This is a genomic window from Vibrio sp. 1874 (assembly GCF_033344395.1).
GTDB classification, from domain to species: Bacteria; Pseudomonadota; Gammaproteobacteria; order Enterobacterales; family Vibrionaceae; genus Vibrio; species Vibrio alginolyticus.
Window position 1 is genome coordinate 749,731 of sequence record NZ_JAWPOR010000002.1, and the last position, 52,036, is coordinate 801,766.

45 protein-coding genes and 1 pseudogene (1 of these 46 cut by a window edge) are annotated in these 52,036 nt (G+C 43.0%); 27 read left to right on the top strand and 19 right to left on the bottom strand.

Translation table 11 applies throughout. The annotated features are described in order from the left end of the window. A protein-coding gene (locus R8N46_RS07220; RefSeq protein WP_181881319.1) for a DEAD/DEAH box helicase crosses the window boundary here: on the top strand, nucleotides 1–626 show its end. 628 nt of this gene lie to the left of the window's left edge; the window shows 626 of its 1,254 coding nt (coding positions 629–1,254); its start codon lies beyond the left edge, outside the window; the stop codon is at nucleotides 624–626. Nucleotides 627–653: 27 nt separating this feature from the next. On the opposite strand, the gene R8N46_RS07225 is transcribed toward R8N46_RS07220, so the two are convergent. Continuing rightward, a complete protein-coding gene (locus tag R8N46_RS07225) occupies nucleotides 654–1,442 on the bottom strand; it encodes an EAL domain-containing protein (protein WP_042520834.1) in 789 nt (262 codons plus the stop codon). Between the two features lie 187 nt (nucleotides 1,443–1,629). Continuing rightward, nucleotides 1,630–2,262, bottom strand: a complete 633-nt coding sequence (locus tag R8N46_RS07230; protein WP_005376385.1) for a hypothetical protein — start codon at nucleotides 2,260–2,262, stop codon at nucleotides 1,630–1,632. A 183-nt stretch (nucleotides 2,263–2,445) separates the two neighbouring features. Between R8N46_RS07230 and R8N46_RS07235 the strand changes: the two genes are divergently transcribed. From R8N46_RS07235 to R8N46_RS07245, 3 genes are all read left to right on the top strand, one after another. Next, nucleotides 2,446–2,688: a DUF2164 domain-containing protein gene (locus R8N46_RS07235; RefSeq protein WP_042520836.1), complete on the top strand. Its 243-nt coding sequence runs from the start codon at nucleotides 2,446–2,448 to the stop codon at nucleotides 2,686–2,688. Nucleotides 2,689–2,862: 174 nt separating this feature from the next. After that, on the top strand, nucleotides 2,863–3,402 hold the full coding sequence (locus tag R8N46_RS07240) for a cytochrome b (RefSeq protein ID WP_042520838.1): 540 nt from the start codon (nucleotides 2,863–2,865) through the stop codon (nucleotides 3,400–3,402). Next, a complete protein-coding gene (locus tag R8N46_RS07245) occupies nucleotides 3,399–3,968 on the top strand; it encodes a YceI family protein (protein WP_017634178.1) in 570 nt (189 codons plus the stop codon). The genes R8N46_RS07240 and R8N46_RS07245 overlap by 4 nt, the downstream gene beginning before the upstream one ends. Nucleotides 3,969–4,105: 137 nt before the next feature. Here R8N46_RS07245 and focA read toward each other — a convergent pair whose 3' ends face one another. Continuing rightward, nucleotides 4,106–5,557, bottom strand: a complete 1,452-nt coding sequence (focA, locus tag R8N46_RS07250; RefSeq protein WP_085569043.1) for a formate transporter FocA — start codon at nucleotides 5,555–5,557, stop codon at nucleotides 4,106–4,108. 301 nt (nucleotides 5,558–5,858) lie between these two features. On the opposite strand from focA, the gene R8N46_RS07255 reads away from it, so the two are divergent. Next, a complete protein-coding gene (locus R8N46_RS07255) occupies nucleotides 5,859–6,764 on the top strand; it encodes a LysR substrate-binding domain-containing protein (RefSeq protein WP_005376369.1) in 906 nt (301 codons plus the stop codon). Between the two features lie 228 nt (nucleotides 6,765–6,992). Continuing rightward, nucleotides 6,993–7,475, top strand: a complete 483-nt coding sequence (locus tag R8N46_RS07260) for a DUF1097 domain-containing protein (protein WP_017634175.1) — start codon at nucleotides 6,993–6,995, stop codon at nucleotides 7,473–7,475. A 153-nt stretch (nucleotides 7,476–7,628) separates the two neighbouring features. On the opposite strand, the gene R8N46_RS07265 is transcribed toward R8N46_RS07260, so the two are convergent. Continuing rightward, the gene (locus R8N46_RS07265) at nucleotides 7,629–9,263 is read right to left on the bottom strand and encodes an ATP-dependent endonuclease (RefSeq protein ID WP_213972201.1); all 1,635 of its coding nucleotides are present in this window, start codon (nucleotides 9,261–9,263) and stop codon (nucleotides 7,629–7,631) included. Between the two features lie 269 nt (nucleotides 9,264–9,532). Between R8N46_RS07265 and R8N46_RS07270 the strand changes: the two genes are divergently transcribed. The 3 genes from R8N46_RS07270 to R8N46_RS07280 all read left to right on the top strand — a co-directional run bounded on the left by R8N46_RS07270 (nucleotide 9,533) and on the right by R8N46_RS07280 (nucleotide 13,388). Then, entirely contained in the window at nucleotides 9,533–11,275 is a 1,743-nt protein-coding gene (locus tag R8N46_RS07270) for a bifunctional metallophosphatase/5'-nucleotidase (protein ID WP_005376363.1), read from the top strand. 622 nt (nucleotides 11,276–11,897) lie between these two features. Further along, nucleotides 11,898–12,917, top strand: a complete 1,020-nt coding sequence (locus tag R8N46_RS07275) for a TerC/Alx family metal homeostasis membrane protein (RefSeq protein ID WP_213903794.1) — start codon at nucleotides 11,898–11,900, stop codon at nucleotides 12,915–12,917. Nucleotides 12,918–13,196: 279 nt separating this feature from the next. Next, on the top strand, nucleotides 13,197–13,388 hold the full coding sequence (locus tag R8N46_RS07280; RefSeq protein WP_005376351.1) for a hypothetical protein: 192 nt from the start codon (nucleotides 13,197–13,199) through the stop codon (nucleotides 13,386–13,388). 185 nt (nucleotides 13,389–13,573) lie between these two features. Here the strand turns inward: R8N46_RS07280 and R8N46_RS07285 are convergent, their stop codons facing one another. The 4 genes from R8N46_RS07285 to R8N46_RS07300 form a co-directional block, all read right to left on the bottom strand. Further along, entirely contained in the window at nucleotides 13,574–14,131 is a 558-nt protein-coding gene (locus tag R8N46_RS07285; RefSeq protein WP_213972200.1) for a PhnA domain-containing protein, read from the bottom strand. A 289-nt stretch (nucleotides 14,132–14,420) separates the two neighbouring features. Further along, on the bottom strand, nucleotides 14,421–14,630 hold the full coding sequence (locus R8N46_RS07290) for a YgdI/YgdR family lipoprotein (RefSeq protein WP_005376349.1): 210 nt from the start codon (nucleotides 14,628–14,630) through the stop codon (nucleotides 14,421–14,423). A 136-nt stretch (nucleotides 14,631–14,766) separates the two neighbouring features. Further along, entirely contained in the window at nucleotides 14,767–17,175 is a 2,409-nt protein-coding gene (locus R8N46_RS07295; RefSeq protein WP_213972199.1) for a VolA/Pla-1 family phospholipase, read from the bottom strand. Between the two features lie 20 nt (nucleotides 17,176–17,195). Continuing rightward, complete coding sequence (locus R8N46_RS07300) at nucleotides 17,196–18,431, bottom strand: outer membrane protein transport protein (protein ID WP_005376347.1); 1,236 nt, start codon at nucleotides 18,429–18,431, stop codon at nucleotides 17,196–17,198. Nucleotides 18,432–18,853: 422 nt separating this feature from the next. Here R8N46_RS07300 and R8N46_RS07305 point away from each other — a divergent pair, with 422 nt between their 5' ends. Beyond that, complete coding sequence (locus R8N46_RS07305; RefSeq protein ID WP_005376346.1) at nucleotides 18,854–19,882, top strand: site-2 protease family protein; 1,029 nt, start codon at nucleotides 18,854–18,856, stop codon at nucleotides 19,880–19,882. An 81-nt stretch (nucleotides 19,883–19,963) separates the two neighbouring features. On the opposite strand, the gene R8N46_RS07310 is transcribed toward R8N46_RS07305, so the two are convergent. Beyond that, the gene (locus R8N46_RS07310; RefSeq protein WP_155487280.1) at nucleotides 19,964–20,752 is read right to left on the bottom strand and encodes a M48 family metallopeptidase; all 789 of its coding nucleotides are present in this window, start codon (nucleotides 20,750–20,752) and stop codon (nucleotides 19,964–19,966) included. 201 nt (nucleotides 20,753–20,953) lie between these two features. On the opposite strand from R8N46_RS07310, the gene R8N46_RS07315 reads away from it, so the two are divergent. The 5 genes and pseudogenes from R8N46_RS07315 (at nucleotide 20,954) to cutA (ending at nucleotide 24,000) form a co-directional block, all read left to right on the top strand. Then, entirely contained in the window at nucleotides 20,954–21,388 is a 435-nt protein-coding gene (locus tag R8N46_RS07315) for a hotdog fold thioesterase (RefSeq protein WP_005376340.1), read from the top strand. 6 nt (nucleotides 21,389–21,394) lie between these two features. Continuing rightward, nucleotides 21,395–21,628 carry a DUF3389 domain-containing protein gene (locus R8N46_RS07320; RefSeq protein ID WP_005376338.1) on the top strand — a complete coding sequence of 78 codons (234 nt, stop codon included), beginning with the start codon at nucleotides 21,395–21,397 and terminating at the stop codon, nucleotides 21,626–21,628. Between the two features lie 79 nt (nucleotides 21,629–21,707). Further along, nucleotides 21,708–23,417: an SgrR family transcriptional regulator gene (locus tag R8N46_RS07325; RefSeq protein WP_053307684.1), complete on the top strand. Its 1,710-nt coding sequence runs from the start codon at nucleotides 21,708–21,710 to the stop codon at nucleotides 23,415–23,417. Further along, nucleotides 23,401–23,653, top strand: a pseudogene (locus R8N46_RS07330) (hypothetical protein). Before R8N46_RS07325 ends, R8N46_RS07330 begins: the two are co-directional and overlap by 17 nt. Before the next feature lie 14 nt (nucleotides 23,654–23,667). Further along, on the top strand, nucleotides 23,668–24,000 hold the full coding sequence (gene cutA / locus R8N46_RS07335; RefSeq protein ID WP_005376332.1) for a divalent-cation tolerance protein CutA: 333 nt from the start codon (nucleotides 23,668–23,670) through the stop codon (nucleotides 23,998–24,000). Here the strand turns inward: cutA and R8N46_RS07340 are convergent. Then, nucleotides 23,962–24,558: a DUF2238 domain-containing protein gene (locus tag R8N46_RS07340; RefSeq protein WP_005376330.1), complete on the bottom strand. Its 597-nt coding sequence runs from the start codon at nucleotides 24,556–24,558 to the stop codon at nucleotides 23,962–23,964. The genes cutA and R8N46_RS07340 overlap by 39 nt on opposite strands. Nucleotides 24,559–24,800: 242 nt before the next feature. Between R8N46_RS07340 and R8N46_RS07345 the strand changes: the two genes are divergently transcribed. Together R8N46_RS07345 and R8N46_RS07350 are read left to right on the top strand one after the other, a co-directional pair. Further along, nucleotides 24,801–25,640 (top strand): isopenicillin N synthase family dioxygenase, encoded by an 840-nt coding sequence (locus R8N46_RS07345; protein ID WP_005376329.1) that lies wholly within the window; start codon nucleotides 24,801–24,803, stop codon nucleotides 25,638–25,640. A gap of 128 nt (nucleotides 25,641–25,768) precedes the next feature. After that, the gene (locus R8N46_RS07350) at nucleotides 25,769–26,389 is read left to right on the top strand and encodes a DNA-J related domain-containing protein (RefSeq protein WP_005376328.1); all 621 of its coding nucleotides are present in this window, start codon (nucleotides 25,769–25,771) and stop codon (nucleotides 26,387–26,389) included. Between the two features lie 79 nt (nucleotides 26,390–26,468). On the opposite strand, the gene R8N46_RS07355 is transcribed toward R8N46_RS07350, so the two are convergent. The 4 genes from R8N46_RS07355 to tesA form a co-directional block, all read right to left on the bottom strand. Continuing rightward, the gene (locus tag R8N46_RS07355) at nucleotides 26,469–28,124 is read right to left on the bottom strand and encodes an ABC-ATPase domain-containing protein (protein WP_033907080.1); all 1,656 of its coding nucleotides are present in this window, start codon (nucleotides 28,122–28,124) and stop codon (nucleotides 26,469–26,471) included. 71 nt (nucleotides 28,125–28,195) lie between these two features. Next, nucleotides 28,196–30,109, bottom strand: coding sequence for a sensor domain-containing phosphodiesterase (locus R8N46_RS07360; protein WP_017634164.1), 1,914 nt, complete (start codon nucleotides 30,107–30,109; stop codon nucleotides 28,196–28,198). 179 nt (nucleotides 30,110–30,288) lie between these two features. After that, a complete protein-coding gene (gene fabV / locus R8N46_RS07365) occupies nucleotides 30,289–31,488 on the bottom strand; it encodes an enoyl-ACP reductase FabV (protein WP_064354774.1) in 1,200 nt (399 codons plus the stop codon). Between the two features lie 82 nt (nucleotides 31,489–31,570). Continuing rightward, complete coding sequence (gene tesA / locus R8N46_RS07370) at nucleotides 31,571–32,173, bottom strand: multifunctional acyl-CoA thioesterase I/protease I/lysophospholipase L1 (RefSeq protein ID WP_054575991.1); 603 nt, start codon at nucleotides 32,171–32,173, stop codon at nucleotides 31,571–31,573. Here tesA and R8N46_RS07375 point away from each other — a divergent pair. From R8N46_RS07375 to R8N46_RS07385, 3 genes are all read left to right on the top strand, one after another. After that, on the top strand, nucleotides 32,172–32,864 hold the full coding sequence (locus R8N46_RS07375; protein WP_005376323.1) for an ABC transporter ATP-binding protein: 693 nt from the start codon (nucleotides 32,172–32,174) through the stop codon (nucleotides 32,862–32,864). The genes tesA and R8N46_RS07375 overlap by 2 nt on opposite strands. Then, the gene (locus R8N46_RS07380) at nucleotides 32,864–35,320 is read left to right on the top strand and encodes an ABC transporter permease (protein WP_064354775.1); all 2,457 of its coding nucleotides are present in this window, start codon (nucleotides 32,864–32,866) and stop codon (nucleotides 35,318–35,320) included. Before R8N46_RS07375 ends, R8N46_RS07380 begins: the two co-directional genes overlap by 1 nt. A 352-nt stretch (nucleotides 35,321–35,672) precedes the next feature. Further along, entirely contained in the window at nucleotides 35,673–37,112 is a 1,440-nt protein-coding gene (locus tag R8N46_RS07385) for an FAD-dependent oxidoreductase (RefSeq protein WP_042520863.1), read from the top strand. Between the two features lie 28 nt (nucleotides 37,113–37,140). Here R8N46_RS07385 and R8N46_RS07390 read toward each other — a convergent pair whose 3' ends face one another. From R8N46_RS07390 to R8N46_RS07400, 3 genes are read right to left on the bottom strand one after another with little or no spacing between them, the layout of a single operon-like run. Next, a complete protein-coding gene (locus R8N46_RS07390; RefSeq protein WP_005376316.1) occupies nucleotides 37,141–38,076 on the bottom strand; it encodes a biotin-dependent carboxyltransferase family protein in 936 nt (311 codons plus the stop codon). After that, complete coding sequence (locus R8N46_RS07395) at nucleotides 38,073–38,756, bottom strand: 5-oxoprolinase subunit B family protein (protein ID WP_064369254.1); 684 nt, start codon at nucleotides 38,754–38,756, stop codon at nucleotides 38,073–38,075. The genes R8N46_RS07390 and R8N46_RS07395 overlap by 4 nt, the downstream gene beginning before the upstream one ends. After that, the gene (locus R8N46_RS07400; RefSeq protein WP_213879673.1) at nucleotides 38,756–39,511 is read right to left on the bottom strand and encodes a 5-oxoprolinase subunit PxpA; all 756 of its coding nucleotides are present in this window, start codon (nucleotides 39,509–39,511) and stop codon (nucleotides 38,756–38,758) included. The genes R8N46_RS07395 and R8N46_RS07400 overlap by 1 nt, the downstream gene beginning before the upstream one ends. A 319-nt stretch (nucleotides 39,512–39,830) precedes the next feature. On the opposite strand from R8N46_RS07400, the gene R8N46_RS07405 reads away from it, so the two are divergent. Next, the gene (locus R8N46_RS07405; RefSeq protein ID WP_213972198.1) at nucleotides 39,831–41,789 is read left to right on the top strand and encodes a diguanylate cyclase domain-containing protein; all 1,959 of its coding nucleotides are present in this window, start codon (nucleotides 39,831–39,833) and stop codon (nucleotides 41,787–41,789) included. A 54-nt stretch (nucleotides 41,790–41,843) separates the two neighbouring features. After that, on the top strand, nucleotides 41,844–42,860 hold the full coding sequence (galE, locus tag R8N46_RS07410; protein ID WP_005376309.1) for a UDP-glucose 4-epimerase GalE: 1,017 nt from the start codon (nucleotides 41,844–41,846) through the stop codon (nucleotides 42,858–42,860). Nucleotides 42,861–43,195: 335 nt separating this feature from the next. Here galE and R8N46_RS07415 read toward each other — a convergent pair whose 3' ends face one another. Further along, nucleotides 43,196–45,334 (bottom strand): TonB-dependent hemoglobin/transferrin/lactoferrin family receptor, encoded by a 2,139-nt coding sequence (locus R8N46_RS07415; protein WP_042520867.1) that lies wholly within the window; start codon nucleotides 45,332–45,334, stop codon nucleotides 43,196–43,198. A 231-nt stretch (nucleotides 45,335–45,565) separates the two neighbouring features. On the opposite strand from R8N46_RS07415, the gene R8N46_RS07420 reads away from it, so the two are divergent. Then, the gene (locus tag R8N46_RS07420; RefSeq protein ID WP_115386645.1) at nucleotides 45,566–46,453 is read left to right on the top strand and encodes a LysR family transcriptional regulator; all 888 of its coding nucleotides are present in this window, start codon (nucleotides 45,566–45,568) and stop codon (nucleotides 46,451–46,453) included. A gap of 62 nt (nucleotides 46,454–46,515) precedes the next feature. Here the strand turns inward: R8N46_RS07420 and R8N46_RS07425 are convergent, their stop codons facing one another. After that, a complete protein-coding gene (locus R8N46_RS07425) occupies nucleotides 46,516–49,164 on the bottom strand; it encodes a bifunctional acetate--CoA ligase family protein/GNAT family N-acetyltransferase (protein WP_042520869.1) in 2,649 nt (882 codons plus the stop codon). A gap of 236 nt (nucleotides 49,165–49,400) precedes the next feature. Here R8N46_RS07425 and R8N46_RS07430 point away from each other — a divergent pair, with 236 nt between their 5' ends. From R8N46_RS07430 to yciH, 4 genes are all read left to right on the top strand, one after another. Then, on the top strand, nucleotides 49,401–49,970 hold the full coding sequence (locus R8N46_RS07430; RefSeq protein WP_005390018.1) for an SPOR domain-containing protein: 570 nt from the start codon (nucleotides 49,401–49,403) through the stop codon (nucleotides 49,968–49,970). A 149-nt stretch (nucleotides 49,971–50,119) separates the two neighbouring features. Continuing rightward, complete coding sequence (locus tag R8N46_RS07435; protein WP_033907069.1) at nucleotides 50,120–51,109, top strand: D-alanine--D-alanine ligase; 990 nt, start codon at nucleotides 50,120–50,122, stop codon at nucleotides 51,107–51,109. A 128-nt stretch (nucleotides 51,110–51,237) separates the two neighbouring features. After that, nucleotides 51,238–51,624, top strand: a complete 387-nt coding sequence (locus tag R8N46_RS07440) for a DUF3319 domain-containing protein (RefSeq protein ID WP_005376294.1) — start codon at nucleotides 51,238–51,240, stop codon at nucleotides 51,622–51,624. A 1-nt stretch (nucleotide 51,625) separates the two neighbouring features. Next, the gene (gene yciH / locus R8N46_RS07445) at nucleotides 51,626–51,937 is read left to right on the top strand and encodes a stress response translation initiation inhibitor YciH (protein WP_005376292.1); all 312 of its coding nucleotides are present in this window, start codon (nucleotides 51,626–51,628) and stop codon (nucleotides 51,935–51,937) included. Nucleotides 51,938–52,036: the final 99 nt, after the last annotated feature.

The following is a 52,036-nucleotide window of genomic DNA, read 5'->3' on the forward strand; positions in this document are numbered from 1 at the left end:
CAGCAAATACGACTGCTGAAACGGTAACACAAATGGTTTATCCAGTGGATAAAAAACGGAAACGTGAATTGCTAGCGTACTTAATTGGCTCGCGGAATTGGCAGCAAGTGCTTGTATTTACAAAAACGAAGCAAGGCAGTGATGAGTTAGCGAAAGAGCTCAAGTTAGATGGCATCAAAGCGGTTTCTATCAACGGTGATAAATCACAGGGTGCCCGCCAAAGAGCTTTGGATGAATTTAAACAAGGTAAGGTACGTGCTTTGATTGCAACCGATGTGGCAGCACGAGGGTTAGATATTCAAGAGCTAGAACAAGTCGTGAACTTTGATATGCCATTCAAAGCAGAAGATTATGTCCATCGAATTGGCCGCACTGGAAGAGCTGGAAAGTCAGGTTTGGCGGTTTCTCTGATGAGTAGAGATGAGGAGTACTTGTTGCAAGCTATCGAGAATCTGCTTGATCAACGCTTACCCCAAGAATGGCTGGCAGGTTTCGAACCAAGTCTTGTAGAAGAAGTTGAGCCTGAACAAAATGGGCGTCGTCGTAGTCGTTCATCTGAGAAGCGTAAGCTAAAAGCAAAATTGGCGATTCATAAGAATCGTGGTAAATCACGTAGCTCTCGCTAAACCGCGCAAACTTTTGTTCTTACATAGTCAGGCTGTTTTTGCCTCTTCATAGACGTCTAACGTTTGGGGGATAGCAAGTAGGTACCCTTGATACATATCGAAACCGAGCTTTTTCATTAAGCGAAGTTGATGCTCGGTTTCAATTCCTTCGATAACGGTTTTAGAGCATAACGCTTTTGCGAGTGATAATGCATCGTTAAGCGCTTTAAAATCACCGTTTTCATACCTTAGCAATAAAGAGCGATCCATCTTGATTATATCTGGGCAAACGCTTCTCACTCGCTCAGTTGTCGATGCATTGACGCCATAATCGTCAATCGCTAATTTAAATCCTTCAAGACTTAACTCCCGAGCAGCTTGAGACAAAGAGAGTTCATCCTCCACCTTCAATTCAAGTAACTCCATGACGATTTGTTCATTCATCAAATGCGATTCATAAATGGTTTGTTTTAGCAGTCGGTTATAAGTGATGTCTTTGACTAGTATCTCTGCCGCTACCGGTAATACATTGAGAAACAATTGTTTTGTGTGAAAGCGAGACTGAGAGAAATTTTTGATATGGATTAGGCGACTTAAGCGTTCAACATTGAGCAAATCTTGAGTGGGAGTCGCTTTGGATTGGAAAAACTGATCTGGCCTAACCATGGTGCCATTGGCATTGCTAATTCTTACCAGTGCTTCAAGGCCAACGATGGAAATATCGTTCTTATATATGGGTTGAAAGACACTGCGGAGAGTGAAGTTCGCGTATTTCGCAATATACTGCCCGTCGGCTTCTTTCCGGATGCAACTAAGTAGTTGCGAGATGCTCATCATTGTTACCACAACCTAAATCAATGTCTCAACATCAGCGTTATCGCGCTAATTTTTCTATTTCATTGGCAATGAATCTAAGTGTGCTCATTAACTCAAGCAAGAACGATGGTAATGGATGGGTAGTTTTGTCGAGTGATATCAAACAAATTGATGAAATAATTGATAATCTCAGCACTTCAATTTGATGCTACCATTGCAGTACGGCATACAACTGCAAATATTTTCTGACTAACTGCTGTTTGTTCGAACGCCGTAAAGGATGCCCAAACTTAATGTAACAAGGGCTAATACCGAATCGAGTGTCCAACGATTGCGTGAGTTGCGACTCGCTGGTGTACAGTGTGATTCCTTGTTCTGTGTATTCGTTGATCTGATCGGGTAGTTCCCCCATCCACCAATGAAGCAATTCTCGGCTCGTTTTGCTGCGACTTATCCAATGATCACAAACTAAAAAGAGTAGGTCATTAGGCTGTAAGGCATAGCCATATTCACTCTGCCATTCCGTAATTGATGAGAGTAAGTTTTCCCGGCAAGATTTTCCGGCACTGACCATATGGTGACTCAGAACCCAGACAGTGCCGATGTCGGATGAAATTCGATAGTGATGGGGAAGGTCTGGAGAATCCAACACTTCGATTGGCTTTATCACGCAGTTGTATCCAAAGTGACGAAAAGTATGTTCCATCCTTCTTGAAAACGCGAGACCAAGATGATGCTCACTCATGCCTTGGTTATGCACCGCAGGGTAATGCTTTTCACACAGCTTAAGACAGTCGTCTTGAAAATCATTAACACTTTGAATAACTAGGTCGAGTAGCAAAGAATATCCCTTAATAATTACAAAACGAACTGCAAAAGGTTAGCATAGTCTTTTGAGAATAGACTAATTTACTTCGGCAACTTCTTGATCTAAACACCAAATTTCTCACAAATGACCGTGTTTAATCTTTAATAGAGCAACACGAAAGAAGCAGAAGTTGAACAAAAATTTGAAAGGGAAAAAATGATAAAGCTAGAACGCGCACAAAAAGAGGCGTTGGCCACCGCCATTCAAGATTACATGCAAGACGAGCTAGATGTTGAAATTGGCCAGTTCGATAGTGAGTTTCTAATTGATTTTATTACAGAAAAACTAGGACCAATTTATTATAACAAGGGTGTTGAAGATGCTAAGTTACTGGTTGAACGCAGAATGTTAGAAGTTTCCGAAGAGCTGTATGAGATAGAACAAGAAATTAAGCTGTAAGTTTCAGTTTTACAAACGATTTAAAGTTCCTTCAAAAAATTCGAACAACTTGATAGATACGGTACCATTGGCTGGATGTAAATGATGGTAAATAATCTGTTTCATATGACGTAAATAGGTTAATGTAGTGTTTCTTGCTCAGCATTAACTTAGGAATATATCTAGGAACTTGAGATGGATACACTGGTAAAGAATTACAACCTTACTGCACGCGTGATGCATTGGTTATCAGCGCTGTGCATTATTGGTCTATTTGCAGTGGGTTTGTGGATGGTCGACCTTAGCTATTACAGCGAATGGTATCGAACTGCGCCGCATTACCATCGCTCTGTCGGTATTTTACTCGCTATTTTAACTTTGGTACGCATAGTATGGAAACATGTGACGGCGTCACCAAAGGTAGAAGGCAAACGTTACGAAGTGCTTGCTGCTAAAGCAGCGCATGGTGTCATGTACCTACTATTGGTCACCATCTTTGTTTCAGGTTACCTCATTTCAACGTCTGATGGACGCGGCATCGAAGTGTTTAATTGGTTCACCGTGCCAGGAGCGGGAGAGTTATTCCCAGGCCAATCAGATATTGCAGGTGAGATTCACTTCTATGCAGCTTGGGCAGTCATCCTGATTGCAGGCTTACATGCTATTGCTGCACTAAAACACCACTTTATCGATAAAGACAACACATTAAGAAAAATGTTAGGAGCTTCAAAATGAAAAAGTCACTTTTCGCTACAGGATTAGCTATCGCTATGGCACTGCCATTTGGTGCGCAAGCTGCAGATTATGTCATCGATACCAAAGGTGCTCACGCTTCAATCAACTTTAAAGTTAGCCACTTGGGTTACAGTTTCATCAAAGGTCGTTTCAATACATTTTCTGGTGACTTTTCTTTTGATGAAAACAACATTGCTGACTCAAAAGTAAATGTTGTTGTTGATACAACCAGCCTAGATTCAAACCATGCTGAACGTGACAAACACATTCGTAGTGGTGACTTCATCGATGCTGGCAAATACAGTGAAGCAACCTTTACTAGCACAAAAGTGGTTGATAAAGGCAATGGCAAACTAGATGTAACTGGTGATCTAACGCTACACGGTGTTACTAAGCCTATTACTATTGAGGCTGAATTCGTTGGTGCTGGTAGTGACCCATGGGGCGGCGAGCGCGCTGGCTTTGTTGGCAACACTCGCCTAGAGCTTGCTGACTTTGACATCCCAGTAATGGGTGCTTCAAGCTACGTCGATATGGAACTTCATATCGAAGGTATTAAGAAGTAATTAGTTCCTTTTAGATACACTAAAAGCGCTCCTTCACTTGAGAGCGCTTTTTTATTATCTTAATCACATCACTAACATCGATAAACCCGTCAGTGATAGCGATTGAAAGCCAATAGACGTTGTAAATGTTTAGCGAATTACGCTGTTTCTAACTCGCTTTTTTCCACTAGGTTTAAACGCTCACCAAAAATCGGGCGTAGTGCTTTTAATACTTCAGTACGAGTAACCACCCCGACCATCTGCCCCTTTTCAAGCACAGGAAGCACTTGTGGCTTACTTACTTTGATACTTTTAGCGCGTTCTTCGAGAGACAAAGACGTCAAGCGAGTGGCAATACCCATACTGCTCGCTGGGTACAACTGCTCTTTATCGATACATAGGAATTCCACAACATCAACGAGGCGATCACCAGCGTCAATTGCGACCACATCTCGGCTCATGATGTCGACGACTTTTTGGTCTTTCACCGGAATGTAGTCCTCACACCATAGTTCTACCATCACATCGTGAGCAGAGAAGAAGCCAACTAATCGATTTTGTACGTCTACAACAGGTGCGCTAGTTACGTTGTTATCAAGTAACACATCCAGCGCGGCTGCAATTGGCGTTTCTGCACGAATGGTGACTGGTTTTTGGTTCATAATGTCTTTAACAAAAGAGGCATTTTTCATGGTGAAATCCTTAACTGACGACAGTGTTGTAGTTGTAGTGATAGAAGAAATATTCGCTGCTTTTAGTTCTGGTCGGCGAAAAATACACCAGTTTGAAAGGCCAACTAATACCGCTCCGCCGACGATGTTGCCAAGCGTGACAGGAATTAAGTTAGCGGTAATAAAGTGGCTAATGTTTAGGTCTGTGTATTGTGACGCGGGCACACCGACAGATGCCCAAAAAGATTCAGGTGCAAAATTCGCGATAACAATACCAAGTGGAACCATAAACATGTTCGCAACACAGTGCTCAAAACCGCTGCTGACAAACATTGCCACAGGCAAAATTGTCATTGCTGCTTTTGTCATTGCATTTGCAGAACTAAATGTCAGCCAAATCGCTAGGCAGACCAACAGGTTACAGAGAATACCGAGTGCAAACGCTTGAATGAGAGTGTGGTGAAGTTTGTGTTGTGCGATGTTAAGCGCATTTAATCCCCATTGACCGCCATCCATCTGATAAAGACCAGCAGCAGTAACCAGCGCAAGTAGGAACATCGCACCAATAAAGTTACCAACGTAAACTTTGCCCCAGATCGAAAGCATCTTACCGAACGATATTTGCTTATTGGCCCAAGAAATACTGGATAGGACGGAGCTGGTAAATAATTCACCACCGCAGATCACTATGAGGATCAATCCCATGCTAAATGCGAGTCCACCAGCTAGGCGGCTCAAGCCCCAACCAGCGCCCGTACTACCGGTGGTCACCGTGATGTAAAACAAGAATGCTAACCCGATGAACGCGCCGGCCATAATGGCGAGGCTTAATGTCATACTGCTGGTTTTGTTTGCCTTACTTAACGCAAATTTTTCCGCTTCAACCATCATCTCTTTTGGAGAAAAATACTGGTGATTTTGAGAACTGGTCACCGCCATATTGACTCCTTAATTTGTAATCGCATAAAAAATCCTTGGTTATTAACTCAAAAATGAAATTGTTGTTTTTATTAAGAGCCTCAATGACTTCGGTTTCAAAACCATTGAGGCTTGCGGTGTTCCCGAACCGCGTACTCAGAATAGGGAGAACGGTTAGTAAGGTAAAATTGATAATATTTAGAAACCTCATCAAATTAATTGATAACTTTACGGGGCTAGGTAAAATGAACTCTATTGCTTATTGGGGCATGCTTTAACAATTGTGGGAATTGGGAAATACCCACTAATAATGGAGGACACTTTGCGCTACTCACTTAAGCAATTAGCGGTTTTCGACGCAGTTGCAGATACCGGCAGTGTAAGCCAAGCCGCAGAAAAATTGGCTTTGACACAATCAGCGACGAGCATGTCGCTTGCGCAATTAGAGAAGATGCTTGGCAGGCCGTTGTTTGAGAGGCAAGGCAAGCAAATGGCGTTAACCCATTGGGGGATGTGGTTACGACCAAAAGCAAAACGCTTGCTACAAGATGCATTGCAGATTGAAATGGGCTTCTATGAGCAACATTTATTGAGTGGTGAGATTCGTATGGGAGCGAGTCAAACCCCAGCAGAGCACTTAGTTCCCGACCTTATCAGTATCATTGATAATGACTTTCCAGAAATGCGTATTTCTCTCGGTGTACAAAGTACAAAAGGGGTGATTGATGGGGTATTAGATTACAAGTATGACTTAGGGATTATTGAAGGGCGCTGTGATGATAACCGTTTACACCAAGAAGTATGGTGTCGTGATCATCTTACTGTTGTCGCAGCTTCTCATCATCCTTTTGCGCGTAATCAGTCTGTTAGCCTTGCGCAGTTAGAGCAAGCGAAGTGGGTACTAAGAGAGCATGGCTCTGGCACACGAAAAACATTTGATAGTTCTATTCACCACCTTATTGAAGATTTGGATGTGTGGCGCGAGTACGAACACGTTCCGGTGTTACGTAGTTTAGTTGCTAATGGTCAGTACCTTACTTGCTTACCGTATTTAGATGTAGAGCGATATATAGAAGCAGGTCATCTTGTGGCATTAAATGTACCTGAGTTAAAAATGGAAAGGACGCTTTCATTTATATGGCGCTCAGATATGGCAGAAAACCCATTAGTCGACTGCATTAAAAGAGAGGGACTGCGAATGATGAAGGGGAAGCCTTCAGTTCTTTAAAGGTTGATTAAACATGCCTACGAGATGAGTTGGGTTTATTCCCTAAATCTGTTGATTTATCGGTTGCGTCAAACTTTTAATGTAAATTGTGAAAATAATAATATCTTATTGTGATCAATATCACCGATAAGCTGAGCTGATGTATCTAACATGTGTCCTTGATTTCAATGTATGAAGGCAGTTATTGAACCATATAGGTACGATAATAGCCGAGCAGGTATGACTACCATGACGACACTTTTAGCTATTTCTATCACTACTGGAATTTTATCTGGCGTATGGGGTTGGATCGCCATCTCTTTAGGTTTGCTTTCTTGGGCTGGTTTTTTAGGTTGCACGAGCTACTTTGCAGCGCCAACGAGCGGATTGAAAGGACTAGGTATCAGCTTAATCACCAATATGACAGGCGTATTCTGGGCAATGGTAATTATTCACGGTTCCACTTACGTGGGGTTGGAAATTATTGGCTATGTGATTACCGCTATTGTGGCATTCTTCATGTGTATTCAAGCTAAACAGGCTTGGCTCGCGTACATCCCTGGTACTTTTATTGGTTCATGCGCAACATTTGCGGCTGACGGAAACTGGCAACTAGTCATTCCATCGTTGTTGCTAGGTGGTGTGTTTGGCTATCTAATGAAAGCGACAGGGCTATGGTTGCATACGAAATCAACCGCTACTTCTTCTTCGCTTGCTGAGCAAGCACAGTAGTGAACCCCCGATCTTATTGGTATCCACTGTGTATTGAGTTTTATCCCTCTCAATACCCTTAATCAAAATTAATGATGTTTGATACAAGCACACCAAATTGGTGTGCTTTTTTTGTATTACAAGACAATACGCTGAGTGTAAAATACGCCTAACTCATGTATTGCCGTTGGCCATGGTAACAACGCGTTTAAGTGTCCAGCGCAGAAGAACAGGAATACACTCCATGCCTTTCTCTTCACAATGAGAAACAATAGCCAAAGCTAAGTCCGGTTTTGCATGTTTTTTCAAAACACGATTTACGACTTTTTTAGCAGGGATAGGGTGGTCATGAGGAACTTTGATGATGTCCTTAAAGAAAAGTTCAAAACCATTGTTGTACAGAAAGCGCTCGATGTCTCGGTCGGGTAATTCCGTAAGTCGATGCCTTTCCTGATCATGGTCGAGCTGTGCTCGTACTGCATGCGCGTACTTTTTCCCTGCTGGGTCGCCATCGGTAACGACATGCCAATCAATACCAAACTCTTTTGCTACTTTGATGAGTGATTTTAGACCTGATTGAGCAAACTCAACGATTTGAACCCCTTCGGCAGCCAAGTCATACCCGCATTGACGAGCCAGTTCATGAAAAAGCCAAACTTCGGTTTCGCCTTCAACAAGTAACCAGCACCGCGCAAATAATGCTCCTGAACGATGAAAACGAATATGGAAACCAATTCGGCGCAACTCGTCTCGACCAAACTTTGTTGAGTTTAAACTCTTAGCGATGGTTCTGTCTGATAGCCGAATTAAACGTCGAATTGAATACAGTGGAACAGAACCGAGTAACGTGCCACTGTTGGTGGTTAATATCTTTTGCATTGGCAACAATTGCAATAAGGACCACGCTCTCGCTAGATGAGTTGGATGCAGTCGACCTTCTGGATCTTCAATGATCAGTATTGGTCTCGCACAGCGCCTTAAATCGGTGGGGCCTTTAGCTTGAAGATAGGCATTGAGTAACCCCATTAAGAGCAAGCGGCTTTGTTTGTCATTGGTTTCTTTCAAGAACTGACTCAAACCTTTATCAGAGGAAGGGCTTGTATAGAAAAGACCATCACGAGGTTTGCGTGGGTTACCTTTACTGACACTTCTGAATGCAAAATAGTGTTCAACAAGCGTTTGCATTGAGTCGAGGCTACTACGAATCTCACCTTTATTCACATGGCCAGGCATAGCCAATAAGCGTCGACAGGTGTTGTTGATTCGTTTTTCAATCCGAGCATTTTTACCATCGCCGTTGACATGGTTTAAATCTGGGAAGCGTCGGGAGTCACGTAGTCGGATTACAGGATGAAGTGTCATTAACTCAATAGCGAGTTTCTCTGAGTGGTGAAGTTTTTTGGGTTTGCCGTTATGATCCAAAAACGCGTACTTTGTATTAATGCCGTGCTCATCGCGAGACGCACTAATACGATAGTAAATGACTTGCTCACCATCTTCGTTGGTGCACCATGTAGGCTTTATGCGTCTGTAGCGTCCCGCTTTTACTTCGTTTTTATCCTGTGCTTTAAAACAAACAATGATCTGTAAGTGTTGTGTTTGTGGATGAGAAATTGAGTAGTCAACGTGAAAATCTTTCAGTTTGAATTGATACAATGAGCCATTGGCAGGTAGTGCGATGGAAAGGGCATCGAGCAATGATGATTTGCCCCACGTGTTTTCACCGATGAGCGTGGTGAGTTCGTCAAAAGAGAGTGAAAGGCGTTTGATGCCTCTAAACCCGGAGATTTCGATGCGTTCTAGTCTCATCTCAATCCTCCTTGCAATTATTTGAATTATCGAGAGTTATTTTGCTACTCCTAAGCATATATGAATTCGGAATTTTTGAGTTAAGCTCAGTTCACAAAATTACGAGAGCCTCTTACTGAATAGAGACCGTTACAAGCGAGGCTTGCTTTCAAAGCTGGGGGGACAGCATCGTGATCACTTAAACATGAAATCCTAAATCGCAGTTTCATAAAATTCATGATTCTGTCATGATTCACTTCTTATTATTATAAGGAATGAAAAAAGAGAAGATGAAGATGAATAACAATCATAAGCCAGTGAGAATCAAACTGGCACACATCAATGACACACATTCCTACTTTGAACCAACGTCATTACAGTTAAAGCTTAAGATAAACAATGAACTCACGCTAGAGCCTTATGTCAGTGCTGGCGGCTTTTCTCGTATCGCAACCCGAGTCGAGCAGTTAAGAGATGATGCTCAGCGCCAAGGTCACGGGATGTTGTTCCTCCATGCCGGAGATTGCTTCCAAGGCACGCTGTATTTCTCACTATTTAAAGGCAAAGCCAATGCCGACTTATTGAACGCATTAAAGATTGATGCAATGGCGTTAGGCAATCATGAATTAGATATGGGGAATGAGCCAGTTGCATTGTTTTGCCAACGTACTCAGTTCCCATTGCTTGCTGGCAACTGGGATTTATCCAATGAATCACTTAAAAAACCTCACCGTATCAGTGATTGCAAGGATGTATATAGTTACCAACCGGATACACAGAGCGCTCAATACATTGTTAAAGAATTCCATGGTGAGCGGGTCGCGATTTTCGGATTATCCATAGATAAAATGAGCGACATCGCAAACCCTGATGCAGACACGCCTTTTCACTCAGCAATTGAAACCGCCAAGGCGACCGTAAAACAAATCCATTCATCAGGTATAAAAAATATTATTCTTCTGAGCCACTTAGGTTATGAAGGTGATTTAGAGTTAGCTGAGCAAGTCGCAGGTATTGGTATAATTGTTGGTGGACACAGCCACCGGTTGCAAGGTGATTTTTCATCAATAGGGTTAGGACAAGACGATCCCTACGGTATCAAAATTAATGATACCTATGTGGTGCAAGCGGGTTTCCATGCTTTGACAATGGGGCACTGCGTCATTGAGTTTGATGAACACGGTAAAGCAACGATGTTGAGTGGACAAAATGAACTGTTGCTTGGTCGACGTATTTTTTGGGACTCGACGCTAAACCAACAGCTCGACCAAGGTGTATTCGAAACCGCGTGCGACTTCATCCATGGTCAACCGAATGTCGTGGTTTGTAAGAAACACCCGGAAACTCAAGCGATCCTGAGCGATAAATATATTCCTCAGGTCAGGCAGTTACAGTCACAAGTCATTGCTAGTGTTGACACCAAAAAGCGTCATGTGAGAATTCCCGATGAATTTGGTGAGAGTGAGTTGGCTTCCTCCGTTGCCCGATCATTTCTGCACTGTTTAAACAAACGTGGATATGACGTTCAATTTGCAATTCATAATGCGGGTGGCGTGCGAACCTCTTTGAACCCTGGCAACATTACAGTGGCAGACATTGCCGGACGGCTGTTGCCTTTTGCCGTTCCTATCGGCTTTTACGATGTAAAAGGCAGCGCTATTCGCCGTGCACTTGAAGGCGCGATAAATAATGCACTCAACAATGGCGTAGAAGGCACTGGATCTGGCAGTTATCCGTACACTTACAATTTAAACTTCGAGTACCACGCAGATGCCCCAAAAGGTGAAAGAGTTCAATCATTAGTGATTTTTGATGGCAAACAATGGGTTGGTGTTCAAGATGATGTTTGGTATCGAGGGACTTCTTCTGCCTATACGATGAAAGGGAAAGAGGGGTACGACGCATTGCAGGAGATGAAAGGAGAAGGACGTGTGACCAGTTTGTCCATGGCTGATTGTTTTATTGAACTCCTGACCGATGAGCCAAACTGTTTGAATCAAAGTCACAAACTTTACACAAAGCGACGTCGATAATAGATACTGGTATTGATTTTGCTGCTCTCCACTTACTACATGGGTTGATGAGGATGGCAGTATGTGGAAGAAAGATTGGGCAGATACGGCAGTCGTGGTTGCCTGGATCGCAATTTGGTCAACACTGGTCTACTTTGTGCCTCTAAGCGGCTTTTGAATTGCTAAGAATGTGGATGTTACAAAAGGGAGCAGTAATGCTCCTTTTTTGTATCTATCTTCCCCGTTAGGGCTCTAACCAATGAAGAGTTTGTCTTGATCCATTTGCTGCTTTTTGTCTGTTTACTAAAGTTCAGGTGGTTGAATCCATTTCTTTCTTTTTATAGTGCTTCCTGATTTTTGATAAGAATTTTATTTCGATAAGACAAGGCTTTTTTGTTGGAAAGCCTGACGCTCGGCGTTATTATGTCGGCGTTTGGGGAGTAGTTAGCGCAAGTTTACTTATCGTCATCTCGTTAAGCATCAGCTTATCCGGTAAGTAAAGGTGTTACGTGGTTCATTCACGTCAACACTTCAACGAGACCAACGCATTCATTGACTAGCAGCACATAATCGTTATGTGGCTGTTGGTTGTTATTGTCTGCGGAAGGTCACCAAACGAAGTCCTTCCGCCATGGGAGGAAATATGTCTCTTATCGAAAATACCACCCAATTGAGCCAATCGGTGCCTCTTCAAGAATCATTAGCGATGTATGGTGCTTTTGGTTTATTTACCCTTGTTCTTGTTACGCTTGATATCTATCAAACACGTGGTGGCGCTATCACGATGAAAAAAGCCATCGTTTGGAGTGTTTTTTGGTTCTTGCTTGCCTTTGTTTTTGCAGGTTCTATTTATTTATTCTGGGACTTTTACGCGCCACATAGCGCTTATACGAACGACAAAGCAACGATTTCATTCTTAACTGGTTACTTACTAGAGAAGTCGTTAAGCGTTGATAACTTGTTTGTGTTTGCCATCATCTTTGCAAAATACAGTGTGCCGGAGCATTTGCGTCCGAGAGCATTGCTTTGGGGGGTGATAGGTGCGCTAGTTTTACGCGCTGTCATGATTGCGGTTGGTGCTCAGTTACTTGCACAGTATCACTGGGTATTGTACTTATTTGCTGCTTTCCTTATTTGGACAGGTGTTAAGCTAGCTCGCGACAAAGGCGAAGCAGAAGAGGTTAATCCATATCCGGAGCAGTTGATTCGAAAGGTATTGCCAGTTACAGATGACTACCAAGGAAATCACTTAATCTTAAAGCAAGCTGGTAAGTGGGTGGCAACACCGATGCTGATCGCTGTTGGTGTCATTGCAGTAATGGACGTTATGTTTGCATTGGATTCTATACCAGCTATATTCGCGGTAACGCGAGAGCCATTTTTAGTCTTAGCCGCGAACGTATTTGCATTATTGGGTTTGCGATCGCTGTACTTTGTTCTTCAAGCAATGTTAGATAAGTTTGTGTACTTAAAACCAGCATTATCAGTAATCATGATGTTTATCGGGGTGAAAATGCTATTGGTTGGAACAGAATATGAGATTCCGACAGCATGGTCTCTCACATTTTTAGTTGTTGTGATGACATCGGCAGTGGTGGCATCACTCCTAAAAAATAAAGCGAAGCGTCAAACTAGCGTTAATATTACTAATCAAAAAATATAAAGTAAGCACTAAAATCAAAAGAAATAACGAAAAATATTGTTAAATATATGTTGTTGCTTAAGGGGCAATTATGCAGGTAATGTTCAGTTATTCAATGTAATTACAGCAATTGTGATTATTTATGCCGTTATTATTCATTTGTATTTTTGAGTTTTGTAATTAGTTTGTTTTATTAGAAATTCTAATTTGAATGGGTAAAATTTGTCATTTCTTAAACAATAAGAAACTGACTAATATACAACCAACTAAACAGACTACTGCTTTTAAAGAGAGGCAATCATGGCACAAGCAATGCAAATGACAAATGTAGCTTTACCAACCTCTATGGATAAGAAAACCTACGCGGTTAACTTCAAAGGACTGATTGCTCACTTACTGGACATTCTATTTGTAGATAACACTGCGCCACGCAGTTACTACGCAGAAGACTTGTCAGCACATATTCAAAAAGACATCGGTATGTACCGTTAATATTGAAATAGTGTAAGAAATACCGGCCTATGAGCCGGTATTTTTTTATTTGTAAAACATGCCTACTCAACCTACGCCCTAGAAAAGAAACACTCTAGAGGAGGTAGACATGAGAGTAGATTAAGTGTTGTATAGAAAAACGGGGCACCATTGGTGCCCCGTTTTGACATGACTGAAGTGCGATATTACTTCTTGCGGCAGTATTCTGCGATCACGTACATCGACTGACCACCATTTGCCTTACCCGAAACTAGCTTTGGATCATCGCCAAGGCTAATGCCACGAATCACTGTACCTTGTTTGATTACTTGGTTAGTGCCTTTTACTGGTAGGTCTTTAATTACTGTTACATCGTCACCTTTCTTAAGTTCAGTGCCGTTACAGTCAACAGTTTTATCGTCAGCAGACATCCCTTTCATTGCCCAGTTCATTTGCTCTTCTTCCATGTACATCATGTCAAGAGCATCTTGAGCCCAGCTTTCTGTGTTTAGGCGAGTGAGTTGGCGCCATGCAGTCACTTGTACAGCAGGAACCTGGCTCCACATACTTTCGTTTAGACAACGCCAGTGGTTAATGTCTTTTGGCTCATCGAGCTCACCCAGACACTTATCACAAACCATAATGGCAGTATCAACCGTCACATTACCGTGAGGTGGGACAGCGTATGCAGTTAGTTGAGATTCAGAAGAACACAGTTCACATTTTGACTCGCAGCGCGCAAGCAGAGTAGCTTCAATAGACATAAGGACTCACCTTAGTAATGTTATTTTGTGGCGGTATTATCCACTTTATCCTGAGAAATAAAAGGGTGTTAGCGAATTAAAGACTAGATTTTACAATACTCCAACCTGATTAAGGTGAAGATGTAAAATATTCGCTAAATAAATAATACGGAAGTATAAAAGACACTATTAATTGTTTTGGCTTATGAATTGGTTGTGTCAATTTCTACAACGATTACAAGCCTAAAAGAGGTAAATGTAGAGAGAGGGTGGCTAGAACATAGCCCTCTAATTTACAGAGGGCCTGTCGTTAACGTTCGACAATCTGGACAATTTGCTCTTTTGAAATGCTCATTTCTTTACCATCCATGTCTTCATACTCGTACATACCCGTTTCCTCGTTCAGGTCTGGTTTACCGTAAGAGGTAATAATTTTCCCTTCATTTGTCGACATCAGATATTGGCTACTTCCGCATGCAGCAAGAAGTAATACAGTGGCAATAACAGTCAATACGCGCATAGAGTTTTCCTTTTAAACAAGTGAGTTAGGCAAAGACATCGATTTAACTATAGCAGAGGAAATATGAGTGGGTTTGAATACAATTGAAATGAAAAAGCCCAGTAGAAACTGGGCTTTGGTAGGAAGGGTGTTGCGATTACTTCAAAACTGAAGTGTTAGTGACACCTGTTAGTGCGTCATCCATTAAGAAGTCAGTGTTTTCCATCTGCATCTCTACATGATGATCAATATCAGACAAAGTGCCATTTGGCGAAGCAAAAGTACTGTGCGATGCAGTAGCATTAAACTGTACAAAGCTCGCAGTTGCATTCACAGTAGTGTCCGTACTGTTCACAGTCTTCAACCCTAGCTTATTAGCAAGCGGTTCAGTACCCGCGAATGGTGCATTTGGAACGCTGTTTGGTACTGTGCTATCGCCATCCACTTCTGTCATAAAGAATGGTATCGTTAGCGAGCCAGATGCCACTAAATCTGAAGCGTTTGTGAACGGATCGACAGTGTCTAGTGTAGTCTGTGCTGCATAGATAAATTGTGAGAAACCTGCTTCTAGCGCTGCTACTTGAGCTTCCGTTGCCGCAGCCTCAAAAGCTTCGTAACATGTTTTATCTTCTAGATCCGCACATGATGCATCAGCGTAATTCGCATAGTCTTTTGATGCTGCATAAGCGAGGTTATGTTTGATCTGAGGGCCGTAATTGTCTGAACCCAGTAACAAATTACCAATTTGTCCACCAGAGTTCTGTACTGATGCAGAACTAAAGGTGTACAGCGCATCCGCAGAAGGGCTGCCCAATGTATTGTTTGCTGCTGCGACGGCAGATGTAGCTACAATACCGCCAAGTGAATGACCTAGCATTTTGACTTTTGAACCCGTCATTGGGTTGAAGCCTTGCAGAGGACCTCCAGCTAAAAGACCGCCTTGAGCAGATACTACCAAGCTAGCGCGCAAACCTAACACATCCAGAACACTTTGACGTAGGTTGTCACGCGCAACGGCTAAGTTGGAAAGATTTAGATAAGCCAGTACATTCGCATTTGCGGAACGTTGTTCATCTAAGCTGCGCGTACCATGAATAGGTAAGTCAATAGCGATAACTGCCACACCAGCTTTTACCATATTGAACGCGAACGCGTACGCATTCTCTTTCGCTGAGGTGATGCCGTGTTGATAAATCACAACGTCTGTCGCGACGCCAGATTTAGGTGTGAAGACCAGTACTTCGACATCTTCAACCGATTTCACTACGGGAACAGGCGAGTAGCGAGTAATAATACGCTCACTATCAAGCTGGGTACCATCGGTAAGAGTAAGCTTAGCTCCAACAAGTTTTAGCTGCTCTGTAGGATCTGTAGCAAGCTTTGTCACATCAACAGGATCATTTGCAAAAACGCCTGTTGATAGCTGCTGAACCATGTTTGCTTGCTCGTTCGGATCCGCTAATGCTGCGCTTAGCTTCGCTAGGCTTGGCATCGCAGATACCATTGGTTGCATGTTCCAGCTTGCGCCTTTTTCCAAGTAATGAGGCAGTCTTACCACACCTTGTGTCACGCTTACATCGGCACCTGATTGCATGTAAAGGCCTTTAATTGCCGTTTTAGCTGCGTCTAGATCGCTAATGTATTTACTAAAGTCATCGTCAGAGTCTAGCGCAGTGCTAAAGTCTTGGGTTTCACCGAGCGTTATTGTGTAGACCGTTGATAAGTCTACTGAACCTTCGTTTGAGTCATTTTTGTAAACGGTATTTAGTGTGTTTGCGCCAGTAGAAAAACCAGTAGCGGTTACTCCTTTGACTGCCGCTAACGTATCACCTACAGACTGGGTACTGAACCATGAGGAGTAAACGATGTCGTTAGGATTAACTTGAGCTAGACCAAAAATGCCTTCAACCGCCTGAGTGACTGCTTGAACAGAAGCAAGGTCGCCAGTTTCATAAACGATTTCTTTCGATTTACCAGTCGCATAACTTGCTGATGTACCAATTGGCTCACCATTCACGTCAGTAACATCTTGTGTAACCGCAAAAATGTACTCGCTTGACTCATCAAGTGCAGCCAAGAACTGGATGTATAGAGAGCTACCTTTTGCTTGAACTACGTAGTCCTGATTCTGAACGAGTACCTCTTCGATTGGGTTAGATTTACCGTCCCACTCGGTTAAGCGTTGGTTAATCTTGATGACTTTAACACCAGACGACAGCATGCCCGTTGCAAAACCGTCGCCGTTGAAGTTAAGAACGATTGGCATAGACGTTGACCATCCATCCATCGTGTTCATTGAGGCTCTAGGGTTGGTTAAAGCATCATCGCCATCAGTTGGCAGACCAAGCGTACCATCGCTTGTGTCCATTAATAAGTAAGACGGTGCCGGTACATCTGCGTTCGCTCCTTGAAGCGTAAAACTGATGGATGTTTCGCGATCAAGCAATGCTTGGACTTCATCTTCAAATTGAACTTTGTCGGAAGTACCAGAGCTGGAGGTATCATCACCACAACCAGCAAGAAGGATTGCAGAACAAAGCATTGATAATTTAAACGTGTGTTTCATTGGTTTACTCCGTAATCCCATTATTTGAAGGTGTAGTTCATCTGTACCGCGCTGATGTAAGCAGTACCTTCTGAGTCAAACTTAATCTCTTCACCCAGAGCATTTGTCTCAGTGAAAGAGCCTGATTTACTCTTAACAAGTGCAAAGCCTGCATCGAAAGTTAAATTCTCACTCATTGCGTAAGTTAGGCCCGCGCTGTACCAAAAACGGTCACTGTCAGGGATACTCAATGTCGCTTCACCTGCTTGTTCGTCGTACGCAAAGCCTGCACGGAATGTCCAGTCTGTATTAAGTATGTAAGTTGCACCAATGGAGTAGCGATTGTTGTCTTCATATTTCTCAGGTTTAAAGAAACATACTCCGTCATTACATTCGTTACTGGTCGCTTTTAGTTCTTTAAATGTGCTCCAGTCGGTTTGTTGCCAGCCGTAATGTACAGCCCATTGTTCATTCAGTTGATGGAAAGCCGATAATTCGATAATTGAAGGGAGAGAGATTTTTAAACGGCCATCAACTTTTGGTGATGAAGCTCGACCAGAGTCGTAACTACTAAACTCACCGTCATCAAAATCTAGATCAACCTTAGAGCGGTAGCCAAAGCCAAAACGGTTGTTTTCATTTAGCTCAAATAAAGCGCCGACATTCCAACCCCAAGCGAAAGTTTCGCCTTCCATGCCGACAAGGTTATCGGACTTATTACCACCTAAAATACCGGCGAGTGCGCCTTTGTGACGAGTCAGCTCTGCTTCAGCGTATACGAGGTTGATACCACCACCGACACTGAAAGACTCGTTGATACGGTAAGCGACATTAGGGTTGATGTTTACTGAAAGTAGGGAAGTGTCACCCGCCATATCACCTGCGGAAATATCATTTGGATAGTCGGTAGCAACACCGTATGTTGTGAACATACCGATACCCCAAGCCCAGTTATCATTGATAGGGCTGATGTAATAACCTGCTGGCACGATCTGTAAAGGAGCGACATCTTTCGCGTGTTCATTGTTTACAGTGTCGTACACATCGACTTCAGGGTCGATGATAGATAACGCGCCCGAAAATTGAGCTTCTTTGAAAAGTGTCATTGCTGCAGGGTTACGGGCAAGGACGCTGGCATTATCTGCGACAGCCCCTTCACCTGAAAATGCTCGACCAAGACCAGATGCCGAATGTTCAGCTACCTGGAAGCCCGCTGAGTGGGCATTACACGCAAACAATATTGAAATTGTAAGCAGAGAGCAGTGCTTCTTGTTCATCCTTGACCCTCCTAGGGTGTCATAATGCTGGACCGAAGTCCTTGTAATTGTTGTGTGGTACTTACACCAATTGTTAATACGCGAAATACAACGGTGATGTAAATGTAATGTTAATTGTATGTTTAATAACTTGTCAAAGTTTGAGCGTATTTTGCGTTTTAAATATGATGCATAGGTCAAACGATGGCTTGTAAGGGCATGTATTATCGTTATATTTTTGAAGAGAATGGTACGACCAGAATTGTTTTGCGAGCTTTATAGTTAAATAACGATCAAATCAAGAGATAGCTCGCTTTGCGGTTTCTTCACTTCACAGGCATAATTCGCGCTCGCTATGTAGTTATTCAATAGACGCAATAGGAACCGCATTGGAATTACTGAATGTTGAATTTTTAGGTCGTTCGCTAAGGCTCGAAGGATCGATGGCTGGGTGGCAGCAGTTATATTGGGATAATACGTTGGTGTCTCAAATCGATGCCAGTGACAATACCGCAGAGACTTGTCTACACCAGTTTAAGCTCTCTGCGGGTGAGGAAATCCTGAACTGTCATTTGGAGTGTTCTTTAACATGGCAACCGTTTGAATTGAGTTACAAGGTCACAATTAACGGTGAGCTGATCAATGAAGGTTGTCGAAATGAAAAAGACATCGAGCGCCAAGTGCCAGAAGTTACGCCACCATCCGAAAAGCGTTTAAGTGTAATAGGCCTCGTATCTCTTGGGATGAAAGCACTTAAAAGTGCGAAAGTTATTAAAGTGGCGTTAGCGTCTGCAAGTCTCGCTGCATATTCTTGGCTATTTTCCATCGAGTTCGCGCTAGCGTTGATCGCTTGTTTGGTTTTCCATGAATATGGTCACATTAGAGCGATGAAGTATTTTGGAATGAAGACCAAAGGAATCTATTTGATTCCATTCCTAGGTGGTTTGGCGCTAAGTGACGAAAAGATAAACACGCGCTGGCAGGATGTGGTTATCTCAATCATGGGACCATTTTTCGGTTTAGTACTTAGTATTGTTTTTACTTTGCTTTATTGGATGACTGGTGAGGTGATCTTCGCTGGGCTTGCTGTGTTTAACGCCTTGCTAAACCTATTTAATCTGCTGCCTATTTTACCATTAGATGGTGGCCATGTGCTCAAAAGTATTACCTTCTCAATGAATACTTGGGTCGGGTTAGTTGGCAGTATTGCGACCGCTTTATTAGGCATTTTTATCAGTTACTATTTCGGTCTGACGTTGCTAGGGTTTTTATTGTTAATGGGAATGTTGGAAGTGGTGATGGAATGGAGAGCTCGACATCAAAGCCATTTATTGCCATTAACCCGTTATGGGCAGCTATTCTCACTGGCTTGGTACTTGGTCTCTGTCGGAGGTTTTGTTTCTATCATCTGGTATTTTGCCACTCTCGGAGATAGTTTGTTAAGTTTGCCGCTACAGATATTGGGCACTTGATTAGAATCATTAAAAGCTCCCTAGGGAGCTTTTTTATTTGGCAAGCTTAAGTAGTAGACGATAGTAGCAAGTAGCAATGAATTAGCCACATCTTGGTGCTTTCGCGTTATACGCAGGCAGCTTATTTATGGTTGCTTGTAAATCTTTAATGCGCGTACTGTGCGATGGGTGGGTTGAGAAGAATTCAGGTGGTTGAGAACCACCTGATGCAGCACTCATATTTTTCCATAAATCGACACTTTGACGTGGGTCGAAACCTGCTTTTGCCATGAATTCCAGCCCGACAATATCAGCCTCGGATTCCTGAGTACGACCGTATGGCAAGATAACACCGTATTGAACACCGACACCAAGTGCCGCCATCGTCATTTGTTGATACTGTTTGTACTCGGAAGCGCCAATGGCAACGTTTGCTAGAGACAACCCTGCATTTGCTAACTGACTTTGTGAGAGACGTTCATTACTGTGGTCAGCGAGGACGTGAGCGACTTCGTGACCAATGACTGTTGCCAACTGATCTTGGTTTTTCGCGACATCTAAAAGCCCGGTATACACGCCGATCTTCCCACCTGGTAGAGCAAACGCATTGACTTGTTCACTATCAAAAACAACGACTTCCCAGTCTTTAAATCCAGATTGAGCGGGAATGCTGTCAGTGATGTGTTTGGCAACGCATTGAACGTAGGCATTCGTTTTGCGATCTTTGCTGATTGGGATATCTTTCTTCATTTGTTCGAAAGATTTAGCGCCAAGCGATGACATTTCCTGATCTGAAAACATCAGGATCTGGTTGCGACCCGTCGGTGATGCGCTACACGCTGTTAAACCCGCGATAGTTAAAAGAGCAGAGGCTTTCATCCATACCTTCATAACAGGCTCCATTTAATTTTTTGTTTTGAAGCAATAGTATATACCCAAATAGTAACATGATGCATGGATCAAGTTATTCATCTGATTAATAAAGAAGGTGAGATGTTACGTCTTGAAGTTATGCCCAAGTAGCGTCTATGCTAGCTTCCTAGCACATCGTTACAACCTAACAAACCAGTTTGTGAAACTAAGAGTAAAACAATGAGTATATGGAAAAAGCCCGTAAGCATAGAGATTCTGAATGCCACGTCAAAAAATACCCTGATCGAGCACCTACAAATTAAATATACAGATTTCACTGACGACTCCCTTACAGCAACCATGCCCGTATGCAGCTTTACTCATCAACCTTTAGGAATGCTTCACGGTGGTGCATCAGTCGTGCTCGCAGAAACATTAGGCTCATTGGCTGCAAACTTCTCTGTCGATGAGGGCAGCTACTGCGTCGGTTTAGATATTAACGCGAACCATGTGCGAGCCATGCGAAGTGGTCATGTGATTGGTACGGCAAAACCGCTTCATCTGGGTATTTCAACGCAAGTGTGGCAAATCGATATCACTGATGAGCGAGGCCGTTTAGTGTGTACCAGTCGCTTGACCATCGCTGTGAAACAACACAAAACAAAGTCGGTATAAACTAAGATGGTGATTGAGTTTTCATTAGGAAAAATCATTGCAACCCAGCGTGAAATAGTGATTAAGCTCTCCGGCAGTGCAATGGTAACCTTGCAAGCGCAAACCGATGCAATTCAGTTGCTGGGTAGAGGAGCGAACGTTGTTTTATCTCATGGAGCAGAGTGCAAATGGTCTATCAAGCTGGACAACGAGGAACAACTGGCCGAACTTTCGCGAGAAATTGGTATCGATATTCAATAATTTATAGTGTGATGTTTGCACTTTTTGGTAAAAATGAGGAAACTTAGCTTATCGACAACAAGATAAGAATTTCCTCTTTATGAGTAGCCCTCGTTTACGTGTTCAGTTCGAAACACTGTTTGAAAAATTTTCCGGTCACGATACGGACGTTCAGCTCGAAGACATCACCGAAGCGTTGTTTTGTACACGTCGTAATGCTCGTATTGTTCTAAATAAACTTGAAGAAGAGGGCTGGATTGAGTGGCATCCGGCAGCGGGTCGAGGAAAACTTTCGAAACTCGTTTTTAAACGTAATCGAAGCGACGTCAGCGAAAACCTCGCCAGGCGTTATCTCGATGAAGGGAAAATCGGTCAGGCTCTAGATGCGCTTGATAACGATGCGGCACGATTGACGCAGGTTATCCAAGGTTATCTAGGGCTTCAACATCGACAGGGCGAGCAGGTCGTGCGTTTGCCTTATTATCGACCATTGTCGATGTTAAACCCGCAGAAACCGATGCGGCGTTCTGAACAGCACATCGCCAGACAAATTTTTAGCGGACTCACTCGCCTTGATGAAAATGAACAACTTCAACCAGATTTAGCCCACACGTGGGAAGCAATTTCTGATACACATTGGCGTTTTTATCTTCGTCGTGGAGTACGCTTTCATAACGGTGAACCGTTAACAACTAGTTGTGTTCTTGAAAGTGTGCTTGCGTTAAATAGCTTGAACTTGTTTTCTCACATAAAGCGGGTGTCTTCACCACAAGAGTGGACCGTTGATATTGAGCTCGTCCGTCCTGATCGCTACCTTCCTCTGGCTCTGAGTGAGTCGCAAGCAAAAATTTTGCTACCGAGTGCTTTGCGTTCTGAAAGCTTCGATAGACAACCGATAGGGACAGGGCCGTTCCAAGTTAAAATGAATGATGATAAGCGTCTTATTTTGACTGCTTTTGATGGCTACTTTGGTTTTCGCCCTTTACTTGACCAAGTGGAGGTGTGGGTAATCGATGAAGCCTATTCTTCAATGGTTTATCCAAGCCTGTCAAAGCCGAAGATGGATAAACAAGGTTCATCCGATGAAGTCGAGCTGGACCCTGGCTGTACATTCCTATTACTAAACAAAAACACCGGAATTGCAAAAGATCCACGTTGGGCAGAGTTCCTCTCGCAAACCCTCAACAGTCACCAGATTTACGCGCATGTTCCACAAGATAAAGTGATGGAACTGGGAGTATTGCAAGCCTTTGGCCTTAAGCCCGGTTGGATTGATCTCAGGCCAGCGGAAGCGGGCAGCGTACCACAGGCTAATAAGGTAATTTCCGTAGCGTATCAGAAAAAGCATCCGATGTTTCCAGTAGTTGCCAAGGCCATCAAGACACTCTTAAAACCGCACGGTATAGAGGTTGAGTTTATTCGTTATGATTCTCAACCGCCCGCGCCTGAGGAAGTGGATATCTGGGTGAAAGCTATGGGCATTGCAACGAACCGAAATGACGCGTTGGCGGGCTGGCTCCTGGATTACAGTGATATTGAGAAGTTCAGTTCAGGTTACGATTTTAGTGAATGGGCTAAACTTGTCGATCAATGGCGTGCCGGCATGCACACAGACTTTCCTGCGCGTGAGCTAGGACGACAGTTAGTAAAAAGCTGTCAGGTGATTCCTATGTTTCACTGCTGGCTAGGCGTGAATAAAGACCACAGCGGTGCGTTACAAAATGCAAAGTGTAATGCCTTAGGTTGGTTTGATTTTAATAATGTATGGGTCAAACCGGATATAGAAAGTAACCATGGCGAAACCGAATAAAAAACAACCGACGAAAACCGTCGATATCTTTTGCTCTAAATGTAAAACTCAACTATTTAAGTACCGTAAAGGCGGGAAAGGCGCACTGGTTAAATGCTTCAAAGAGCGCATTGTTGACGATTTCACACAAACCCCATGTATTTGCCCCGCTTGCGGACAAGAGTTTGCAAGAGATACTTTAGTAAGAGGAACCCCCCGCTTACAAAATGATTGGCGGCAAAGTGACGATGAAATAATAAAGGGCTAGAAAATGAGTATGAAACATGACTATTGCATGGTTTTAAGTACAACCAGTAATGAAAAAAATCGAGATCAGATCATTAAAGGTTTGCTAGATGCTCAATTAGCCGCGTGTATTCAAACGATGCCTATTGAAAGTCACTATGTGTGGAAAGGGGAGATTTGTACTGACAACGAATGGTTGCTGGTGATCAAAACTCGTCGAGAACTTTATGAATTGGTGGAAGAGAAAATAGAAAACCTGCACGAATACGAGGTCGCTCAAATCGTACAGGTTCCAATTGTTGATGGGTTTAACCCTTATTTAGAATGGTTGAGAGAATCGACGTTGAGCCGACATTAAGAATAACGACAACACTGCACCAACGGTATCGCACAACATATCTTTCTGGGCGTCCCATATGTCACCTTGCGAGCCCAGAAAGGCAATTCCCTCATCGCCACCAGCCAACTCCGCATACCACCATTCGATAATCTCATAGCCAGCAGCAAGTGACATGATAGCAAACAAAGCAAACCAGCAAGAGAACGCTTTGTTGAACCGTTTTTTGTTTATCAAGTATTCAGCGATCGGATATGCGTAAAGGCCAATTGAAAAGTGCGCAACGCGATCAAAATTATTTCGCTCTGAACCAATCATGTCGTTAAACCAGTCAAACGGCACTTCGGAGAACGTATATTTCGCACCGATAGTGTGCAAACAGAGCCAGATGAACATTAAAAAGTAAGCCGTATTACTGAACTGATAGCGAATCGAAATCGCCCAAATAGCAACAAGAATACCAATCGCCGGGATAATCTCCGCAAACCAAACTGCACGTGAGTTAGGTTCCAACGCAGAAAATAAAAACACGATGGCATAAAAAATCGTTAATCCTAAGAGTGTCGAGGTGCTTTTCATAGAGTTATTTGATCCTTCAATTTATCTTACAGTGGGACTCCATAGATTGTGTTAATGATTGCACTTAATTGAACGGTGTGCAATTGATATTTTAATGGGTTTTTTGATCACTGAAAATGTTGATTTATTGGCAAACTGCTCAACATTAAAACGTTTGCGCGTGCACTTTTCATTAAAGTTTGATTTACAACATGCCCATCCATAGAATCCATGATTCAGTCTAATAAAAAAGAAGTAAAGCCATGAAACTGGAAACTGTCGATTATCTTGCTGACGATGCTGCTCAACAGTTCGTTACCTCTCTACGAGAAACGGGGTTTGGTGTGTTGAAAAACCACCCGATTCCACAAGAGCTTGTAGAGTCAATTTACAAAAACTGGCATGAGTTTTTCTGTTCAGATCAAAAGAATGATTTTCACTTTAACGTAGACACCCAAGATGGCTACTTCCCACCTTCTGTGTCTGAAGTGGCGAAAGGGCACAAAGTGAAAGACATCAAAGAGTACTTTCATGTTTACCCTTGGGGGCAGATCCCAGAGCAGCTTAAAGCTGAAATCTTAGAGTACTACGAGCGTGCCAATGCATTTGCTCAAGAGCTATTAGGTTGGGTTGAAGCGTACGCACCTAAGGACGTTCAAGAGAAGTTCTCTATCGCGTTGTCAGAAATGATCAATAACAGTGACAAAACATTACTACGCGTGCTTCACTACCCACCGATGACAGGCGAAGAAGAGCCAGGCGCTATTCGTGCTGCTGCGCATGAAGACATTAACCTGTTAACGGTTTTGCCTGCTGCTAATGAACCTGGACTGCAAGTAAAGAGTAAAGAGGGTGATTGGATCGATGTACCATGTGACTTCGGGAACTTAATCATCAACATTGGTGATATGCTTCAAGAAGCGTCAGGTGGTTATTTCCCTTCAACGACTCACCGTGTAATCAACCCTACGGGTGGCCGTCAAGAAAAGTCACGTATCTCATTACCGTTGTTCCTGCATCCAAAGCCGGAAGTGGTGTTATCTGAGCGCTACACTGCACATAGCTACCTTATGGAACGTTTACGTGAGCTAGGGGTTATTTAACCTTTACGTGATCTCCTTACAAAGGCCGATGGTGAATGACTATCGGCCTTTTTGCATTTATGCTACAAAGTGGAAACTATGTTTTTTGTGCCGTGAATGGGGCCCTAAACTCGTGTCAGAGAGGATGAATGGAAGGACAACGTACTGTCAATAGTATTGAGCCTCATGCAATAGAAAATCCGCTGCTTTGGCCAATGTTAGAAATTCTGAGAAAACAGCCCTCTAATTGGAAAGTGCACACCTTGGCAAGCTCGTTGGGTGAACAAGGTTATATTTCAAAGCTGGACGACTCTCCCGATAAGGATTTATTCAAAAGAAACTTCCTGATCATGAATGCATTATATCAACTGCAAGACACTCTGTATCCGGATAGCTGGCTTCAAGTCGAAGCCATGGATATTCAGCTCATGTCTTCGATGGAAGCTTTGAGGCATAAGATCGATATTCATGATCCTTTGCGTGAGTATTATTTAGATTGGCGCAATTACGAAGCGGACGAAGATGAAGTGCGTCGACTGTTGAATGAATTTTGGACAACTTATCAAAAGTTCATCGGTGGTTCGTCAGTAGCCAGCGTAGATAAGACAAAGGCACTGTCACTATTTGAACTTAACACTGACGCTACGCCTGCGGAAATTAGAAAACAATGGCGAAAACTCGCGCTTCGTTGGCATCCTGATCGAGAAAATGGCGATGCAGAAAGATTTAGAGTTCTTTGTGAAGCGTGGAATGTACTGAGAAACGAATGATTCGCTAAGAATAAAGATAAAGGAAGGCAGCTAACTATAGCTGCCTTTTGATTGAACTGTCTCTGTCAGCGTATCAAAACTAGCATGATGACTTAAACTGAGATTTTCGCATGCGGTTGAGGGCAGCCATAACGTCTAGTGTGCGTGGTTTGGCTAAGTCGCCTTGTTTAGGAAGAGCGGCATGCCACTCACCAGACAGCATTTCTTCAATCTCCTTCGCCGGATGATTACACCAACCTGGAAGTTGAGCAATTTGGAACCATAACCAGCCAATTGTGTTGACTTCATCGGCTGACTCTATCTGTTCCAAAGCGCTAAGATCAGTAAACTCTTTACCAAATCGAAGTGACTCTTTGCCTTTCGCATTCACACGGAACTTGCCGTCAGTCAGAATATTCATCAACGCAACGCGGTTCAGTGCTCGAGGTGGGAAGGTCTGTAAACGTTCTTCTGACTCGTTATGGCGTTGAGTAGGGTGCTGAGCGATAACTTCTTTCGCTTTTTCAGTCACATCAACGGCTTGGTAGTCGTGCATTTGAATGACGGTATCGGCAACGTCTAAGTAGTCGCCCGACCCACCCATAACGATAATGGTAGAGATATCAAGATCATCTCGTAATTGACCAATGCGGTCGACGAGAGGAGTAATTGGCTCATCACCTTTTGCCACCAATGCCTGCATACGCTCATCTCTAATCATGAAGTTGGTAGCAGAAGTATCTTCATCAATCAATAATGTGCTTGCACCCGCTTCAATAGACTCTTGAAGCCAAGCGGCTTGCGACGTTGAGCCTGATGCGTCTTGAGTAGAAAAGTCCGCCGTATCTTTACCCATCGGTAAATGGTTGATGTAGTTCGACAGGTTCAAGTGGTGTACGCATCGGCCATCTTCGGCACGAATCTTCATAGCCTTGTTATCGGCAACAATGTATTCGCGGCCATCTCCTGGAATATGATCGTAAATTGAACGCTCTATTGCATTTAATAAGGTAGATTTACCGTGGAAGCCGCCACCTACGATCAGTGTGATACCTTTTGGAATTCCTAATCCTGTGACATGGCCCTTGTTTGGCGCATGTAAAGTGACTTGTAGAGATTCAGGGGCTTTAAACTCAACGGCTTCTTTCATTGGAAGGTCGCAATTACCTGCAATTCGAGGAAGAATACTGCCGTTTGCGACAAACGCGACTAAGTTATTGGCCTCTAACTGTTCTCGCAGGGCATCTTGGTCTTCAACAACTTGGCAGTGCTTAATTAAAGCGGCTTTGTCGAGTTCACGCTCTAAAGTTGCTCGACGGATAAACTTAGGCAGGTGGAAAGTCAGTATGTTGTTGGCTTTTTTCCCCAATACTGAACGACCTTCAGCCGGTAAGTTAACTCGAAAACGCAGTTCAATACCTTCTTCAGTAAACAACACCGCGGTGCTATCCAGTACAGTTTGGCCTGTCAGTGAAATTGATACTGAGTTTTCTTGTTTAGCAAACTGTTCAAAACTACGCGCAATAAAATCACGTGCACCTCTTTGAAATGCAGGAGACTCGTCTCTTAGCCACTCAAGACCAGTCAAAGACCATGCGCGAGTCGCACGAAAACGTGACGCCGATGCATAAGGGTCACCCTGTACATGATCGATAAACAAAGTGAAATCAGTGAAGTCGTATTGACCTTTGATTTGCTGATAAGCTCGGTAGTTCTGCTTTTCAATTTTCTTAAGCGTGGCAGTCAACTGATCCATGAAGATATTGGCCTTTTAATAGAAGCGGGCGGCGATTATAGAAACCACCGCCCTCATAGTAAAGAGAATGCTTAGGAAGAGTAGGCGTATTGCCCGCCAGAAAGGCGCTGATTAAACAAACTTTGCTCAAATTCATTACAAGGCATAGGTTTACCATAAAGAAAACCTTGTCCGATATCACAACCCTCACCAATAAGAAACTGCTCTTGTTGGTGGGATTCAATGCCCTCGATCACTACTTGGAGTTCCAGTTTTTTTGCAATGTGTATGATTGAACAAATGATCTCGCGATCATCATCTGACTTTTCCATTTGCTGGACGAAGCTTTTATCAATTTTGATGGCATCAAACGGATATTTCTTTAAATAGCTGAACGAAGCATATCCTGTACCAAAATCATCAAGTGACAATGTCACACCTAGTTTATGCAACTTATTTAACGTTGTGCGTGCTACTATTTCATCAGCAATTAGAGCGCTCTCGGTTACTTCGAGTTCGAGAAAGTGTGCTGGCAAATGGAAAGTGTCGAGTAGGTGTTGCACTTGTTCTGCAAAATTTACGTTTTGTAATTGAATGGGAGAAACGTTGACGGCAATTTTGAAGTTATCGATTAACTCAGACCATTGTTTCGCTTTGTCTATCGCGGTACGCAGAACAAAAGAGCCAACTTCAAAGATAAGCCCGTTTTGTTCGGCCATATGTATCAATGCTTCGTTGGAAACGTCGCCAAGTATTGGATGTCTCCAGCGAAGCAAGGCTTCTGCGCCAATCCATTTACGTGTTTTGGAGTCTACTTGAGGTTGAAAGTACAACACTAAATCGTCGTTACGCACTGCTTGTAAAAGGTAACTTTCCAGTTCATTGTGACTATTGAGATCCGCCGAATGATTTTCTCTAAAATAACTAAAAGGTTCGCCGGATTCTTTACATAGAAGCATCGCGTAACATGCATGTTGAAGGATACGCTTAGCATTGCTGCAATCTTTGTAAGCTTGAACTATACCGATATACGTGTGCAAATGTATTTCTGTTTTGTTGAAGACAAATCCATCTACGCTAATTTTAGTGATATCATCTAATAGTTGATTTAACCGAGCTTCAATATCCTCTCCCCAAATCAATAAAACCATGTCATTCGAACTTGGTCTACCAGTGATAAATCCGCTAGCACCGTGTCTGGTTAATCTGGAGTGAAATTCTTTTAAAATGTTGTCAAAGACCTCGAACCCGTGCCTGGTCTGAATACTGCGAGCGTTACTAAAACCAATGTTGATGACCACAAGCGATTGCTGATCACTATCAAGGGACTGTAAGGTGTATTGGACAATGTTCTCAAGTGCAGAGCGATTTAGAAACCCAGTCCCCTGATCATGTGTTTTTTGGTAGCTCACTTGTTTTTCCGCGGCTTTACGGCGATCAATTTCTTGTGTTAAGGAGTAACTTAACTGGGCTAAATCCGTGGTACGATTTTCAATTCGACTCTTTAGCTCGGTGTTAAGTCGCTGAAGTTTATGTTGTTGGTACACAACTGAAAGCTGTGCTTCGATTGAATCTTTGAAAGTTTCAAGCAACTGACGGTAACTATCGTTGTACTCGTTTCTCTCAGAGTCAAGCATACAGATTGTTCCAAATGTCTCCCCATTTGGCCAGAATAGCGGTAAGCCGCAATAAGAAATCATGCCTAGTTTGATGTCTGGGTTATTTTGCCATTCTTCATCTTCAAGCGCATTGGGGATTACAAGCTCGCCTTTCTGTTCTATAACTTGCTCGCAATACAAACCGTTACCAAGCAGCTCTGCATCGCCAGTACGATAAGGATTACCTAGAGTTTCGCTAGATGTATTTACTTCTATGCGATCCGGATGGATACGCATAATTAATGTGGTGGGTACGTGTGTTATTTGAGCCAGTAAGTTGACGATTTCCTGCCAACTTCTTCGCATAGACTCAGGGATTTCGTAGTCTAATGTTTGCAATCTCCCCATATAGGTCATCCTTTACGTGGTTTCACTTCCTGTGAATTAAAAATGCAGACTGCTCTATTTTGTTCTCGCTTTTTAATTAAGTATAGGGTGGCTAGGGCTCGAAACAAAAAAAGTCCTGAAAAGTGTTCAGGACTAGGAATAGTTGTCACATATCTCATCCTTGAAACAGGTAACAAGTATCAAGGCTTAAGCGACATTAACGATTCAATAGAAATGTCTTGCGAATAGTCGACATCTTCAAAGTTAAAGCCATTGAGCTTCATAAACTCATCTTTAAAACCTTGGTAATCACCAATCTCTTTAAAGTTTTCAGCATTCATCTGTTCTAAAAGAGCGTGGACTTCTTGTTGAACTTGCGGTTCAAGTTCCAAGTCATCTATTCGAATCAAGCGTTCGCCGTCAACTGGCACTTTCTCTTGATCGTATAACTTCGTAGTAAACAGCCGCTGCATTTGTTCAATACAGCGTTCGTGAGTACCTTTTTCCTTCATCACTCTATAAAGCGCTAACAGGTAGGGACTTAGCGCAGGGATGAATACACTGGCTTTCGTCACCAACGCCTTACACACGGTTGCGTAAGCACCGCCGTCAAAGTTGGCGAGTTTGAGGTTTAATGAATGACTGGTTTGGTGTAAATCGATTTTCGCTCGACCTAACGTACCATCGAGATAAATTGGGTGCGTAATGTCAGGGCCCATGTAAGAAAAGGCGATGGTTTTGCAGCCGTTTGCGATAGAGTCGTTATTGATGAGTGTGTCAATCCAGCTTTCCCAGTCTTCGCCTCCCATTACTTTAATGGTGGCATTGGCTTCCTCTTCTGTTGCAGGCGTTAAGGTGGTTTCTATCCACTTATCGTTCTCCAGCATGATAGAAGCGCCAGTGACAGGTTCACCAATAGGTTTAATGACACTGCGCCAAAACTCATCAGATTCAGGTTTAGGTCGAACACCGGTTGCCAAGCTATAGATGACTAAGTCAACTTCACCCTCAAAGTACGTTTCAATGGCTTCAATCACTTGATTGCGCACCGAACCAGAGAATGCATCGCCAACAATATTTATTGCGGTACGCCCGGCTTGATTTGCTTCTTGCTTAAAAAAGACGTTGTTATACCAACCCGCACTCCCAACCCCTTTCTCTGAAGGGCCACGCTCAAATGAGACGCCAATGGTATCGGCGTTAGCGCCACCGAACGTTAGGGCTATTCGTGCCGCTAGGCCGAAACCAGAGGAGGCACCAATAATCAAAACCCGTTTTGGGCCTTTTTTGATCTGTGGGGCGTGCTTTACGTATTCAATTTGCTCTTTAATAGATGCATGACACCCTTTGGGGTGCGCAGAGCGAGCAACAACACCTTGAATTAACGGTTCTATTCGCATGTTGTTATCTATCCTCGATGAGTGGAATTGAAAATAGATTAACGTAAAGTTACGTAAAACTTATTGAGCTAGACCATTAAAATTAGAGATGTTTAATTAATTCTTGAGCAACGAAATCAGCGATCCAAGGTTGTGCATCTGGTTTTGGGTGAAGGCCATCATCCATCATCCATTCTGGTTTGGTGACAACATGCTCTAAGAAGAATGGCATCAAGGCAACTTGTTGATGCTGTGCAAGCTTAGGGTAGATATCGTAAAACATATCGCTATAGCGCTTACCATAATTAGGTGGAACCCGAATTTGCATCATGACAACGTCCGCACCAGAATCTTTTATCATGGTAATCATTTTTGAAAGATTCGACGTAATAAGTTTAGGAGGGAAGCCTCTTAGGCCATCGTTGGCACCTAACTCAATAAGTACCATGTCAGGGCTATGCTGAGTTAGCAACTGAGGTAACCGTGCTAAGCCATTGCCGGTTGTATCGCCAGAAATGCTGGCATTAATAACTGTTACATCTTGACCATGTTCTGACAACGCATCAGGGAGTAAGCTAGGCCAACTCTCTTCGATCGGCATCTGATAGCCTGCACTCAAGCTATCACCCAAGACAAGTAGCTTTTCGCTCGCATGTGAAGTAGCGGAAAAACAAAAAAATAGAACTAAGGAAAGTATACGAATCATGCAAACACCTGTACTTAATGCACCTATTGTTCAAGCCAATTTGGTTTCTAAACAAGTCTCTACTAATCAAGAACAATTAACAATCCTCAAAGACGTAAATGTTGACATCCGAAAAGGAGAAAAAATCGCCATCGTCGGAACTTCCGGTGCAGGTAAGTCAACATTGATGACGTTGCTAGCTGGTCTTGATACGCCGACATCAGGCGAAATTACTTTATTAGGTCATGAATTATCAAAACTGGACGATGAAGCACGTGCGAAAATTCGGGCTGACTCTTTAGGTTTCGTTTTCCAAAGTTTCCTGTTAATCCCGAGTTTGAGTGCATTACGTAATGTCACGCTTCCTTGTCTTTTACGTGGTGAAGCCGAAGATGAAGCAAGAGCAGCGGAATTGTTAGCTGCTGTTGGGTTAGAAAAACGTGTCGACCATCTACCAAGCCAGTTATCTGGTGGTGAACAACAGCGAGTTGCGCTAGCGCGTGCATTTATGACACAGCCTGAGCTGTTGTTCGCAGACGAGCCTACCGGCAATCTTGACCATCAAACCGCAGACAAAGTGATTGAGCTGCTATTCGATCTTAATGAACAGCACGGGACAACTCTGATTTTAGTAACACACGATGGTCATCTAGCAAGCCGATGTGACCGTATCTATCGTATGGAGGCGGGTGAGCTTAAGGAGGAGATATAATGTCTGCAGTATCATCAAGTGAAGCAACATCCACAGAACAAAACAGTACAACACAGCACTCGCCGAATAAAAGTTTGATACGTTGGAGTTTCGGCGAAATAAGGCAGGGGAACCTTTGGCCTATTAGCGTTGCTCTTATTCTCGTGATTGCGAGTATCTTTGCGCTTTCTGCATTAGCAGAACGAATGGAGCAGGTGATCGTCAAGCAAGGGAAGGACGCATTAACGGCAGATGCGGTGTTTGTGTCTGCTAATCCCATTCCGGACACGTTGTTAGCCTCGACTGAAAGCCTTGAACGTTCGATGATGACGCGATTTGCCACTATGGCATTTAGCGATAATGGTATGCAGCTTATTTCGGTAAGGGCGGTGGATGATAATTACCCTTTAATGGGAGAGCTCGTTCTCGAAAATAATCCGGCCGGTCGCGTTAAAGAGAACCAACTCTGGCTTGATGAGCGGATTATGACTCAACTAAACGTAAAGCCAGGTGACAGTGTCACGATAGGCGATGCCGAGTTTACTGTATCAGGCGCAGTATTGATGGAACCTGGCTTGAGCTTTAATCCATTTCGGCAAATGCCTTCTGCATACATTCATCAAAGTGACGTAGATAAAACAGGAGCAATTCAAGTTGGGAGCCGAGTTCAATACCGTCTGTTTTTACAAGCCGATGATAAAATACTAAAGAGCTTACAAGATGATACGCAGCTTTCTCCGAGCGATCGCTGGCGCACGCAAGATACTGCCAGTCGTAGTAATGAGGTTTTTGAACGCACGACGCAGTATCTGTCTTTGACCGTAGCGATTGTCATCATTATGGCGGCGACAACATTGGTTCTTACTTGTCAAAATTACGTGAACAGCCGGACACAAACTATTGCGATGTTGAAAAGTCTTGGTGCGAGCCGCCGATGGATTGAAAAGTGGTTATTTATTCAAGTCACAATCCTTCTCATTAGTGCCAGTGTCGTCGGTCTATTGTTAGGGAGCGGGCTGGAATATTTATTACGCATTCCACTCAAAGACTTATTACCCGACCCACTCCCTGGTTACGGTGTCACACCATTTTTGGTGGCATTTATCTCAGCAGTCTTGATTACGGTGCCTGCTCTCGGTATACCATTGTTAGGCTTGATTAAAACTCCCGCGTTAGAAGTGCTACAGCAGGGTAAAGCGCAACGTTCTTGGAAGCGAATGTTACTTGTTCTAGTTCCCGTTGTTCCACTGCTTTTACTGTATGCAGATAACACCTTAGTTTGGATCGTGCTCACTGGTATAGCGGTACTGTTTGTGGTACTCGCAGCAGTTAGCGTCATACTCACAAAGCTGTTTGCACGTGTTTCAACCCATCCTGCAATGAAGCTTGCGTTGAGTCGTATCAACCGGACGCCAGTAACCAGCGGTCTACAGTTTGGTGCTTTGGCATTATCTTTAATGTTGCTGTCTATCATTTGGCTTGTGCGCAGCGATATTCTCGCTGATTGGGAGAGAACCTTACCTGCAGATGCGCCAAATGTGTTCGCATTGAACATTGGTGATTATGAACTCGATAACTACCTAGAAACCCTAGATAAAAATGGAGTTACGCGGTCACAAGCTTATCCAATAATTCGTGGACGACTAACAGAGATCAACGGTCAAAACGTCAAGGAGATTGATTACGAAGGAGAAGGTTCTGACGCGATACGTCGAGAGCTAAACCTGACATGGGGAGATAGCCTACCAGAATATAATGATGTGCTTTCGGGTGAATGGACAAACAAAGGGAGTGTATCTGTAGAAGCGGATGTAGCAAATGACTTAGGCATCAAACTCGGTGATACGCTGCGCTTTGTAATAAACAGTCAGAATTACGATGCAGTAGTAGATACCATCCGTTATGTCGAATGGCGTGACATGAAGCCTAACTTTTATTTTATTTTCTCATCTGACGTGATGGCTAATTTACCTGGTTCTTACCTCATCAGTTATAGGATTGAAGAAGGAAATGAAGCGTTGTTGACGTCAATGTCACGTGCTCACCCAACGGTCTCTGTTTTAGATATCCGAACTATGGGCGAGAAAATTCAGGCTTTGATTCAGCAAATCGTATCAGCAATCACCATCCTTGCTCTTTTAGGCGTTGTTGCTGGTCTGCTGCTCATCTTTACGCTACTGAGGTTAAGCTTGTCCCAACGCCAACAAGAGATTCGTTTGTATCGCACATTAGGTTCAAGTAAGAAACGGATCAACACAACCCTGTGGGCCGAGTACGGAATTATGGCGTTGATTGCTAGTGGTGTTGCGGTATTCGCTGCGGAAGTTTGTGTGGCCGCAGTCATGACATATGGATTCGATCTCAATGCACAAATTCACCCCGAATTGTGGATAGCTTTACCGCTTGCAACATTTGTTACGTTGGCACTTGTAGTGATGAGTTTGTTGAAAAGATTGTTAACGCCAGTAAACACTTAATCGCAGCGAGTGTTATCAAGTTTGGAACACTCCATGACACTTTTATTTTAGTTATCCACAAAAACAGTGGATAACTTTTGGGATAACTAAATGGGGTAAAAAGTGGGGTGTTTCTGCAGGCTTTGCGCCATGGGTCTTACAGTGAAATTCTTATTCACATAGACACAAAAAAGTGTCTTCTTAACCATGTCGTCAAGTACTTTTTCGCAAATTTTTTCTACTTTAATGCACTTTACAGGCGCTGTTGGATATTTCGCAAACCCATGAACTTTTTGTGATTTTAATCAAGTCCAAACACGAGTAGAATCCACCGTTAGTAAAGAATTTTCCTTATAAAATTTTTAGTGAAGCAATGAAGTCTGAGTTTCCAAGTTATAAAGATAAGCATATCGCTGTTGTTGGTGGCGGTGTAGCAGGTGCAACAGCAGCAATTCATTTTGCGGAGCTGGGTTTTAAAGTTTCCGTAATAGAGAAGGGCGTATCACTAGTAAATGGTCCACCCATTTGTCATTTGCATGCTGGTGGTAATTTATATCGAGAGATTTCCGAGCAACAATGCTTAGACTTGTTAGCACAATCTATCGATACTGTTCGCCTGTATCCGCTTTCACTGAATATTCGTCCGACAATCATCGCGGTTCCTCATTCCGATGGTGGAGACCCATCCACACTAGTTCCGCGATTAGAGGTTGTGAAAAGTGCTTATCAGACGCTCGTTGATAAAGATGAGAGTAATAAAGTGCTCGGCGAGCCAAGCGAATACTACAAACTGTATTCAAAAGCGGAGCTAGAAGCTCTCGCGCAACGTACTCAACCAAGTCATCCTACAAACTTCGATGAGTGGTGCATTCCTTTTGCTCAACATGCTGATCTTGAAGCGCTAAAGTATCCTGTTGTCGCAGTTCAAGAATATGGTTGGAGTGTTTTTCGCCTCGCCGCAATTGCCAACTTAACACTAGATACGCTTCCTAATGCTTCGGTCTTCACACAAGCAACGTTTAAGCAAGCCGATTGGATGGGGGAACACTGGCAACTTGGCTATGAACGTGAAGGTATCGATTACCTGATGACATGCGACTACTTGGTTAACGCGTGTGGCTTTGAAACAGGCTCAATTGACAACACAGTTGGTGCCAAGCGTGACAGGTTGGTGGAGTTTAAAGCCGCTTACGTTACGAGGTGGGCAGACTGTCAACAACAATGGCCAGAAGTTATTTTTCATGGCCCGCGTGGAACCGATAAAGGAATGGCTCAATTGACGCCTTATGGCGATGGTTACTTTCAACTTCATGGTATGACAAAAGGAATCACGCTGTTTGAAGATGGTTTAGTGGAGAGCACGAACTCATCTGCTCAACCTGAACTGCCTATGCCTTTACTCTCGAAGATCCGTAACGGCTGGAGAGAAGAAGTGTTAGAAGAGCGAACGAACAATGCCATCAAACACATGGCGCAGTTCATTCCCGACTATCACTCTGCTGTAAAAGGAGGAAAAGCATTATTTGGCGCTCAGCAAATTCCCGGCACAGATCCAGTACTCAGAGCGGCAGATGTGACTTTTGAAGATAACCACTACGCGAGAATAGAGGTGGTAAAAGCGTCATCGACACTACTCGCAGCGCAAAAAATGCTTCAATTCTGGTTTGACATCGATCCTAACCAAAATGTGGAAACACAGCATCCGGTCGCTGTGAAGTGGTCTGAACAAGAGGTCGAGCAGTACGCGATTAAACTCACTCAAGAGCGAGGCTATCCACAAGCTTTAGCAGTGCGTTATGGTATGCCTGCATAATCGGCTGTGTTTGGGCTCAGTGGTTGTATTAATACCCAAAAAACTGAGCCCATTGGCACCATACTTCTTGCAAGCCTAGTCTATCTCCTTTCACAAAATTGACTTTTTGTCCGGGTTTCGCCTGTGCCAGTCTAGGTAAGTCAATACGAGCTACGCAGCCAAATTTAGGATACCCGCCAATAGTCTGGTGATCGTTGAGCAGCACAATAGGGTTACCATCGCTAGGTACTTGAATTGAACCTAATGCAATTCCCTCTGATAGGACGCCTTCGTAAGGTGGACGAATGTTATTGCCCTCAAGACGGTAGCCCATGCGATTCGAATTGGGGGAGATGATGAATGCTTTGTTGTAAAATGCTTGGCGAGCGTCTTCATCAAAGTCCTCGTTCTGATAGCCTTCAATCACTCTCAGCTTAATGGGTAAGTTGTAATCTGGTTTAAAGCGAAACGTCATTTGCCTTGGTTTACGTTTCGGTAAGTTATGAGGGACAAAGGGAAGAATATCGCCAGCTTTCAAAGCGCCACCATTTGAATCATAACCACCTAGAGATTCTCGCAAGACGGTCGATGCGCTTCCTAAGTGCTGAGCAACATTGAATCCACCTTTAACCGCTAGGTAGGAGCGAAGTCCATTCCTTGCGACTCCGAACTGAAGCTTCTGTCCTTTTTTCAACGTAAAGTCAGACCAATTTGAAATAGGTTCACCATCTATTTTTGCATTTAAATCACCGCCACATATAGCAAGGTGGCAGTTATGCAATGCAATAAAACAAGCGTTACCCAGAGTAATTTCAATCGCAACGCAATTGACTACGTTACCAAGCAAATGGTTGGCCCAACTGTAAGCATAGTCGTCGACCGGGCCACCTTGAGTCACACCGACATGCGCTAAGCCAAAACGACCAAAGTCTTGAACTAAAGAGAGCGGTCCTGGCTTTTCCACCAGTAATCCACCGTAACTCATAGTACGCCTCCTAAATCGATAAACTCTTGTTTTGAAATAGCATTAAAGGTGACCTTGTCACCCACTTCAAACGGTATAAAAGGAGGAGAGTCGGAGAAGAGCGCAAGCGGGCTTTTACCAATAATGTTCCATCCGCCAGGACTATCTGATGGATAGACGGCCGTTTTAGAGTCTGCGATTCCTACACTTCCGGCCGGCACTTGAGTTCTTGGTGTGGCAAGCCTTGCCATGTGCAATTGAGTATCAACGTCCGAGAGAAATGCAAAGCCTGGAGCAAAGCCAATTGCAGAAACCGCGTACTCGGTTTTCGTATGCAGGGTAATAAGATCGTCTAATGACAGACCTCGCATTTTAAAACGAGATAGATCTAACGCGGTTTCTTCAGAGTAATATACAGGGATAGTAATGTGATTTGGCTGGGAAAGCTTAAGTGATTGAGTATCAAACTGGCTCACGATTTGTTGCAGCTCATTGGCTAAGTTCTTTTCGTTGATTCGAAAAGGTAAGTAATCAATGAGAATAGTTTGATAGGAGGGGACAACGTTCATAACAATTGAAGCGAAAGTTTCTCTTATGCTGCGAGCAAGCTCTCCTACTGCATTTTCAGAAATACTCTCATCAAACTTAATGAAAATACTGCACTCGGAGATCAAAGAGATATTAAATTTCTCTTTATGCATTAATTTCCTCCAGCGTATAGGCTTTGGCGGATCTTTTGGATCAGCGCGATCGACTCTTCATTGTCACCATGAACACAAATTGTGTCGGCTTCCAATAATATGTAACCGCCTGAAGCGGTTTTGACACGCCCAGAGTCAGCTAAGGTCCGGACTTGCTCAAGTATCGCGTGCTCGCTTTTTAACACGGCATTGGGCTGTGTTCTAGGAGTCAGTAAGCCGTCATCTTGGTACAAACGATCTGCAAATGCTTCAAATAGCAAGGGAACATCATAATCGTCTGCGATTTCTAAGTATTTTTCGTTTTCCTGTGAAGCTAGGATCATTAACGGTACTTTGAACAGTGCTGCCGCCTTAACTACCGCTCTAAATATCGCATCACTTTTCATCATGTCGTTGTATAGAGCGCCATGAGGCTTTATGTAACTGATGTCTGTGTATTGCGCCCGGCATAATGCTTGTAAAGCACCAACCTGATATATAACCATGTTCGTAATTTCATCACCCGTCATGCTTATGCTTCGTCTGCCAAAGCCTTGTAGGTCGGCGTAACCTGGGTGTGCGCCAATATCAACATCGTTGTCATTCGCTAGGGTGATGGTGTCGTGCATGACATTAGGGTCGGAGGCATGAAAACCACACGCGATGTTCGCCATATCAACATGGGGCATCACGTCTTCATCTGCGCCTATACTCCAAGAGCCAAAGCTCTCGCCCATATCACAGTTCAATGTAAGTTGCTGTTTATTCAATGTCATACGTTTTATTTCTACACAAGCAATGGGTTTACGATGCAGGAAAATGCATCTAGGTTCAGTGACTCACTTCATTCTTCTATCATGAAAACGAAGCTTTTTGAGCAGATAGCTGGCGAAAAAGATCACGTTAGTCCATAAAGATGTTGCCGTTATTTGAGTTGATCCGAATTTTAAGGTATTTCGTTTCTTTTCCATCCAATTTTTGAGAATTTAAGGTTATTTTGCATTAGCATCGTGTTAATCTTGTCGCCCTTCATGGGTGATAGATTGCATAATGGTTCTTCTGTCATTTTTGTGGTTGTCTGCGACAGGAATATATATGTCATTACGAGCGAAGCTTATTTGGCCTCTTCTGGTCTTTTTAACGGCTATCTTTGTTATCTCAAAAGGTTACACCTCGTATACTGTATACCAATCGTCTAAGCATGAACTGGTCGAGCAGACAAGAAAGTTGATTAACAACGTTTCTTTCTCAATTAAAGATGCGCTGACGACAAAGGACAAGCAAAAAGCTCAAACTATTCTCGCCAACTTTTTAAACCAGCCAAATGTAACTCGGGTCAAACTTTATGACCAAGATGACCAACCATTCGCTGTTATGGAGATAAGTGGGGCACTGGCACCCGTTCCAAGTCAAACCGAAAGAAGTAGGTTGCACGCTCTAGGCTATGCCTTATCAACCAAATTTCTTTATGTTCTAGAGCCGATTATCCATGATGGCTATGTCATTGGTAGCATGAGAGTTACGCTTTCTCATCGCCCAATTGTAGAAGCCATACAATCTTTACTTCAAGATGGCGCTTTACTTCTTCTGTTTCTGATCGCTGGTGGCACTGTTTTTTACATAAGTATCGAGAGGCTTGTTCTCAGGCCCGTGATGGAACTCAACCGCGTAATAGAGAATGTGACACACGGACGAAACACGGAAAATCAAGCTCGCTATTACGCCAAGGATGAAATTGGAGACCTCGCGAGCTCTTTCAATCAAATGATGAATAGGTTAACAGTACGTGAGAAGCAGCGGCAACATTCGCTAGACACACTAGAACAAAAGCGCGCATTTTCAGAAGAGGTTATCGAATCTGTTCAGCATGCATTAGTTATTACAGACAATTCCGGACGTGTTATTCATTGTAATACGGCGACCCAGCAAATATTTCAAAAAAAATTAGATGAACTTAAATATGCCAATATTCGTGATCTAATTAAAACCAAAACACCGAATGAGCTGAGTCAGATCCTGAGTCGAGGCCTAGAGTGCGATGATATTCACCTCAAAAATGCAGATAACGAACAGCAGTTGAGCCTAACCAGTCGTCGCCTCTCGACACATGAATACTTACTGTTTTCGATTCAAGATATCACCGAAATTGAAGAAGCCATAAACCGGCAACGTGTTGCGGGACGCGTTTTTGAAAGCAGCCAAGATGGTCTCATTGTTCTTAATCATCGCGGTGTCATTACGATGGCAAACCCTGCCGTCACTAAATTAGTCGGCTTAGAGGTGGATCAGCTTATTGGGAAGTCATTCATCCAAACGCTAAAGTGGCGCAAGTTACAGGAAATGATGCCTAGTATCATCGAGTCGATAGAAAATTATGGCGTTTGGCAAGGTGAAGTTATCGAGAAGAACCATATTGGTCAGTTTGTACCGATGTTTGCTCGAGTCAATCGTATCGTTAAGTGTGAAGACTATGGTTTCTATGATCTGGTTATTGTTCTTACCGACCTTTCCGGCGCAAAAGAGATGGAACGATTGGAGCATTTAGCTCATCACGATGCTTTAACGGGGTTAGCCAATCGATCTAAGTTCCATTTAGAGTTGGAACAACTAGTACAACGCTCTGGATACTTGCGTGACGAATTTGCAGTTTTGTACCTCGATCTGGATGGATTTAAAGAAGTTAACGATACCTACGGTCATGATGCAGGTGATGAAGTTTTGAAAAAAGTTTCCGAGCGTCTAACATCTGCGACGAGACATAGTGATTTAATCGCAAGACTTTCTGGTGATGAATTTGTCATGTTGGTAAATCCCGCCAATCAAAAAGTGGTCACCCGAATAGCAGAACAGTTGCTCGAGAGCATATGTGCTCCAATTGAGTACAAAGGTCACTTACTCAAAGTTGGCGTTAGTATCGGCGTAAAATTAGTCGGCGTAAATGAGCGCGATGCTACTCGAGTTTTAAAAAGTGCGGATACGGCAATGTATCAAGCAAAGAAAGCCGGAAAAGGCCAAGCAATATTAATGGGATGCGAATTACAAGAGACAGTTTAAATCGTAACGTCAAAGCTTTAAACTAACCCAATTCGCGTCAGAAGGAATAATAAAATGAAAGTACTCGTTACGGGTGGTATGGGCTATATCGGTAGTCATACGTGTATTCAAATGATCGAAGCTGGCATGACGCCAGTGATTCTAGACAACCTGTACAACAGTAAATCTACGGTATTAGATCGAATTGAAAAGGTATGTGGTGTAAAGCCAACCTTCATTAAAGCCGATATCAGAGATAAATTGGCGATGGTAGAAGCACTAAAGTCGCACAATATTGAAGCTGTTATCCATTTTGCAGGTTTAAAGGCCGTCGGTGAGTCTGTAGCAAAACCTTTAGAGTATTACGACAACAACGTTAATGGCACTTTAGTATTGGTTGATGCAATGCGTGAAGCCGGAGTTAAATCGTTGGTATTTAGTTCATCAGCGACTGTATATGGTGATCCTGCATCTGTACCCATCACAGAGGACTTTCCAACTAGCGCAACTAACCCATATGGGCGCAGCAAATTAATGGTAGAAGAGTGTTTAACCGACTTCCAAAATGCGAACCCTGACTGGAGCATTACACTTCTTCGTTACTTTAACCCGGTAGGTTCACATCCAACAGGCGAGCTAGGTGAAGATCCTCAAGGTATTCCAAACAACTTAATGCCGTTTGTTTCTCAAGTTGCGGTAGGGCGCAGAGAGTTCCTTTCTGTGTTTGGTAGTGATTATCCGACCAAAGATGGCACAGGCGTACGTGATTATATTCATGTAATGGACTTATCTGATGGTCACGTTGCTGCATTAGAAAAAGTAGGTAGCAAAGCTGGCCTTCATATCTATAACCTCGGTACTGGTAACGGCTACAGTGTACTGGACATGGTGAAAGCATTTGAAGCCGCAAGTGGTAAAGATGTCCCATACCAACTTGTTGAGCGTCGTCCAGGTGATATTGCAGAGTGTTGGGCGGATCCATCAAAAGCGATGAATGAGTTAGGTTGGAAAGCAACTCGCACTCTAGAAGAAATGACTGGCGATACATGGCGCTGGCAGTCTACTAACCCTCAAGGTTATCCAGATGCCTAATCTTTAATTTACATAATAGTAACAAAAAGGCGCGTGATTGCGTCTTTTTTGATCCTAATCGGAAAAAATCGTAAATTACTGGTTAAAAGGTAGCAAGTATATATAGAGCTGTTAAACTATGCCCGACTCTTAATTTGGGTTATAAATTTTCTCATAGCTATTGGGGTAGTTCATGGAACTCGGTCTGATCATCACTTTCATCATTGCAGCAGCAGTAATGGTGAAAAAAGAGATGGCAAAACAGTAAACTTTCATTTTTCATACTTTTCTTTACATTTTTGAAATGAAAGCCATAAAAAAAGCCAGCATTACGCTGGCTTTTGTGTTTTTAAGGTTTAGAACTCGTATTTAACACTAATGTTGTAATTACGCTCAGCTTGCGTTTTGTCTCGACTTAACTCAGTCTTACCGCGAACATCGTTCCAAAGATGGTATTCTTCATTCGTTAGATTCATAACACCAGCACGAATGGTTATATCTTTCATTGGTTTGTAGTACGCCGTTAAGTCAACGACTGTCGCAGACGGCAAAGCAACTTGGTCTTTGATTCCGCCTTTATCACCATCAGAGTTGATATCACTGTTCGATTTCTTAGCCGTGTAGTTTACTTTTAGGCTTGTCCCCCAAAGTGCATTTGGTGAATCGTAATTTACAGCAGCTACGGCATTCCATGGGTTTACACTGTTCAAAGGATTACCATCACCATCTTCACCTTCTGTGTATGCTGCAACAAAGCGAGTTGTCACGCCTGATGGAAGACCAGCAATAGCATGCCAATCAAGACGGTTAGAGAGCTCAACCCCTTTAATGTTTGCTTCACTAATATTGATATTTGTGAATTCAGTTAAACCACCATTGTTTGATGACGTTTGCTCAATAAAGTCACTGTAATCACTGTAGTAGAACGCTACTTCAGTTGCCGACGCTGCAGTGTTATGACGGTAACCAAGCTCATAAGACAAACTCTTTTCAGATCCCAAATTTGGGTTAGGGCGGTTGGTATAGCCATGAGCCGGATTATCGTAGGTGTAGTAAAGCTCGTCGAACGATGGCGCTCGGAACCCTTGGCTCACTTGCGCGAAGATCGTGCCTGGTTGCGATATAGAGTAAGTTGCTCCTAAACGACCAGTTAATGCAGAGTCGCTAAACTTCTCGAATGACTCTTCAGAAGTATTTGAAGGATTAGTAGAGAAGTAATCGTAACGCACACCTGGAGTCAGAATTAGCTTGTCATTAAGAAGCGAAATTTCATCTTGCAAGAATAAACCAAAGCTTTCTTCTTTTGCATCCGGTGTGTAAACGTAAACAGTATCTGGCGTGCCAGGATCGGAATTAAACTCGCGATTGGTATTACTGATGTCACTATGTTTGTACGATATTCCGTAAACAATATAGTGATTTTGAATCTCTTTATCTAACTGAGTTTCGAATTCAAATTTGTCTTCAGTATATTCGTAATCTTTTTTCTGTTGGTTGTCACCACTAGGCGGTACGTAAGGTGGGTAACCAGGGCTGGCTTCGATAAAGCGATTAGAGACGCCGTTTTCTTCTTTACCAATCCATGTAAGCTTGGACGTGAGCGTATCCGAGATAGCTGCATCTGCAAACCAAATGTGCTTGAGCCCAATGCGATTTTGCTTGGTTGTGTCTTCAGCGTTGAAGTTTTTGTAACTTTTATGTGCGATCTCTGAGTCAGTCTCGTTGTAAATAACTTCTCCCAAGAACTCCAAGCGATGAGCGTCATTCAATTGAGATTGAAGTTTTACCAATAGATCGTTTTTGTAATAATTTTGGTTGTCCACAGAATAGTTATCGTAAGGCGCCTTAGAGAAATTTTGTAGCTCTGCACCATCACGGCGTGTAAAGGCTATAAGTGCTTCTGTATTACCGAAACGCTTTGCTAAAGCTACATGCTCACTAAAAGAGTTATCTTCCGATGAATAAGAGAGTTTAGCTTGACCACCAAAGTCTTTACCATCTTTGAGGAAATCCTTCGGATCTTTTGTTTCGAATGCGACAACACCGCCAATTGCATCACTACCATGTAGGCTAGAAGCTGCTCCTTTAACAATTTCGACACTCTTTAGCATATCGGGGTCGACAGTAACGGCACTAGAATTGATAAACGAATATGGTCCACCGCTGAATACACCTGGTTGAGATGCACCGTCTACTAAGATTTTAACTCGTTTACCTTCCATCCCGCGAATGTTAATACTTTGGACGCCTTGGCGTTGAGTGCCATTAACAGTAACACCTGGCGTATACTCGAATAGGTCATTCAAGTCCTTTACCATGTTTTCTTCGATGTCTTTCTCTGATACAACAGCAACAGAAGCAGCAACAGTGTTTATGGTTTGGTTGGTACGGGTGGCCGACACAACGACTTCTTCAAACTTAGAAGCTTCTTCCGCATAAGCAGTATGGGAAAGGGCAACTAAAATGGAGGCTGACAAAATTGATTTTTTATACATTGGCTTCAATACCTTAGATCCATAATAGGTAACAACACGCGGATATTAATGGATCTAAATGGTAATTACTATCATTACCATTGTCATTTATTGGTTTGTATTGAATCTTCTTCTTTGGCTATGAGCATTCCTAGTCTTTAGTTATCAATATGTTATATTATTTGTCGTTAGTTCTTGATAAGTTCATACAAATACAACGAATGTGATGGATATCACATTAAGAGAGGCCATGTGCAGAGTCCAATTACGTTAGAAGCACTCCATATTCTAGATGCTATTGATCGAAGAGGGAGTTTTGCTGCTGCTGCGAATGAGTTAGACAGAGCCCCGTCATCGCTGAGCTATCAAATCCAGAAACTCGAGCAAGACTTAGACATTATTATCTTCGATCGCTCTGGTCACAAAGCCCATTTTACTGAAGCAGGTAAGCTTATTCTTGAAAGAGGAAGAGCCATTTTACAAGCCAGTGAAAAGTTAGTGAACGATGCAACGTTATTGGCGAATGGCTGGGAACTGGATATTACCATTGCCTTCGATGGCATTATTCCTATATCCAACTTTTTCCCGATGGTTGATGCGTTGGCCGAGGTCAGCTCAACTCGAGTCAGGCTGCAAGAGGAGATTCTGGCTGGTAGCTGGGAGTCGTTGAATACGGGGAGAGCTGATTTACTGATTTGCCCATCACTGGATACGCTTCCTCAAGAAGTTAAGTCAGAAAAAATTGGTAAAATGAGTATGTATTGGGTAGCTTCCGCTGATCACTATGTTCACAAGCGTAGTGGTAAGTTTGATGAAGCAGCGCGAGAAAAGTATCGGATTATTGCTATTGCAGATACCGCACGTGAGCAACCAGCGCTCTCAATTAATATCATTCAAAAACAGCCTCGCTTGACCGTCACCCACTTTACGGCAAAAGTAGAAGCGCTCACTGCAGGTTTAGGTATTGGTACATTACCAAGCCAAATTGCACAACCTCTTATTGATAGTGGTGTATTGAAACGAATCGAAGGCACTGAAGAACAGCCGATGGATATTATTTTGGCATGGCGCCGGAACACTATGGGTGAGGCAAAATCCTGGTGTATTCAGTACTTAAAAAAGAATTGGAAACTAAAGTAACAACGTAACTTTTACTTCTTAGATTCCCATTGATTATCGAATGTAAGAAGTAAAAGTCATCGCTAATGCTGAGCTTTTCCATTTAAAGGGAGCACCATATCTGCCGTACCGTCTGCAAACTGGACATCGATCTCAAACCCCAAGTTCTGAGCCAACATCAACATCCCTCTGTTTGTTGGCATGGTCATTCCAGACATTTGCTTTGTGCCTTTAACTTTGCAATAGCTGATTATTTTCTGCATCAGCACTTTGCCTAAACCTTTTCCTTTCAAATCTGAACGAATCAAAATAGCAAACTCAGCGTCACTATTGTCTGGTGTAATCAATGCGCGGGCTACCCCTATGATAGACGGTCCGTCAGTATTAAACGCTACCGCAACAAACGCCATTTCGCGGTCGTAGTCGATTTGAGTAAAGTTTGCCAAAGCCTCATGGTTGAACTCTCCAACTTCAGAAAAGAAACGCTTATAGAGATCTTCTTTCGATACGCTATTAATGAATTGAGCATGCAGCGGCTCATCCTCTGGCAAGATAGGACGGAGCAGGATAGGTTGGCCATCTCGAAGCGTCACCGTTTCGACAAACTCTGCCGGGAAAGGGCGAATCGCTAGCCGTTTTTGGGCGTCTCCTTCGTACTTACACAGTGTGACATCTGCATCAAGGATAGTTAAATCGCTTCCGGACACTAGTACTGGATGGATATCCAGTTTTTGTATTTCTGGTAACTCAACTGCCATTTGGGAGATACGAACCAAGAACTTCGACAACTCAGTAATATCGAGCGCATCTTTGTGTTTCTGCAGGCGAATCTTTCCAGACTTTAGGGCAACAACGACAAGGTAGCGCGCAAGCGTCATGTTCAAAGGAGGAAGTGCAGCGACGGCATCTTGGGCTATATTCCACTCAGAGCCGCCTTGACCAAGCAAGATCACTGGTCCAAAGACTTTATCTACTGCAATACTAATCCGTAGCTCTTCAGCGCTGCCGAGCTTTGCCATCCCTTGTACCAACAGCCCATGTACATTGGCGGAAGGGTAACTGAGCTTTACGGTATCTAAAATGGATAGCGCTGCGTTGGAAACTTCTCGACTGTTTCTTAAATTTAGAGCGACACCGTGAACATCCGATTTATGAGGAATGTCTGGAGAACGTAATTTAACCGCAACAGGGTATCCAATATTTTCTGCCATATGAACAGCTTCAATGTCGTCAGATGCAATCCACGTAGGCAAAACGTTAAACCCGAACAGCTTAAATAATGGGCTGGTTTGATGCGTATCCAAGGTGACTGTGTTTTTATCCAGTAGTCGTTCGTTTACCCACTCTTTTGCTGAACTCACACTTCCAGAATGTAATGGCTCTGCCGTCGTTGGCGTTTCCATTAGTTGTTTCTGGTTTCGTCTGTATTCGACCAAGTGCATGTATGCTACAACCGCACTTTCAGGTGTTCTATAGGTTGGAATACCTGCTTGAGTAAATGCCAGTCGCGCTTCTCTCGACGTTTGTTCTCCTGACCAGTTGGTCAAGATATTAAAATGCTTATGCCGAGGGTGAGATTTGATGGCATTAATAACGGCTTGAGCAGTTTCAAGAGGATCAGAAACAGCAGAAGGACTATGCATAATCAATATCGCATCTGCACAGTCGTTATTCATCAGTGCGTTAATGGTATCAATATAGCGTTTTTGGGTTGCGTCACCAGACAGATCAATTGGATTTCGAGCACGCCAGTTGGATGGAAGTACTGCTTGTAATTGCTCAATGGAAGCGTCATCAAGCGTTGCGAGTTGGCCACCACGTTCAATCAAAGTATCAACGGACATAACAGCAGGGCCGCCGCCATTGGTGATGATCGCTAAACGCTCTCCACGAAGTGGCACAGAATGCGTGAGTGTTTCAACCGCGGCAAAAAGCTCATGCGTATTGCTGACTCGTAACATACCAGTTCTGCGAATAGCAGAATCGTAAATTACGTCAAGTGTATCTCCGTCTTGCTGCTCAAAAGTATTCATCTCTTTAGAGCGGCCCGCTTTTAGCACCAATATACGTCGGTTACGTGAAGCGGCGCGCGCAGCAGACATAAATCGGCGAGCGTCTTGGATATTATCAACATAAAGCAGAATAGCTTCTGTGTTTCCATCCATACTCAAATAGTCGAGCAAATCTGCAAAATCGATATCCTGTCCACGCCCAATCGAAATGAACGAAGAAAAACCAATGTTCTTATCATTTGCCCAGTCTAAAACCGTGGTACAAACCGCCGCGGATTGTGAGATGAAAGCAATTTTTCCAGGTTTAGCTGCAACAGGGGAAAACGTGCAGTTAAAATTGTGCCAAGGAAGGATGATACCTAAGCTGTTTGGGCCTAAGACTCGAATGTTCAATGATGAGATATCTAAAGGCTTAGGGTCATCAGAGATAACAATCGCAAACGGTGTGCCTCTCTCATCTAGCTCTTTAAGCAACTGCTCGTTACGTGAAACGTTCGTACACAAAATTGCAATATCTGGCGTATAGGGCAGGGAAGCTACATTAGGGTAAGCGATCACGCCAGATACGGCTTTATATCGCGGCGTTACTGGCATAATCGCGCCACCAAATCCACTTTGTAGAAGGTTGCGCATCACAACATGTCCTGCTCGCAATGCTTTTTGAGATGCCCCAATAACGGCCACAGAGTTGGGTTTAAAGAGTTTATGTAGTTTATTCATGCTGACTCCTAGCCGTTTGTAAGTCACGTTGGCTTCTCGGTTTCATATCAATCATAAACGAATAATTTACTGATAAAACATCTTCAGACCAGACATTGCAGAAAATGTGTACGATGCTTATGGAGTTTGTGTTATTCATCACATCAAAATCACAGATTATTGTATTTGATGCTTGATAAACGGCCCTGCTATCGGCATGATTTATCGTAATATTTATCCAGAGCATTTGTTACTTCATGAAAAAAATCGCAATCATCGGCTTGTCAGTTCTGCTTTCTGCTTGTGCATCTGAAACTTACATCACGGATGTGACCTCAGAAAGTTACCGAGAGGACTACAAATCAGATCGTATCTCTAAACCAATTATGGCGTCTGAAAACGCTGTAGTAGAAAAAGACGTACAACCAACTGTTGTGAAAATGACGGCAAAGCCTGAAGAAAAGAAAGTAGTCAAGCTAACGCCAAAAGAGCAGGCGAAGCCAGTTAAGATCGTACCACCAAGTAAAAAGCAAGCTGGCATTCAACGATTCGGCTATACCATTCAAGTCGCAGCTGTGGGTAGCCAAGCTAAAGTCGATCAGTTTGCAAATAAGCTGCCACAGAACGGTCAGCCAATTTGGGAAAACTACAAAGTTGTAAACGGTACTAAGTGGTTCTCAGTTTTATACGGAGACTACGCAACAAGCGCAGAAGCCAAGCAAGCGATTTCGACTTTGCCAGCTCAATTTCAGCAGTTAAGACCATTTGTTAAAAGCATTGATGCAATCAAAAACTCAGCTTACCCAACGCTTAACAAATTAAATTAACACATCAAATAAGGGAGCGAATAGCTCCCTTATTTATTTGCTCAAATCCTATTCGAACAACATTCCTCACATTAAAATTACTGTACGTCACACTTCAAAGGTTTATCATAATAAATAGTATCTTTTGTAGGTCACGGAAAGATGGATTCATGATTAAAAATATTCTTTTACTATGCGGCGGTGGCTCTTCTGAGCACGAGATTTCATTATTGTCTGCAAACTTTGTCGAACAACAACTAAATCTTATTGAAGACGTTCACGTTACACGCGTAGAAATAAAAAACGAAGGTTGGATGACCAACCAAGGTGAGTTGGTTTACTTGGATCTCAATACCAAGCAGTTGTGCTCAAGTGAATCTAATCAAACCATTGATTTCATCGTGCCTTGTATACATGGTTTTCCTGGCGAAACAGGCGACATTCAATCTCTGTTTGAAATCGCAGGTATTCCTTATCTTGGCTGCGGGCCAGAAGCGAGTAGCAATAGTTTCAATAAAATCACATCTAAGCTTTGGTACGACGCTATTGGCATACCCAATACGCCATACTTATTCTTAACGCGAAACGATGAAGAAGCTCACGTTCAAGCTCATAAAGCCTTTGAAAAGTGGGGAAAAGTTTTTGTTAAAGCCGCTCGCCAAGGTTCTTCCGTTGGCTGTTACAGTGTCACAGAAAAAGACAAGCTTTCTAATGCAGTAAATGATGCTTTTGGGTTTTCTGACCAAGTGTTGGTTGAGAAAGCAGTAAAACCTCGAGAACTTGAAGTTGCTGCATATGAGATGAATGGCCAACTACATATCACTAAGCCAGGCGAGGTCATCGCGCCTGATGGTGCTTTTTACTCGTACGATGAAAAGTACAGCAGTTCAAGTCACTCGCTCACAGAAGTTGAGGCGAAGAATCTAACTCAAATACAATTAGATTCCATCCAACACGCGTCAGAGACGGTATTTAAACAAATGAATCTTCGTCATTTATCTCGTATCGACTTTTTCCTAACGGAAGATGATGAGATTTACTTAAACGAAGTAAACACATTTCCAGGAATGACTCCGATCTCAATGTTCCCTAAAATGCTTCAAAACAACGGGCACAAATTTCATGAGTTCTTGGAAGATTGTATAAACAGTGCAAAGTGATTAACGTTATCGAGACGCGTTTTATGATACAAGTTGTTTTCTAGAGCAAGGATTATTCAAGCCGTATTTGAATATTGCTCAGTAGCAATTATGATTATATCAACGCATTAAACAGATGACTCAGTGGTATGGCGATTTCAAATTATAGAGGTTTTAACCTGCAGTCAGTCGGATCAGATGGCAGTGTTTGGAAGGTTAAAATCAAGAACCACGTTTTACAGGGCAGTTTGACGGCGGTAAAGAAAAGCATTGATTGGTGGTGTGACACCGCATCGATTATTGATCCCAAAGAGTTTGCTTCACTCGGACAAAGAGTGCAGCAAACTGGTGTTGCAAAATCAGAGGTCTTTAACGGCTATACTATTCAAAACGATACAGGCCAACCTAACTCTTGGTACTGTATGTTTAATGGTAAACTGATTAAGGGCAGTAAAGCCGCTATTCAACGCCATATCGAAGCTTATTTGGTTGCAAAGCAAAAAGCGATGCAAGCTCAACAACAAAAGAAACAATAGAATGACTCTGGTATATTCAACAGAAACCGGTCGAATTAAACCGGAAGAAGAAAAAGTATCTCGCCCTAAAGGCGATGGTGTTGTTCGGATTCAGCGCCAAACGAAAGGCCGTAAAGGTAAAGGCGTATGCATTGTTACAGGTTTAGACTTGGATGATGCACCTTTAAAGTTATTAGCGGCAGAACTCAAAAAAGTCTGTGGCTGTGGTGGCTCTGTAAAAGATGGCAATATCGAGATTCAAGGTGATGCTAGAGACAAGATCAAGGCACATCTTGAAAAGAAAGGCATGACAGTCAAATTAGCCGGTGGCTAATTTAATATTTCCAGTAAACAAATTACGATTTCGATTCCAGTTTTGACTCGTTGTAATCAAAATCGTCCAGTTAGAATCGAAACCAATCAACCGACAAAA

What these genes read in the sequence shown, in the direction of transcription:
- R8N46_RS07340 (WP_005376330.1), bottom strand. Translation starts at nt 24,558, where the DNA reads ATGAAAAGCACCTCGACACTCTTAGGATTAACGATTTTTTATGCCATC.
- R8N46_RS07425 (WP_042520869.1), bottom strand. Translation starts at nt 49,164, where the DNA reads ATGAATAAACTACATAAACTCTTTAAACCCAACTCTGTGGCCGTTATT.
- R8N46_RS07390 (WP_005376316.1), bottom strand. Translation starts at nt 38,076, where the DNA reads ATGAGTTACGGTGGATTACTGGTGGAAAAGCCAGGACCGCTCTCTTTA.
- R8N46_RS07320 (WP_005376338.1), top strand. Translation starts at nt 21,395, where the DNA reads ATGGTGATTGAGTTTTCATTAGGAAAAATCATTGCAACCCAGCGTGAA.
- galE (WP_005376309.1), top strand. Translation starts at nt 41,844, where the DNA reads ATGAAAGTACTCGTTACGGGTGGTATGGGCTATATCGGTAGTCATACG.
- R8N46_RS07305 (WP_005376346.1), top strand. Translation starts at nt 18,854, where the DNA reads ATGGCTGGGTGGCAGCAGTTATATTGGGATAATACGTTGGTGTCTCAA.
- R8N46_RS07265 (WP_213972201.1), bottom strand. Translation starts at nt 9,263, where the DNA reads ATGAGACTAGAACGCATCGAAATCTCCGGGTTTAGAGGCATCAAACGC.
- R8N46_RS07235 (WP_042520836.1), top strand. Translation starts at nt 2,446, where the DNA reads ATGATAAAGCTAGAACGCGCACAAAAAGAGGCGTTGGCCACCGCCATT.
- R8N46_RS07325 (WP_053307684.1), top strand. Translation starts at nt 21,708, where the DNA reads ATGAGTAGCCCTCGTTTACGTGTTCAGTTCGAAACACTGTTTGAAAAA.
- R8N46_RS07295 (WP_213972199.1), bottom strand. Translation starts at nt 17,175, where the DNA reads ATGAAACACACGTTTAAATTATCAATGCTTTGTTCTGCAATCCTTCTT.
- R8N46_RS07440 (WP_005376294.1), top strand. Translation starts at nt 51,238, where the DNA reads ATGGCGATTTCAAATTATAGAGGTTTTAACCTGCAGTCAGTCGGATCA.
- R8N46_RS07225 (WP_042520834.1), bottom strand. Translation starts at nt 1,442, where the DNA reads ATGATGAGCATCTCGCAACTACTTAGTTGCATCCGGAAAGAAGCCGAC.
- R8N46_RS07385 (WP_042520863.1), top strand. Translation starts at nt 35,673, where the DNA reads ATGAAGTCTGAGTTTCCAAGTTATAAAGATAAGCATATCGCTGTTGTT.
- R8N46_RS07245 (WP_017634178.1), top strand. Translation starts at nt 3,399, where the DNA reads ATGAAAAAGTCACTTTTCGCTACAGGATTAGCTATCGCTATGGCACTG.
- R8N46_RS07395 (WP_064369254.1), bottom strand. Translation starts at nt 38,756, where the DNA reads ATGCATAAAGAGAAATTTAATATCTCTTTGATCTCCGAGTGCAGTATT.
- R8N46_RS07375 (WP_005376323.1), top strand. Translation starts at nt 32,172, where the DNA reads ATGCAAACACCTGTACTTAATGCACCTATTGTTCAAGCCAATTTGGTT.
- R8N46_RS07405 (WP_213972198.1), top strand. Translation starts at nt 39,831, where the DNA reads ATGTCATTACGAGCGAAGCTTATTTGGCCTCTTCTGGTCTTTTTAACG.
- R8N46_RS07415 (WP_042520867.1), bottom strand. Translation starts at nt 45,334, where the DNA reads ATGTATAAAAAATCAATTTTGTCAGCCTCCATTTTAGTTGCCCTTTCC.
- R8N46_RS07345 (WP_005376329.1), top strand. Translation starts at nt 24,801, where the DNA reads ATGAAACTGGAAACTGTCGATTATCTTGCTGACGATGCTGCTCAACAG.
- R8N46_RS07355 (WP_033907080.1), bottom strand. Translation starts at nt 28,124, where the DNA reads ATGGATCAGTTGACTGCCACGCTTAAGAAAATTGAAAAGCAGAACTAC.
- R8N46_RS07240 (WP_042520838.1), top strand. Translation starts at nt 2,863, where the DNA reads ATGGATACACTGGTAAAGAATTACAACCTTACTGCACGCGTGATGCAT.
- focA (WP_085569043.1), bottom strand. Translation starts at nt 5,557, where the DNA reads ATGGCGGTGACCAGTTCTCAAAATCACCAGTATTTTTCTCCAAAAGAG.
- yciH (WP_005376292.1), top strand. Translation starts at nt 51,626, where the DNA reads ATGACTCTGGTATATTCAACAGAAACCGGTCGAATTAAACCGGAAGAA.
- R8N46_RS07315 (WP_005376340.1), top strand. Translation starts at nt 20,954, where the DNA reads ATGAGTATATGGAAAAAGCCCGTAAGCATAGAGATTCTGAATGCCACG.
- R8N46_RS07300 (WP_005376347.1), bottom strand. Translation starts at nt 18,431, where the DNA reads ATGAACAAGAAGCACTGCTCTCTGCTTACAATTTCAATATTGTTTGCG.
- tesA (WP_054575991.1), bottom strand. Translation starts at nt 32,173, where the DNA reads ATGATTCGTATACTTTCCTTAGTTCTATTTTTTTGTTTTTCCGCTACT.
- R8N46_RS07275 (WP_213903794.1), top strand. Translation starts at nt 11,898, where the DNA reads ATGTCTCTTATCGAAAATACCACCCAATTGAGCCAATCGGTGCCTCTT.
- R8N46_RS07285 (WP_213972200.1), bottom strand. Translation starts at nt 14,131, where the DNA reads ATGTCTATTGAAGCTACTCTGCTTGCGCGCTGCGAGTCAAAATGTGAA.
- R8N46_RS07280 (WP_005376351.1), top strand. Translation starts at nt 13,197, where the DNA reads ATGGCACAAGCAATGCAAATGACAAATGTAGCTTTACCAACCTCTATG.
- R8N46_RS07430 (WP_005390018.1), top strand. Translation starts at nt 49,401, where the DNA reads ATGAAAAAAATCGCAATCATCGGCTTGTCAGTTCTGCTTTCTGCTTGT.
- R8N46_RS07360 (WP_017634164.1), bottom strand. Translation starts at nt 30,109, where the DNA reads ATGGGGAGATTGCAAACATTAGACTACGAAATCCCTGAGTCTATGCGA.
- R8N46_RS07270 (WP_005376363.1), top strand. Translation starts at nt 9,533, where the DNA reads ATGAAGATGAATAACAATCATAAGCCAGTGAGAATCAAACTGGCACAC.
- R8N46_RS07260 (WP_017634175.1), top strand. Translation starts at nt 6,993, where the DNA reads ATGACGACACTTTTAGCTATTTCTATCACTACTGGAATTTTATCTGGC.
- R8N46_RS07380 (WP_064354775.1), top strand. Translation starts at nt 32,864, where the DNA reads ATGTCTGCAGTATCATCAAGTGAAGCAACATCCACAGAACAAAACAGT.
- fabV (WP_064354774.1), bottom strand. Translation starts at nt 31,488, where the DNA reads ATGCGAATAGAACCGTTAATTCAAGGTGTTGTTGCTCGCTCTGCGCAC.
- R8N46_RS07435 (WP_033907069.1), top strand. Translation starts at nt 50,120, where the DNA reads ATGATTAAAAATATTCTTTTACTATGCGGCGGTGGCTCTTCTGAGCAC.
- R8N46_RS07350 (WP_005376328.1), top strand. Translation starts at nt 25,769, where the DNA reads ATGGAAGGACAACGTACTGTCAATAGTATTGAGCCTCATGCAATAGAA.
- R8N46_RS07400 (WP_213879673.1), bottom strand. Translation starts at nt 39,511, where the DNA reads ATGACATTGAATAAACAGCAACTTACATTGAACTGTGATATGGGCGAG.
- R8N46_RS07290 (WP_005376349.1), bottom strand. Translation starts at nt 14,630, where the DNA reads ATGCGCGTATTGACTGTTATTGCCACTGTATTACTTCTTGCTGCATGC.
- cutA (WP_005376332.1), top strand. Translation starts at nt 23,668, where the DNA reads ATGAGTATGAAACATGACTATTGCATGGTTTTAAGTACAACCAGTAAT.
- R8N46_RS07310 (WP_155487280.1), bottom strand. Translation starts at nt 20,752, where the DNA reads ATGAAGGTATGGATGAAAGCCTCTGCTCTTTTAACTATCGCGGGTTTA.